Below are 53,521 nucleotides of genomic sequence, written 5' to 3'. Positions count from 1 at the left end.
CCTGGGCCTGTTCGAGATGGGGGTGTTCTCAAGCGCCTGGATGGCCAAGGCCACGGACATGGTGGGCGGCGAGCGGGCCGACGGGACGAAGGACCCGGCGCCGGGCCGCATGTCGCCGACGGCGGGGGCGGTGGCCTCGGGGGTGGGCTGGGGCGTGTTCGTGCTGTGGTGGACCGGGGTGATCGGGCGCGAGATCCGGCCCGGCGTGATCGGCGGCGAGCTGGTGGTGGACGGGGTCGACTATGGCCTGCTGGTCAATGAGACGGTGGCGTGGATCTGGTGGCCGCTGCTGGCCTTCGCCGCGGCGCGGGCGGCGTTCCATCTGATGCGGGCGGTGATGGGCTCGCCGGTGCGGTTCACGGCCTTCGGCGATGTGGCGTTCAGCGCGGCGAGCCTGGGCTTCATCGGCTGGTTCTGGCTGTACTCGCCCATGGCGCCGGTGTTCGCGGTGGACACGCTGGAAGCCTTCGTGGACCGGGTGCGGCTGCTGTGGACCACGGGCGAGATGGTGGTTCCCACCGTGATCATGATGATCACCGCCTTCGCCTTCATCGGCGAGGTGTTCACCCTGCTGGGGGCGGCCGGGCGGTTCGTGACGGGGCGCGACGGGCGTAAGGGCTGAGCCGGGTGACCGGGGCCGAAAACCGCCAGACGCGGCGCGCGGGCGCGGGCAGGGTGGCGTCTTCAATCGAGGGATGATCATGAGCCAGTCCGACCGCGCCGCCGCCTTTCGCCGCCTGCATGAGGACGGCCTGCTGATCCTGCCCAACGCCTGGGACGCGGGCACGGGGCGGCTGATGCAGAGCCTGGGGGCCAGGGCGGTGGCGACCACCAGCGCCGGCATGGCCTGGGCCCACGGCTGGCCGGACGGAGACGTGCTGCCTGTGGCGCACCTGGTGGAGACGGCGCGGGCTGTGGTGGAGGCGGTGGAGGTTCCCGTCAGCATCGACATCGAGGGCGGCTATGCCGACACCCCCGAGGGCGCGGCCGCGACGGCGCGGGCGGTGTGGGACGCGGGGGCCGTGGGGATCAACATCGAGGATGGCGGCGGGACGCCGGAGGCGCTGGCGGAGAAGATCGCGGCGATCCGCGCGGCGTGCGGGGACGGGCTGTTCATCAACGCCCGTTGCGACGTGTGGCTGAGAGGCCTGGGCGGGCTGGACGAGGGTCTGGCGCGGGCGGCGCTGTACCGGAAGGCGGGGGCGGACGGGGTCTTTGCGCCCGGGCTGGCGGACGGGGAGACCATCCGGGCGCTGGCGGCGGGCGTGGACCTGCCGCTGAACCTGATGGCGGTTCCGGGCCTGCCGGACGCGGCGGCGCTGACGGCGCTGGGGGTGCGGCGGCTGAGCGCCGGGGCGGCGATCAGCGCGGCGGCGATGGGGCTGGTGCGGGACCGGGCGCGGGACTTCCTGGCCACGGGCGACGCCGCGCCGCTGGGGCAGGGCGCCATGGGCTGGGTCGAGCTGAACGAGATCATGGCGCGAGCATGAGAACATGGGCGTGACGCTGACCCTGTCGCGGATCGACAGCCCGATCGGGGCGCTGGGTCTGGCTGCTGACGCGGACGGGGTGGTGCGGGGCGTGTCGTTCGGCGGCGATCCGGCGCGGGTGATGCGGCGGGACTATCCGGGCGCGGCGATGGAGGACGGGCCGGCGCCGACGGCGGTGACGGACGCGCTGGCGGCCTATTTCGGCGGCGCGCGCGAGGCGCTGGCGCGGGTGCGCTGGGCCGTGGAGGGGCATCATTTCAACGCCCGGGTCTGGCGTGAACTGGCGCGGGCGCCGGCGGGCATGACCATCAGCTATGGCGAGATGGCGCGCCGGGCCGGAGAGCCGGGCGCGGCCCAGGCGGCGGGCGTCGCCCTTAACCGCAATCCGATCCCCCTGATCCTGCCGTGCCACCGGGTGATCGGGGCGGGCGGGGCGCTGGTGGGATTCGGCGGCGGACTGGAAATGAAGACCTGGCTGCTGCGGCACGAGGGGGCGCTGCTGATCTGATATCCGCGGGGGCGCCGGGTGCGGACAACGGGTTTGATTTTCCAGCGCGCGGCGGGCATCACCGACCTTTCAGCGGGGAGACACGAACCATGCGCAGCGACGTAGCGGCGACCTTCATCATCACCGGGGTGATCGTGGCGATGATCGCGGCCTTCCTGGTGGGGTGGCCCCAGTACAATGTCTATCGCAAGCAGATGCAGGGCCGCGCCGCCTATGAGCAGGCGGTGCAGGACCGGCGCATCCGGGTGCTGGAGGCGCAGGCGGCGCTGGACTCGGCGCAGCTGACGGCCCAGGCCGAGATCGCCCGGGCGCGCGGCACCAACGAGGCCAACCGCATCATGGCCGACAGCCTGGGCGGGCCGGAGAACTATCTGCGCTGGTCCTACATCAACATGCTGCAGGAGACCGCCGGGCGGGGGGAACGGCAGGTGATCTACATTCCCACCGAGGCGGGCATGCCGATCCTGGAGGCCGGGCGCCGGGCGCAGTAGAGCCTTGTTCCCGCCGCGATCCGGCGGTCAGGTTGTTCGCATGAGTGATGCGTTGCGCGATGTCTTCATCACCGGGACGGGCGCCGTCCTGCCCGGTGAGCGGGTCGGAAACGACCGCATGGAGGACTTCATCGGTCGGGTCGGCGGGCGGCCGTCGGCTGTGGGGCGCCGGGCGTTGCGCTGGAACGGGATCGAGGGGCGGCACTACGCCCTGACGCCGGACGGCGCGCCGCTGCACTCCAACGCCTCCATGTGCGCCGGCGCGGTGCAGGCCGCGCTGGACGACGCCGGGCTGGGGATTTTCGACCTGCAGCATCTGGGCGCGGCGACGACGCAGGGGGATTATCTGGTGCCCGGCCACGCCAGCGCGGTGCAGGCCGAACTGGGCGCGGCGGCGCTGGAGGCGGTCAGCTATCAGTCGGTGTGCGCCAGCGCCCTGATGGCGGCCAAGGGCGCGTGGCTGACCGTGCGGGCGGGGGAGGCGGACGTGGCCGCCGCCTGCGCCGGGGAGTTCTCGTCGCGCTGGTTCCGGCCCGCGTTCTATGAGGGCACGGCCCTGACCGACCGGCGCGGGCGGGTGCGGATGGAGGCGGACTTCCTGCGCTTCACCCTGTCGGACGGGGCGGGCGCGGTGGTGATGGAGCCCCGGCCGCGGCCGGGCGGGCGCAGCCTGAAGGTGCGCTGGATCGACATGACGTCGCTGGCCGGGCGGTTCGACCCGTGCATGTGGGCGGGGTCGACCTTTGCCGACCGGGCGGACCTGAAGAGCGCCTGGAGCCATGCCGGGCCGACGGCGGCCCACGGGGCGGGGGCCATGGCCCTGCTGCAGGACTTCGAGCTGCTGAAGATCGTGATCCGGGCGTGGATCGGGGTGTGGCTGGCGAAGGTGGACGCGGGGCGGATCGCGCCGGATCAGGTCGACCACCTGCTGTGTCACTATTCCGCGCGGTCGCTGCGGGCCGAGATCGTGGGGCTGCTGGAAAACACGGCGGCCATGATCCCGGAGGCGAAATGGTTCACCACCCTGCCCGAGAGCGGCAATGTGGGCTCGGCCTCGATCTGGGTGATGCTGGACGCCTTTCTGAAGTCGGGGCGCGGCAAGCCGGGCGAGACGGTGCTGTGCATCGTGCCGGAGAGCGGGCGGGCGATGATCGGGTTCATGATGCTGGAGATCGTTTGATGGTCCAAGTTTCCGCTCATCCCGGCGAAAGCCGGGACCCGGTGCTTTGGGTGTTGCAGCGGATCAAAACCATCCGTCGCTCGCCGATCCTGAAACGCCGGCGTCAAGCTGGACAGAACTGGGTTCCGGCTTTCGCCGGGATGAGCGGAGAGAAAAATGGCGGATGATGACATGGTCGCCGACACCCTGCGCAAGCTGGCGGTGGTGTTCGCCGACTTCGAGCAGCGGCTGGAGGCGACGCCGCTGATCCGCAAGCTGACGCGCGGGCGGTTCGAGACGGCGGACTATCACGCCTTCCTCATCAACCTGCGCCAGCAGGTGAAGGACGGGGCGCTGTGGATGAGCCGGGCGGCGTCCAACATCGACGAGGCGCATCTGGAGCTGCGCTCGAGCCTGATGCAACACGCGGTGACCGAGCACCGCGACTTCCGTCTGCTGGAGCAGGATTTCGTGGCCGCGGGCGGGGCGCTGGAGACCATTCAGGGCGCATCCAAGAACGTGGGGTCCGAGGCCCTGTCGGCGTGGATGTTCCATGAGGCGTCGAAGCCCAACCCCTTCGGCCTGCTGGGGGCCATGTTCATCATCGAGGGGCTGGGATCGATCAAGGCGGCGCCGTGGGGGCGGATGGTCAAGGATCGGCTGGACCTGCCCGAGGACGCGGTGCGGTTCCTGCTGTATCACGGGGAGAACGACGCCGCGCACATGGAGGAGTTCCGCGAGATGCTGGCCATGGTGCTGCCGGACGCCGAGACAGCCGAACGCATCGTCATGTGCGCGCGGGTGACGGCGCGGCTGTATGCGCTGCAGATCGAGGAGGTCGCGGCGTGAGCCTGTCGGACGGCGTCGCCGAAGCGCGCGGACGAGTCCGGCCTGACCCGTTCGATCCGGCCGGGTACGACCCGAAGGATCCGGACCCGTGGATGGCGCTGTATCTGGACCGGAGCCTGCCCATCGACGACGGGGCCAAGCGGGCGTTGTTGCTGGGCGCGCGGTCGTGGTCGCGGCGCTGGCTGTTCCCGGTGAGCCGGCCGCTGGTGCTGCTGTTCTTCTGCGTGGTGAAGGTGCTGCGGGCCATATCGCCGCGCTTTCCGAACCTGAACGGCCTGCTGCACAAGACCATCCACTGGGGCCTGCGGGAGTTCGGGACGCCGGAGACCAACACCCTGATCCTGCGGCACTTCCACATCGGCACCGAGTTGCTGGCCTTCATGCGGGTCAATGCGGGGCCAGTGACGGTGTCGAGCCATCCGCTGCGGCCGACGCGGTTGAAGGACATTGAAGATAATCTGTTCCTTCAGCACGATCTGAACGTGTTCAACTTCATCATCGAGCTGAACGCGGCGCTGAGGGAGCAGGGGCGCGAGCTGACGCCGCCGGAGCGGGTGGATTTCTCCATGATCTCGGATGAATTCCCGGCCTTCGAGGCGTTTCCGAAGGGGCCGCTGAACTTCGTGGACGTGCAGACGGCGGTGGAGTTCTACACGCCGCTGTACGCGCTGATGCTGCCGCGCCGGGACTTCGTGCGGGCGGCCCATTCGCTGCAGCTGGACGAGACGGTGGCCATCTACATCGCCCGCATCCTGGGCACCGACTATCACCTGGCCTTCATCAAGAACGGCCATCCGATGGTGTCCCTGTCGACCCTGCAGGCGGGGTTCCGGCTGATGATGCACGGGCTGGACTGCGAGGCGCTGCACGGCTGGCTGCGGCTGCTGAAGGCGCGCCAGGCGGCGGGCCTGCCGCTGGATCCGCGCAACCCGACAGCGGCCGGCTGAGGCCGGACGGTCGTCGCCGAACGTCGGTTTGCATTCATGCCGGGTTCATGAAGCCTGACCGCATGTTGTGACCCGGATGTGCGCGGCGCTCCAGCCGTGCCCGCAGGGGCGAGGGGTCGCGATGACGAAACTGATGAAGCGGACGCGGGGACTGGCCATGGCCCTCGCGGCGGCGGTGGGGCTGTCGGGATGCGTGACGGATCCTGCGTTCATGGAGGGGCTGGCCATGGCCCTGGACGATATCGCTGTGGAGACGGCCTACATGGCCGAGGACGCGCGCTGTTACCGGCATCTGTCCAACAGCGGGGAATGGGTGACCCTGTGTCCGCTGCCGTACGGCCAGGTGGCGCCGCCGCCGCGCCTGCGCCCGCCGCATGATCATGGCCGGGGACGCGACCGGGACCGGGGCGGGCGGGATCGGGATCGCCGCGACGGGAAGCGCGGGTCCGGCTGGTGATCACGCCCGGGGAGCGGTGAGATGCTGGGTACGACAGTGGCGCTGCTGGTGATGGCGGCCCAGCCGGGACCGATGGGCGGGGCCTGTGTGCAGTCGCTGTGGCGTCGCCATGGCGAGGTGCGCGTGGCCGAACTGTGCGCGGGGGTGAACAGCAACGTCTGCTACGGGACCGCCGCGCAGTTCATGAGTTTCGAGCGCGCCGCCGACCTCTGTCGCCATGTGCAGGGGGAGGGCTGTTTTCGCGCGGCCATGATCCATTTCCCCCTCCAGCGCTCGGCGGATCTGTGCCGCCATGTGCAGGAAGCGTGCTTCGTGGCGGCCTATCGCTACCAGACGCTGGACGGCGCGGCGCAGCGGTGCCGGATGGCCGCCCCGGGGAGGGGTGCGGGGAACCGCTGAGCGGGCGAGGGATTGAACCCCCTATGCGGACCAGGCGGGGGTCATGACCATTCCGAGTTTCCAACCCTATTGCGGACCGGCGCCCCAGCCGGGAGCCGTGTGGGCGGCGTGGAATCTGGACCCGGTGCTGATCGGCGCCCTGATCGCCGTGGCCGTGGCCTATGGCATGACCTGGGGGCGCGGCGCCTCGGTGCGGGAGCGGATCGTGTTCGGCGCCGCCTGGAGCCTGTTCTTCGTCGCCTTCGTGTCGCCCCTGTGCGCCCTGACCTCGGCCCTGTTCGCGGCGCGGGTGGGGCACCATGTGGCGGTGATGACGCTGGCGGCCGGGCTTCTGGTGCTGGCGGTTCCCCGCGGGCGGATCGAGGGCCTGTTCGGCGGGCGGAGCCTGTTGTGGACCGCCACGGCGGCGCAGGCGATCCTGCTGTGGTTCTGGCATGCGCCGGGAGCCTATGGGTGGTCGCTGACCGGCGACGCGCCGTACTGGATCATGCAGGCGAGCCTGATCGGGGCGGCGCTGATGTTCTGGCGCGGGGTGCGGCTGGCGCCGGTGCAGCACGGGCTGCTGGCCCTGATCGCCACCATGGTTCAGATGGGCGCGCTGGGCGCCCTGATCACCTTCGCGGGCGAGCCGCTGTATGCGCCGCACTTCGCCACCACCCTGGCGTGGGGCCTGACGCCGCTGGAGGACCAGCAGGCGGGCGGGTTGATCATGTGGGCTCCGGCGGCGGGCGCCTATCTGGCGGCGGCGCTGATCCTGCTGGCGCGGCGGGTCGGGCTGAACGACGGGGATGCGGCGGAGCGCACGGCATGATGCGGCGGCTGAGGGCGTGGGCGGACACCCACACGTCCGAGGGGCGCTGGACGCCAGTGGCCATCACCTTCCACTGGACCATGGCGGCGCTGGTGTTGTTCCAGCTGGTGTGGGGCTGGTGGATGTCCGGCATTCCCGTCGGCGGCGACAAGGTGGCGGCGTTCCAGCTGCACGCGGACGCGGGCATCCTGATCCTGTTGCTGGCGGCGCTGCGGGCGATCTGGCGGCTGATGCTGCCGGGGCCAGTGAACGACGCGGACAAGCCGGGGTGGGAGAGCCAGGTGTCGCGGGTGACGCACTTCCTGTTCTACATCTTCATCGTCGGGCTGCCGCTGTCGGGCTGGCTGATGCTGTCGACGGTGGCGCCGGAGATTCCGCTGCGCATCGGCGGGCTGGTGCCGGTGCCGGGCCTGCCCGTGGGCGAGCTGTCCCGGGAGGCGGCGTGGAACATGATGTGGGCGGCCGAGCGCCTCCACTTCTTCATGGTCTGGGGCATCACCTTCCTGATCATGGGCCACGTGGCGGCGGCCCTGAAGCACTATCTGTTCGACAAGGACAATGTGCTGTCCGGCATGCTGCCGATCGTGGAGGAGCTGGAGGGCGAGCCCATCGAGATCATTCCAGAGACGGATGAGGAAGAGACGCCGCGTAAGCGGACACCGCCTCGATCTGGCGGTCGCTGAGCGGGCGGGCGACGGCGCCCATGGCGTCCAGCGGATCGTTGCGGCGGTCCCGGTTTTTCCACAGACGCAGCTGGGCCGCCAGATAGGCGGGCGACTGGCCGGTGAGCTGCGGGTTCGCCGCGCCGACGCCCTGGCCGTCGGCGCCGTGGCAGGCGGCGCAGGTGGCGACGGCCTGACCGGGCAGGCCCTGATGATAGAGCGCGCGGCCCTCGGCGATCAGATCCGCGCGGGGCGCCACGGCGGGCGCGGCGGCGCGGGCCGGCATGTCGGCGTAGTAGCGAGCGACCCGCGCCCGGTCCTCATCGGAGAGCCGGCGGGCGATGGGCGACATCTGATCGTGGGGGCGAAGACCCGATCCGTAGTCGTTCAATTGCTTGATCATATAGCCCTCGTCCAGACCGGCGATGCGGGGCGTTTCGGCGCCGTCGCCCTCGCCGTCGATGCCGTGGCAGGTCAGGCAGGCGGCGGCCGGCCCGGCCTGTCCTCCGGACAGGGCGATGACCTCGCCGGTGGCCACGAAGGGGTCCTCATAGTCCGCCGCGCCCGGCGCGCAGGCGGTCAGGGTCGTCGCGGCGATGAGGGCGGAGAGGCGGCGATACGGCATCGCTTGGCGAACGCGGGGTGGGGGCGGGGGTTCCGATGGACCGATGGTGAAGCGGACAGACCCCCTCCACCGCTTCGCGGTCCCCCTCCCCCGGTGGGGGAGGACACGGAACCGTTGCGGTCACGCTGGGTTAGGTCTGGATGAACGGAACGGGGGCGAAGGGCATGGTCGTGATGACGCTGGCGCTGGCGGCGTGTTCGGGCGCCGTCGACAGTCCGGCGCGGTCCGTGCCGTCCGGTGATCCGGAGCACGGGCTGGAGGTCATGGCGCGGGTCGGATGCGGGTCGTGCCACGCCATTCCAGGGATCGACTGGCCCCGGGGGCAGGTGGGCCCCTCGCTTGACGGGATGGGCCGCAGGGCCCTGATCGGCTCGGGCCTGCCGAACCGGCCCGAGACCCTGATCCCCTATCTGGTCGACGCGCCGTCCGTGGACGAAGGCTCGCCCATGCCCTCCATGCCCATCAGCGAGGAGGAGGCCCGTGATATCGCCGCCTATCTCTATGGCCTCTGAACCCTTTTATGGCTGGCCCCCGCCGGTGCTGAGCCCGGCGGGTCCGTTCGCCGAGCCGCTGACCACCCTGTCGTGGGGGGTGATGTTCATGGGCTTCGCGGTGCTGGCGATCGTGGTCGTGGCGCTGGTGGGGGCGCTGGCCGGACGGCCCGGGCTCAAGGAACGGCTGGGTAATCAACGATTGATCTGGTTCGGCGGGCTGGCGTTTCCGGTGGTGGTGCTGAGCGCGCTGCTGATCTGGGGCCTGTCGCTGACCTCCTCCCTGAGCGGCGAGCCCGAGCCGGGCGAGATGCGGGTGCGCGTGACGGGCGAAATGTGGTGGTGGCGCGTCGCCTATCTGGACGGACAGGGCGGTCCGGGCATCCAGTCGGCCAATGAGGTGCGCATCCCGGTGGGCGAGCCGGTGACCTTCGAGCTGGAGTCCGCCGACGTGATCCACAGTTTCTGGGTTCCGCGTCTTGGTCCCAAGCTGGACATGATTCCGGGACGAAGAAATATCCTGAGACTTCAAGCGGATGAAGCCGGAACTTACGGCGGTCAGTGCGCTGAATATTGCGGCGGGCCGCACGCCCTGATGGGGCTGGTGGTGGTGGCCATGCCGCGGGAGGAGTTCGACGCCTGGATGGCGCGGGAGGCCCAGGCCGCAGCGGCGCCGACCGACGCCCTGGCGGCGCAGGGGCTGGAGGTGTTCCGGGACAACGGCTGCGGCGCCTGTCACGTGGTGCGCGGCGCGCCGGGGGCCACCGGACTGGCGGGGCCGGACCTGACCCATGTGGGCAGCCGACGGACGATCGGGGCGGGAATCCTGCCCAACAATCGCGGCACCCTGGCGGGATGGATCGCGGACAGCCAGGGCATCAAGCCCGGCAACCGCATGCCGTCCTACACCACCATTTCCGGCGATGAGCTGCAGGCCGTGGCCGCCTATCTGGACGGGCTGGAATGAAATCCGAGACCGGATTCGACCCCAAACTCTATGACCGGTTTCCGACGCAGGAGGCGCGGCCCGACGGCGAGCTGAAGGCGCTGGAGGAGGTCTGGTGCGGGCCCAGGGGCTGGGGCTGGTTCACCGCGATCAACAACAGCTATGTGGGCATCCTGTTTGTCGGGGCCGCCTTCCTGTTCTTCGTGCTGGCGGGAATCCTGGCGCTGGTGATGCGCACCCAGCTGGCCGTGCCCGACGCCGGTTTCGTGGGCGTGGACACCTACAACCAGCTGTTCACCATGCACGGCACGGTGATGATGTTCCTGTTCGCCGTGCCCATGGTGGAGGCCATGGCGGTGCTGCTGCTGCCCCAGATGCTGGGGGCGCGGGACCTGCCCTTCCCCCGGCTGGGGGCCTATGCCCTGTGGTCCTATGTGGTCGGCGGGCTGATCTTCTTCAGCTCGATCTTTTTCAGCCTGGCGCCGGACGGCGGCTGGTTCATGTACCCGCCCCTGAGCAACAAGACCTTCTCGCCGGGCATCAACACCGACTTCTGGCTGCTGGGCATCGGCTTCATCGAGATCTCCGCCATTGCCGGGGCCATCGAGATCGTGGTGGGCGTGATGCGCACGCGGGCGCCGGGCATGACCCTGGCGCGCATGCCGATCTTCGCCTGGGCCATGCTGATCTTCGCGGTGATGATCCTGATCGCCTTCCCGTCGGTGATCCTGGCCACCACCCTGATGGAGCTGGAGCGGATGTTCGACTGGCCGTTCTTCGACGCGGCCAGGGGGGGGGATCCGATGCTGTGGCAGCACCTGTTCTGGTTCTTCGGCCACCCTGAGGTCTACATCATCTTCCTGCCCGCGGCGGGAGCCATGTCGACCATGATCCCGGTGGTGGCGCGCCATCCGTTGGTGGGCCACCGGCTGGTGATCATGGCCATGCTTGCCACCGGATTCATCAGCTTCGGGGTGTGGTCGCACCACATGTTCACCACCGGCATGCCGACCATGTCGGTGGGCTTCTTCTCGGCCGCGTCCATGGCGGTCAGCATCCCGGCGGGGGTGCAGGTGTTCTCGTGGATCGCCACCATGGCGGCGGGGAAGATGAAATTCTCGGCCCCCGGCCTGTTCATCATCGGGGGGCTGCTGATCTTCGTGATGGGCGGGCTGACCGGGGTGATGGTGGCCATGGTGCCGTTCGACTGGGTGGTGCACGACACCTATTTCATCGTCGCGCACCTGCATTATGTGCTGATCGGCGGGATGGTGTTCCCGATCTTTGCGGCCATCTATTTCTGGACCCCGGTGATCAGCCGGCGGGCGCTGTCCGAACGACTGGGCAAGACCGCCTTCTGGCTGATGTTCACCGGCATGCATGTGACCTTCCTGCCCATGCACCTGACGGGCATGATGGGGATGCCGCGGCGGGTCTATACCTTCCTGCCGGACCGGGGGCTGGACCTGATCAACCTGATCTCGACGGTGGGGGCGTTCATCTTCGCCCTGGGCGTGCTGGTGGTGATCATCGACATGGTCAGGAACTTCCGTCCCTCCATCGAGCAGAACGCCGGCAATGTGCATGACGCGCCGGGACTGGAGTGGCTGCCGTCGGGGACCTATTCCGCCCGCTCGATCCCGGTGGTGAAGAGCCTGTATCCGCTGTGGGACCAGCCCGACCTGAAGCAGACCGTGCCGGAGGGGCGCTGGTTCCTGCCGGGCACGGTGACGGGCCATCGCGAGACCCTGATCACCAGCCCGCTGAACGCCGAGCCGCAGTACATGGCCCGCATCCCCCGCCCGTCGCCCTGGCACTTCTGGGCGGCGCTGTTCACGGCCGCGTTCTTCATGCTGCTGGTGCCCGGCGCCTATTACGCCGCGGCGGTGGCGGGCGTGGCGGGCGTGGTGTGCATGATGGGCTGGGCCTGGAAGCTGGACGATCCCCTGCCGCAGGAGACGGTGGACATCGGCGCGGGCATCCGGGTGCCGACCTATGCCTCGGGGACCCTGAGCCACGGCTGGTGGGCCATGGTCTGCCTGCTGTTCGTGTCCGGCATGATCGCGGCCATGAGCATGTTCTCCTACGTCTTCCTGTGGAGCCGCGCGGCCGAAATGTGGATCGCGCCGCCGCCGGTGTGGAGCCTGATCGCGGTGGTCGGCGGATACGCCCTGGTCATCGCCCTGATGCTGGGGGTCCGCAAGGTGGTGCGCATGGACCGGCCGCGCGCGGGCATGATCGCCACGGGCATGGTGGTGCTGGCGGCCGTGCTGATGGGGGCCAGCTGGTGGACTGACTGGTCGAGCTGGAGCGGGGCCGGGCTGGACCCCACCCGCAGCGGGCAGGGGGCGTCGGTGTTCGCCTTCCTGGGCTGGCAGGGGTTCTATGTGATCGTCTGCAGCCTGATGGCGCTCTACATCGTCATGCGCTGGATGCGGGGACGGGTGCATCACGCGCACGCCACCAGCTTTGACGTGATCGCCCTGTTCTATGTGTTCATCGCCTCGACGGCCGGACTGGCCGCCCTGCTGACGCGGCTGTTCCCGGGAGCCGGGGCGTGAGGCACTGGGCCTACATGCTGGGCGGCCTGATCGTCTGGACGATCCATTTCATGGGCGTCTACGGCATCGCCAGCGTGGCCGACGTGGCCGCCCACGCGGGGCACCCGCTGGCGCGCGCGGCGGTGGTGGCGTTCACCGGGGTCTGCCTGGTCGCGGCGGGCTGGCTGACGGTCGTGGCCGCCCGGCGCTGGCGGCGCGGCGGCGACGAGATGGCGGGCTTCACCGACGCCATCGCGGCCACGGGCGGGGCGGTTTCGGCGCTCTCGATCCTGTGGCAGGGGCTGCCGGCGGTGGTGGGGTTCTGATTTTCCTCCCCCGCAAGCGGGGGAGGAGGAACATCCGAGGGATGGTGTAGGGGGGGGGCGGACGCCGGCGCTTGAGGTCGCCCCCTCCACCGCTTCGCGGTCCCCCTCCCCCAACCGCTGCGCTTATGGGGGAGGATAAGGAACAACCCGCGCCCCAACCGATTGTCCCGTGACCCAATCAGAAGGAGCCGGACATGGATCGCACGGAGCAATTCGAGCGCGCGGGCGACAAGGCCGCGGAGCAGGGGCGCGAGATTCAGGCGCCGATCGATGCGAAGGAGGCGAAGGCCTCCGGCGGCGACAAGCCAGACAAGGCCATGCAGGCCGGCGCGCGCGACTATCCCGTGCCGCCGTTCCCCAAACAGCATCAGAAGAAGCCCGGCGAGGAATATCGGCTGGACCCGGCGCCCCTGTATGACGCGCCGTTCTGGAAGGGCTCGGGCAAGCTGGAGGGCTTTGCGGCCCTGATCACCGGGGCCGACAGCGGCATCGGCCGGGCGGTGGCGGTGCTCTTCGCGCGCGAGGGCGCGGACATTGTCATCTGCCATCTGGACGAGGACCGCGACGCCGGGGAGACGAAGAAGGCGGTGGAGGCCGAGGGCCGGCGCGCCATCATTCTGGCCGGGGACGTGGCCGATCCGGCGTTTGCAAAGATGGCGGTGGACGAGACGCTGAAGGCGTTCGGGCGGCTGGACGTGCTGGTCAACAATGCGGCGTTCCAGCAGCACGTGCAGGACTTCGCCGACATCACGGTGGAGCAGTTCGACCGGACCATGAAGACCAATCTGTACGGCTATTTCCACATGGCCCAGGCGGCGGTTCCGCACATGAAGCCGGGCGGGTCGATCGTCATGACCGGCTCGGTCACCGGCATCATGGGCAATGAGATGCTGCTGGACTATTCCCTGACCAAGGGCGGCATCCACGCCTTCGCCCGCGCGCTGGGCGCCCACCTGGCGCCCAAGGGCATCCGTGTGAACGTGGTGGCGCCGGGGCCGGTGTGGACGCCGCTGAACCCGGCGGACCGGGACGCCGAGGGCGTCGCCGAGTTCGGATCGGGCACGGTCATGGGCCGCCCGGCCCAGCCGGAGGAGATCGCCCCGGCGTTCGTGTTCTTCGCCTCGCCCCAGTGCTCCAGCTACATCACCGGCGAGGTGCTGCCGATCATCGGGGGATATGGCGGGGGGTGAGGATTTTCGTCCCTCGAACACCGAGTTCGAGGCGCGCCCCCTCCACCATCCTTCGGATGGGCCCCCTCCCCAGAGGGGGGGAGGAACAGGAACCAGCCCGGCCGTGAGGGGTTGGCCCTGTAACGGCTGAAGGGGCTTTGACATGTTTGGACGGGAAAGACTGGGCGCGGGCGACTGGGCGGTGATGGCGCTCGGGGTGCTGTTCGCCCTGATCGGGGTGGTTCTGACCATCGGCGGCGGCTGGCTGATCGCGGTGGGCGGCAGCTGGTACTATCTGCTGGCGGGGCTCGGTCTGATCGGGACGGGCGCGCTGCTGTTCGTGCGGCGGATGGAGGCCTTCTGGCTGTATCTGCTGGTGTTCGTCCTGACCGTGATCTGGGCCCTGGTCGAGGTCGGTCTGAACGGCTGGGCGCTGGTGCCGCGGGTGTTCGCGCCATTCGTGCTGCTGCTGCTGGTCATCGCGGCGATCCCGGTGCTGGCGCCGGCGCGCAACCGCTGGGTCACGCCGTGGAGCGGGCGGATCAGCGGCAAGCCGCTGATGCTGGCCGGGTTCGGCGGCGCGGCGGTGTTCGCCCTGGTGGCAGGCGTGGCGGTGGCGGCGGCCAACCGTCCCGATCCGGCCGGGCCGATGCCCGAGGCCGGCTTCGGCGAGGCCGATCCGGCCAACCCCCTGCAGGTCGGCGCCGACTGGCCCGCCTACGGCGGCACCTACGGCGCGCAACGCTACTCGCCCCTGACCCAGATCAGCCGCGACAATGTGGGCGATCTGCAGCGGGTATGGGAGTTCAACACCGGCGACATTCCTGAAAAATTCGGCGCCGAGACCACGCCCCTGAAGGTGGGCGACACCCTGTACCTGTGCTCGGCGATGAACCAGTTGTTCGCCCTGGACGCCGCCTCGGGGCTGGAGAAGTGGTCCTATGACCCCGGCGTGACCGAGGACTCCGTGCCCTACACCGCCGCCTGTCGGGGCGTGGTCTATTACGCCGACCCCGATGCGACGCCCGCCAGCGCCACGGCGCCGACTGCGGCCCCGTTGAGGGCGTCGACCGTGCCGTCCACGGCTGCGGCGGCCCGGCCGTGCGCGGCGCGGATCATCCAGGGCACGCTGGACGGACGGCTGATCGCCGTGGATGCGCGCACGGGCGCGCCCTGCGCCGACTTCGGCAATGGCGGGCAGGTGGACATCAAGCAGGGCATGGGCGAGCCCATCCCTGGCATGGTGTCGATCACCTCGCCGCCGGTGGTGATCCAGGGCGTGATCGTCACGGGCCATCAGGTGCTGGACGGCCAGTACCGCGCGGCGCCGTCAGGGGTGATCCAGGGCTTTGACGTCATCACCGGTGAGCTGCGCTGGGCCTGGGACATGGGACGGCCGGGCGAGACCGGCCTGCCGCCGGAGGGCGAGACCTATACCGAGGGCACGCCCAACATGTGGACCATCGCCACCGGGGACGAGGCGCTGGGGCTGGTCTATCTGCCCATGGGCAACTCGGCGGGCGACTACTACAGCAGCGATCGCGCCGACTATGAGAACGAATACGCCACGGCGCTGGTGGCCCTCGATGTGAACACCGGCCAGCCGGCGTGGCGTTTCCAGACCGTCTATATGGACGTGTGGGACTATGACCTGGGCAGCCAGGCGACGCTGATTGACTTCCCCACCTCCGGCGGCGTGGTTCCGGCCATCGTCCTGCCGTCCAAGCAGGGGGACATCTATGTGCTGAACCGGCGTACGGGTCAGCTGATCACGCCGGTTGAGGAGCGCGCCGTGCCGCAGGGCGGGGTGGAGCCGGACCAGCGCACCGCGACCCAGCCCTTCAGCCTGTTCCACAGCCTGGCCAAGCCGGACCTGACCGAGCGGGACATGTGGGGCATGTCGCCCATCGACCAGATGATCTGCCGCATCCAGTACCGTCAGGCATCCTATGAGGGCATCTATACCCCGCCCACGGCGGACCGGCGCTGGATCCAGTATCCGGGCTACAACGGCGGCTCGGACTGGGGCGGCATCGCCATCGACCCCTATCGGGGCGTGATCATCGCCAACTACAACGACACGCCCAATTACAACCGGCTGGTGCCCCGCGAGGAGGCCAACGCGCGGGGCTGGTTCCCGCGCGGCGACCCGCGCAGCGCCGAGACCAGCCCGCGCGGCGGCAATCTGAGCGCCGAGGGGGCGGGCGATCCGCAGTGGGGCCTGCCCTACGCCATCGACGTCAACGCGGGCTGGCGCATGCCCTTCACCAACCTGCTGTGCAAGCAGCCGCCCTACGGCGGTATCCGGGCCATCGACCTGCGCACCGGGCGCACCATCTGGGACCGGGTCTTCGGCACGGCGCGCAAGAACGGGCCGTTCAACATCCCCTCAATGATGCCGATCAACATCGGCACGCCGAACAACGGCGGTTCGGTGATCACCGCCTCGGGCCTGATCTTCATCGCGGCGGCCACCGACGACCTGATCCGGGCCATCGACATCGAGACCGGCGAGACGGTGTGGCAGGACGCCCTGCCGGCGGGCGGCCAGTCCAATCCGATGATCTACGAGCAGGGTGGGCGGCAGTATCTGGTCATCATGACCGGCGGGCACCACTTCATGGAGACCCCGGCCGGGGATCAGGTGATCGCCTATGCCCTGCCGGATCGCGCCGCGGGGTAGGGGTCCGAAAACCGCGAGACACGATCGCCGCGCGGGCGCATCCTGCGCGGCATGGAACTGGATCAGGACGCCTGTTATCGCGCCATCGTCGCCCGGGACGCCCGGTTCGACGGCAAGATTTTCGGCGGGGTGAAGACCACCGGGATCTATTGCCGCCCCATCTGTCCGGCGCGCACGCCGAAGCGGGAGAACATCCGCTTCTACCGCTCGGCGGCGGAGGCGGAGGAAGCGGGGTTTCGGCCCTGTCTGCGCTGTCGGCCCGAGACGGCCCCCGATATGGGCGCGTGGCGGGGCACCTCCAATACCGTCAGCCGGGGGCTGGCCCTGATCGAGGCCGGCGCGCTCGATGACGGTGACGTGGAGGCGCTGGCCGGACGGCTGGGGGTCGGCGAGCGGCAGCTGCGCCGCCTGTTCCGCCAGCATCTGGGCGCCGCGCCGGTCAGCGTGGCCCAGACCCGGCGGGTGCTGCTGGCCAAACAGCTGATCCAGGAGACGCGCATGCCCATGGCCGAGGTCGCCATGGCGGCGGGCTTCGGCAGCGTGCGGCGGTTCAACGAGACCTTCCAGCGGCTGTATCATCGTCCGCCCTCGGCCCTGCGGCGGGGCACGGCGCCCGATGCGGCGCCGGGGGAGGGGGTGCGGCTGATGCTGGCCTACCGCCCGCCCTACGACTGGGGCAGGATGCTTGCGGCCCTGGCGACGCGGGCCGCGCCGCTGGAGCGGGTCGATGACGGGCGCTGGATGCGCGAGATCGAGGGCGGCGGGGCGGTGACGGTGGAACCGACCGGGCGCGACCGGCTGGCGGTGCATGTGTCAATTCCGGACATCACGGGGCTGCCGGGCGTGCTGGCGCGGGTGCGGCGGGTGTTCGACCTGACCGCCGACCCCGCCATGATCGCGGCCCACCTGTCCGCCGATCCTGTGCTGGCGCCGCTGGTGAGCCGGCGGTCCGGCCTGCGGCTGGTCGGCGACTGGGATGTGGAGGACGCGGGCGCGCTGCTGAGCGACCGGCTGGATACGGATGATGAGCGGATCGTGGCGCGGGCCGAAAGCTGGCGGCCGTGGCGGGCGTATGGCGCGGCGCACCTCATGGCCGAGGGCCTGGGCGTGGCGGCGCTGATCGAACAGGAGACGAGACATGACGAAGCGGCCTGAGACGTTTCAGCTGGACCGGATCGCCACGCCGCTGGGCGAGGTGCTGGTGGTGTTCGACGGCGAGGGCGTGGTGCGCGCCTTCGACTTCGCCGATTACGAAGCGCGCATGCGGCGGCTGCTGCGGCTGCACTACGGGGCGGTGATGCTCGAGGCCGGCGCGGCGCCGGCGGGCGTGCGCGAGGCGGTGCTGGACTATTTCGGCGGCGAGGTGGAGGCGCTGAAGCGCATCCCGTGGGCCACCGGCGGGACAGCTTTCCAGCGGCGGGTGTGGGCGGCCCTGACGGAAATCCCGGCCGGACGGACCGAGACCTATGGCCAGTTGGCGGCGCGGATCGGCTCGCCCACGGCGGTGCGGGCCGTGGGGCTGGCCAACGGGGCCAATCCGGTCGGGGTCATCGTGCCCTGCCACCGGGTGGTGGGATCCTCGGGCAAGCTGACCGGCTACGCGGGCGGGCTGGAGCGCAAGGCGTGGCTCCTGGCGCATGAGGGCGCGCTGAAAATCTGACGGCGCGCCCTCTGTGCTGGACGGAAACCTAGTCCGGTTCGCCCTGGCTGCGTGACACCACCGCGCCGGCGGCGCCGCCGACGGCCGCGCCCACAGGTCCGGCGACCACGGCGCCGGTGATGGCGCCCGTGGCGGCGCGCTGCTGCATGTTGGCGCCGCAGGCGGTAAGACCCACGAGACCGGCGGACAGGATCAGAACTTGAGTGAGGCGACGCATGACTATTCTCCAGCTTAACCGTTGAGTAACGCTGTCGCCGCGGTCGGGGTTCCAGCCGCAGCGTCGTCGCAAGATGTTCTTATGCGGCGCGGCAATGCAATGACTATTTACGCGACCGCGTGGTGCTTTCCTGCATTTAATTTTCCCGCCATGAGTTGCTTCCGAGATCAACCAATACGATAGAGGCAAGGTCAGTGGCGATAATCATGCCGCTGTCAGCAGATATAATCTTGCCGGTGTTGCTCCGGTGCGACGAATTGCTGCGCCGCGAAGGGCGATTGCGAATCGTCCACATTGACGCCATATTCCGGTGGCTTAAGCGCGGCCTCGCCAGTCACGGGAAGTTGACCGGCGGACCCGCCCCTGCGTAACCGGCGCCGAACTTGCGTCGAGGGGGCAGACTGCCTGGGGGCGCAATCCTGCCCCTGTTGCCCAGGACTGCATCCTTGTCGAATTCCTCACGGAAGCCCACGCCCACGTCTGATATTACGACGTCGGCGCATGCCCCGAAGCTGCGCCCCACAACGGCGGCCGCGGCGCTCGGCGGACTGGTGGGCCTGGCCATCGGCTGCGCCTATCTGGGCGGCACCGTGGCCAAGGCGACGACCACGCGGGTTCAGGCCGAGCGCATCGCCGGCGCGACCGCGGTGGGCTTCACCGAAGAGGCGCTGTCGGCTGCGGCCGGCGGACTGAACGAGAGCGCGCTGTCGATCGCGCGGCGGCATGACCCCTACACCGTGGCCGGTTCGGCCCAGCGGGACCGGCAGGCTGAACTACTGACCGCGCGGCTGGAAAGCCTGCGCGCCAGTTCCAGCACGGACGCGGGGCTGCGCCGCATCAGCGATACCGGCTCGGCGGCCCAACCCTTCCGCATGGCTGGCGCCCTGGACGCCTCGCGCGATCTGGAGTGCCTGACCCAGGCCGTCTATTACGAAGCGCGTGGCGAAGGCCGGGCCGGCATGCAGGCCGTGGCCCAGGTGGTCCTGAACCGCGCCCGCCACGGGGCCTTCCCCAACAGCGTCTGCGGCGTGGTCTATCAGGGCGCGGCTCGCTCGACCGGGTGCCAGTTCAGCTTCACCTGCAACGGCGCCATGCGTCGCGGCGTGACCCAGTCGGCTTGGCGCCGGGCCCACGATGTGGCGTCGTCCGCCCTGTCGGGCCAGGTCTACGCGCCCGTCGGAAACGCCACCCATTTCCACACCACGGCGGTGTCGCCGCGCTGGCGTCATTCGCTGGTGCCGGTCGGGCAGGTGGGCAGCCACCTGTTCTATCGCTTCGGCGGCCGCAACGGCGCATCGGGCGCCTTCACCTATGCGGCGCGCCCGTCTACGGCGTCCGACACCCAGGTGATCCAGGCCAGCCTCGATCCCGCCGAGACGGTTCGTCAGGCCGGCAATGCGGTTGCCTATACGGTGCTGTGGGCTCAGGAGAGCATGGCCGAGCGTGAAGCCCGCCCGGTCGCAGAGCCCGCGACCCAGGAAACGCCCGCCACGCGCGTGCAGGCTCGCCCGCAGGCTGCCCCGGCGCCGGCCGCCGAGGAAGACGCCGCCTAATCCGTCTGCCGGGGCGCAATCCCCAGCGACTCAGGCGGGGCGTTGAGACGGGATGTGCCGAAATCGTCCGGCTCACCGTCGGTTCCCTTGGGGGCTGACATGCTTACGCCGCCATCCGTGTCGTGGGAGACTCTGTCTTCCACCGGGGCGGCGTCGATCTGATGAACGGCGGGGCGCGCCGCGCGTTGTTTACGCTTGAACATGGCGTGAAAACCGACGGCGGGACCCTGCGGTTCCAGAGCGGCGTTCAGCCGGCGTCCAGACCCACGTCCAGCGACGGGGCCGAATGGGTCAGGGCGCCCACCGAGATCACGTCGACGCCGGTTTCGGCGATGGCGCGCACGGTCTGAAGGTTCACCCCGCCCGATGCCTCCAGCACCACCTGCCCCTTCGCCCGTGCGACGGCTGCGCGCAGGTCGTCGAGGCTGAAATTGTCCAGCATGACCACGTCGGGCCGTTCGGCCAGGGCTTCGTCCAGTTGGTGCAGGCCGTCCACCTCCACCTCGATCTTCATCAGGTGCCCCGCATGGGCGCGGGCCCGGCGGATGGCCTCGCCCACCCCGCCGCAGACGGCGATGTGGTTGTCCTTGATGAGGATGGCATCGTCGAGACCGAAGCGGTGGTTCAGCCCGCCGCCCATGGCCACGGCGTGCTTCTCCAGCGCGCGCAGGCCGGGCGTGGTCTTGCGCGTGTCGGCGATGCGGGCGCCGGTCCCGGCCACGGCGTCCACATGGGCCCGGGTCAGGGTGGCGATGCCCGACAGACGCCCGAGCAGGTTCAGGGCCGTGCGCTCGGCCGACAGGATGGCGCGGGCGTCGGCCTCCACCTCGGCCAGCACCGTTCCGGCGGCGACCGTCTCACCGTCCTGCACGCGGGCGGTGAAGCGGGCCCCGGGGTCGAGCATGGTCATGGCCAGGCAGGCGCAGTCCAGTCCGGCGACGGTCCCGGCCTGTCGCGCCGCGAAGACGGCGGTCCAGCGGGTTGCGGCGGGGATGCAGGCGGCGGCGGTGACGTCGCCGGCCCGACCCAGATCCTCGGCCAGGGCGGCGCGGATCACCGGTTCAATCATGATGGGGGGAAGGCTCATGGGGTGGTCAGAACAGGTCCGAAAGGCTGATGTCCATCCCCGGCGCTAAAAGCGGGCTTATGGAGCCCTCGGTCACGGTCGTTTCTTCCGCCCATGTTCCGTCCGGCCGGGGATGGCGACAGACCCGGACGCGCCGGTTTTCGGGCTCGACGATCCAGAGTTCGGGAATGCCCGCGCGGGCGTAAAGGGGAGTCTTGATCTTCAGGTCGTTGTTTCGCGTCGAGATGGAGATTTCGATGACCAGCACGGCGTCGGCCGCTTCGTAGTAGACGCGGCCCTCAGGCGGACGGGCCAGAAGGATATCGGGCTCAGGCGCGCTGTGTTCGCCGATCCGCAGGCTGACATGGCCGCTGACTTTCAGCGGCTCTTTCAACTCGAGCGTTCTCAAGGCGTTGGTCAGGAGAACGGCCAGTTCAACCGTCAGGTCGCCGTGACTGGCGGATATGGGCGCCATCTCGATGATTTCCCCATCCAGCAACTCGACCCGTTTTTGCGCTCGCGCGAAGACCCCGGCCTGGCTGATCCGCTCGAAATCATCAAAGTCGAAGCGGAAAGGGTGTGGCGCTTCCTCGAAACCCGGGTTGGTCATGATCGGTCTCCCGACGCCAATATGACTACTCTGCCGCAAATCGAAAAGACGATTCAACCAGAGGTGATAGCTTCAGGCGGGTGTGGCGCGCGTCGGCGGCGGTTTCGGGATGGTCGGCGCGGAAGTGTCCGCCCCGGCTTTCCCGGCGCTCCAGCGCGGCCTGGGCGATCAGGCAGGCGGTGACGAGGGCGGGGGCGGGGCCGTGGGTCGCCTCGAGGCCGTCGATCAGGTCTATCAGCGCGGACAGCCCCCCGGCGTCGCGCACCACGCCGGCGTGCAGGCTCATGGCCAGGCGCAGTTGCTGCAGGGCGACGGGGGGCAGCGCCTCGGGCGCGATAACGGGCACGAGCGGGGCGGCCGGGGCGTCCGGCTCGTGGCGTGCGGCCAGGCCGGAGCGCCAGCCGAAGGCCGCGGCCTCCAGCAGGGAGTTGGAGGCCAGACGGTTGGCGCCGTGCACGCCGGTGGCGGCGCACTCGCCCACGGCGAACAGGCCAGGCAGGCTGGTGCGACCGTCCGTGTCGGCGGCGATTCCGCCCATGTGATAGTGCGCCGCCGGGGCCACGGGCATGGGCTGGACGCGGGGGTCGATCCTGGCAGCCATGGCGGCGGCGAAGACGGCGGGGAAGTGCTCGGGGAAGACCGCGCCCACAGCCTCTCGCGCATCCAGAAAGACGCCCCGCCCGGCGGCGCGGGCGGCGTGGACGCTGCGGGCGACGATGTCGCGGGGGGCCAGATCGCCCAAGGGGTGCTCCACGACGGGCGCGCCGTCGCGGTCGATCAGGCGCGCGCCCTCGCCGCGCAGGGCCTCGGTGGCGAGAGGAGCGGGGTCTGCGCCCACGTCCAGCGCCGTGGGGTGGAACTGGACGAACTCGGGATCGAGGATCTCGGCGCCGGCCAGGGCGGCCAGCCCCAGACCTTCGCCGCGCAGCTGGGCCGGGTTGGTGGTGACGGCGTAGAGCCCGCCCACGCCCCCGGTGGCGAGGATCACGGCGGGGGCCAGGATCTCGATGAGCGACCCGTCGTCCTGACGGAAGGCGGCGCCGCGAACGCGGCCGTCCGCGTCCTGGATCAGGGCGGCGAGGGTCAGGCCGGACCGCAGGGTGATGTGGGGCGCGGCGGCGGCGGCGGCCCCGAGGGCCTGCACGATGGCGCGGCCCGCCCCGTCGCCGCCGGCGCGCACGATGCGGGGGCGGGAGTGGGCGGCCTCGAGGCTCTGGGCGAAGCGGCCCGAGGCGTCGCGGTCGAACGGGGCGCCCAGATCGAACAGGCGCTGGATGGTTTCGGGCGCGGCGCGGGTCAGGGCAAGGGTGGCGGCGGCGTCGTTCAGGCCCGCCCCGGCGGCCGTGGTGTCGGCGGCGTGCAGCTCGGCGCTGTCGTCGGGATACAGGGCGGCGGCGACGCCCCCTTGCGCCCAGGCGGAGGCGGCGGCCTGACCCACGGGTGCGGGCGTGGCCACCAGCACCGGGCGCGGCGCGGCGGCGAGGGCGGCGGACAGGCCTGCCAGCCCTGCGCCCACGATCAGGGGACCGTCGTGATGGAGGCGCTGGACGCTCATGAGGACAATCCCAGGAAGCGACCGGAGGTGGTCAGGGCGGCGGGCAGGCCGGCGCCGGTGTAGAGCGCCATGGCGGCGAGGCCGACGGCGGCGCAGGCCGCGCCGGTGGCCAGGAACAGGCCGAGGCTGGCGCCCGCCTGACTCCAGCTGAGCCGGGCGGTATCGGGCCGCCAGGCACCGCGCCGCAGGTGGCTGAACACGCCCAGCGCCAGGAAGATGGCGAGGATGTAGGCGCGGTTCTGAAGGCCCCAGATCACGACAAGGGCCCCGATGCCCAGAAGGGCGGCCTTCTCCAGCAGCGGATGGATGCGGGCCAGCACCGGGCCCAGCGCCTTCGAGCCGTCCAGCGGCGGGGCGGGGGCGAGGTTGAGCAGATTGATGATGGCCACGAACCATGCGCCCTGCAGCCAGACGGGATCGCCGGTGACGGCCCAGACGGCGAAGAACGGGATGGCGGCGATCAGGCCGAAGGCGGGACCGGCCAGAGACACCAGCACGCCGATCCACTCGCTGGCTGCGCCCCGCGCGCCCCGGGCCGCGCCGCCCAGGAACGGGATGATGAAGATGCGCGCCGGGCCCATGCCGAGGCGGTTCATGGCCAGCACGTGGCCGTACTCGTGCACCAGCAGGCCGACGATGCCCGCCAGCGCATAGACCCAGCCCATCAGCCACCACAGCAGCCCGGCCAGAAGCGCGGTGGAGACCAGCGCCCAGATCAGGTTCTGGCCGGGGTTCTCGTCCTCGACGGCGCGGCGGGCAGGCGTGCGGGCGCGCGCAGGGGAGGGGGCCGGGTCGCCCACGGCGCCCCAGGGTCCGGCCTTTGCCGGACTTGTCGGGCCGGGGCGGAGGTCGCTCATCAGATCATCTCGACCGCGACCTGGTGGCCGCGGGCGCGGACCAGATCGTAACGGGCGGGCTTTTCAGGCGGGGGCAGATCGACCATGCGCTGGACCGCCAGACGGGCGCGTTCGGCCATGTCCTCGGGCACGGTGACCTCGAAGGTCATGTCGCGCAGGGAGTCGCGGATCTTCTCCAGGGTGATGCGCTTCATGTACGGGCACATGTTGCACGGGCCGATGAATTTCACCTCCGGCGCCTCGCCGGCTATGTTGGAGGCCATGGAGCATTCGGTGATCAGCACCACCTGGGCGGGGCGGTTCTTCATCACATAGTCGTTCATGGCGGCGGTGGAGCCGGCGAAGTCGGCGGCGTTCAGCACGTCCTCCGGGCACTCGGGGTGGGCCAGCACCACCGCGCCCGGCCAGGCGTCGCGAATCTCGGCGATGTCGGCGGCGGTGAAGCGCTCGTGCACCTCGCAGGCGCCCTTCCAAGCGATGATCTTCACATCGGTCTGGGCGGCCACGTTGCGGGCCAGGTATTCGTCGGGGATCAGGATGACCCGGTCCACGCCCCATGCCTTCGCCGCCCACTCCACCACCTGAACAGCGTTGGCGGAGGTGCAGCAGATGTCGGTCTCGGCCTTCACGTCGGCGGTGGTGTTCACATAGGTGACCACCGGCAGGCCCGGATAGCGCTGCTTGATCAGGCGCACGTCGGCGCCGGTGATGGACGAGGCCAGCGAACAGCCCGCCAGCGGGTCGGGGATCAGGATGGTCTTGTCCGGGGACAGGATCTTGGAGGTCTCGGCCATGAAGTGCACGCCGGCCTGAACGATCACCTTCGCGTCCGAGCGCGCGGCCTCCTTGGCCAGGGCGAGGCTGTCGCCCACGAAATCCCCCACGCCGTGGAAGATTTCCGGCGTCATGTAATTGTGGGCGAGAATGACCGCATCGCGCTGAACTTTCAGGGCGTTGATCTCGGCGATCAGGGGGGCGTGCAGGGCCCACTCGGCGGGGGTGACGTGGTCCTTGACCTTGTCCCACACCGGATCGCTGTCACGGGCAGGGTCCGGCGCGATAAGCATTTGTCCGTCCGCCATGGTCGCCTCCAGTTTTGCTCGATGTGAGCAAATCCAGGTTCCTAAAAACGCCGGCCCGGAAGGGGTCGAGACCGGCGACTTATGCTGATAGTGAGCATAAGTGGGCTTAATGTAGGACTCCAGGGCTCCGATGCAAGGGAAATCGATCAGTCGAGAGACAGGATCTCGCCCAGGCGACGCTGAAGTTCCTCGCTGGCGTAGGGCTTGGGCAACAGGGGCCAGGGCGCATCCTTGAGGGCCTTGTCCACGTCATCGCCCGCATAGCCCGAGGTCAGCACGATGTGCATGTCCGGCCAGCGCCCGGCGGCCTCGCGGGCAAGCTCGATCCCGCTCATGCCGCCCGGCATGACGATGTCGGTCAGCATCAGGTCGAAGGCGCTGGCCTCCAGCGCGGTGAGCGCCTGGTCGGCGTTCTCCACCGCCACCACGTCGAGGCCGAAGCTGACCAGCATGTCCATGGCCACCGCCGACACGGCCTGGTCGTCCTCGACCAGCAGAACCCGTCGGCCGGTGACGGAGGCGGGTGCGGTCTCTTCTGGCAAGACGACCTCGCCCATGTCCTCGCGGGCGAGAGCGGGCAGGTACAGGCGCACCCGGGTCCCCTTGCCGGGCGCGCTTTCGATGCGCACGTCGCCGCCGCTCTGGCGCGCGAAGCCGTAGACCTGACTCAGCCCCAGGCCCGTGCCCTTGCCCACGGCCTTGGTGGTGAAGAAGGGTTCGAACACGCGGTTGCGCACCTCGTCGCTCATGCCCTCGCCGGAATCCTCCACCGTCACACAGATGTGGGGCGCTCCCACCGGACCGCCGGGCAGGTCGCAGCTTTCGGTCGTGATGCCCAGATGTCCCTGCTCGCCCATGGCGTCGCGGGCGTTGACGATGAGGTTGAGCAGGGCGGCCTCGAACTGCGCGGCGTCGACGCGGGCGAAGGCGCCCGCCTGTTTGAGATCAAGGCGGAAATCCACGGCCTCGCCCATGGCCCGGCGCAGCAGGGGTTCGCTCTCGCGGATCAGGGCGTTGAGGTCGCAGGGCTCCGGCCGAAGGGCCTGACGCCGCGAGAAGGCCAGCAGCTGGTGGGTCAGGCGTTCGCCGCGCCGGGCGGCGGCGAGGGCGGCCTCGCCCATCTTCTGGCGGCGCGCGGCGTCGTCGGGCGACTTGAGGATCATGTCCAGGGCGCCGATGACCACAGTCAGCAGGTTGTTGAAGTCGTGGGCCACGCCGCCCGTGAGGCGGCCCACCGCCTCCATGCGTTGGGCGTGCATCAGGTCCTGCTCGGCCTGGGCCTTTTCCTCAAGGGCCTCGGAGACCTTCTCGGCCAGCAGCTCATTGATGCGCTTGAGGTCCTGCTCGGCCCGCTTGGCCTCGTTGATGTCGAAGGCCACCCCCACGAAGCCGATGACCTGGCCCTGGGCGTCGAGGCGCGGGCGGGAGAAGGAGCGCAGCCAGCGATATTCGCCCGAGTGGTGACGGTAGCGGCCTTCCAGCGAGAACGGCATGCCGGTGGCCTCGCCCGCCAGGGACTCGGCGAGAATCCGGTCGTGGTCGTCGGGGTGCAGGTACGCGCGCCACTCGGCGGTGCGCACCGTCTCGTAGTCCGCGCCCATGTACTCCACATAGGCCTGGTTGACGAAGGACCGGACGCGGTCGGCGCGGGTCACCCAGATCAGCACGGGGGCCGTGTCGGCGATGTCGCGGAAGCGGCTTTCGCTTTCGCGCAGATGGGCCTCGGCGCGGGCTCGTTCCAGCTCGGCCCAGGTGCGGTCGGCGACCTCCTCGATCAGCTCGACCTCGGCATCGGTCCACGGGCGGGGATGACTGTCATGGACATAGAGGAAGGCGCGCAGACGCCCGCCACGCACCAGCGGCGCGCGCACCAGGGCGCGGGTGTCGATGGACTCGAACGTCGCCGCTGCGTCGCGGGTGCGGGGATCCTTGCGCACGTCGCTGACCCGGACGATCGCGCCGGCGGCCAGCTCCTGCATCACCGCCTCGCCGAAGGCGTCCAGCGACCAGTCGCCCTCGGCGCTGGCCACGGCATCGGTCCAGTCGCGGCCGAAGGTGACGACGCCGAGGTTGTCGTCCACTTCGCCATAGCCCACGCGCTGGACCTCCAGGGTTTCGCCAAGCGCGCTTTCGACGGCGAGCATGATCTCGTCGGGATCATCCAGGTCGCGCAGCCTGTCCGTCAGGCCCAGCAGGAAGGTCTGGCGGCGCTCGTCCCGGGCCATGCGGTCCAGGGCGTTGCGGGTTTCGGTGACGTCGAAGGACATGCCCACATAGCCGCGGAAGGCGCCGTCCGGGTCGAAGCGCGGTTTGACGCTGACCCGCATCCAGCACCAGTCGTTCGAGGCGTTGCGGAAGCGGGCCTCGAAGCCATAAGGACGCCGGGCGGACCGGGCCTCGGCCTGGGTTTTCGCCACGGCGGCCAGGTCATCCGGGTGGAGGGTGTCTTTCCAGATATGGCCGCGCAGGTCCTCGGCCGGGCGGCCGTAGAACTCCACCAGAGCCTCGTTGACGAACTCGACCTCGCCCTCTTCGTTGGTCAGCCAGACCGGGGCGGGGGCGGTGTCAGCCAGCAGGCGGAAGCGGGACTCGCTTTCCCGCAGCGCCGCCTCGGCCGCCTTGGTGTCCGAAATGTCGGTGATCACCGCCATGAGCCAGGGGCTGGTGTCGGAGCCCTCGCGGCCGACGCGCACGGTGGTCAGGGCCCAGAAGTCGTGGCCGTCCTTGCGACGATAGCGCTTCTCGATCTTGACGCCGTCCGCCTGAACGGCTGCGTTCCTGAGCACCGCCCCGGTCGGCACGACATCGTCGGGATGGGTGATGTCAGCGGTGGTCATGCCGACGATCTCGTCGCGGGAATAGCCGAGCATCTCGCAGAAGCGGTCGTTGACCTTGAGGATGCGGCCGGCGAGGTCGGCCTTGACGATGCCGGCGGCCGCCTGTTCGACCATGGCGGTCAATTCGGCCTCGTTCTCACGCAAGGCCTCCTCCACCATGCGGGTGTCGGTGACGTCCAGATTGACGCCGATCATGCCGAAGAAGCGGCCTTCCGAATCCAGACGCGGACTGGCGTTGGTGTGCACGATGCGCCACTGGCCGTCATGGCGGCGGTAGCGAGCCTCCACCTCGAAGCCCTGTCCGGCCAGGGCGGCGTCGGCGGCGACCTGATGCACCCGCGCGGCGTCTTCCGGATGCAGGGCGGACGCCCAGTCGAACAGGGCCAGATCCTCAGGTGCGCCCCAAAACACCCGCTGGGCCTTGTTCAGGTAGACGCATGCCCCCTGTTCATCGCTCATCCACAGCATGACCGGCGCGTCCTCGCTGACCAGCCGGAACCGGGCCTCGCCTTCGTCGAGGGCGGCGGCCGAAGCCTGCAGGTCAGTGAAGGAGCGGTCCAGCGATCGCAGGGTCTTGCGCAGGGACGCCGCCAGGATGACGCCGAACACGCCCGTCAGGGAGAAAGAGGCTGTATTGACCAGATTGCGCACGGGGTCGGCGGGGAACATGCCCGGAAGGAGGGTCAGGCCCCAGGCCGTGGCGATGCCCAGGATCAATGCGGTGAAGCCGGCGAGCCGTCCCGCCCACAAGGCGGCGAGAAGGATGCCGGGCAGGTAGAGCATCAGTCCCGAGGCGCCGCCGTAAACGCCTTGCAGGCTGAGACGGATCAGGATGCCAACGGCCGCGCCGGCCACGCCGATAAGCAGGGCGTGACCCGGTCCACGGTCGCGCGACAGGGCGAGGCGCCGGAAAATCCGGTCCGCCGTCCGTTCCGGTCTGACCGTGCCGCTCGCCCCTGAGGACATTCTTCCCCCGATAGCCGCTGTACTCGCTTCGTCGGTTCGCGAAGGCGCGGCTGTTGTGCATGGCAACGCTTTGACGCCAAACGCGTTCCGGCGCTGAAGGAACAGTGGGCCGGGCACGAAAAGGCCTTGCAGTAGCCCCTGCCGTTCCTACCTCAACACCACCCCGAGTCGACCCCAAGGAGCAACCATGACCGCCAAGATGGACACCGGCCTTAAGAAGGCTGACCGCGCCGACATCGCCGTCGAGCTGAAGAAGGTGCTGGCGGACAGCTTCGCCCTGTATCTGAAGACCCACGGCTACCACTGGAATGTGCGCGGGCCGGAGTTCTTCAGCCTGCACAACATGCTGGAAGAGCAATACCGTGAGCAGTGGGCGGCGCTGGACGAGATCGCCGAGCGTATCCGTTCGCTGGACGAAACCGCGCCCCAGGGCTTCGCTACCTTCGGCAACCAGACCGGCATCAAGGACGGCGACCCCGAAAAGACGGCCCAGGCCATGATCGAGGATCTGGTCAGCGACCACGGCACGGTCATCGCCACCCTGCGCAAGGCCATCGAGACCGCCGACGACGCCGGTGACGACGCCACGGCCGACCTTCTGACCCAGCGCCTGGCGGCGCACGAGAAGACCGCCTGGATGCTGCGCGCCACGACCCAGTGAGGTGAACCGGTCGTAAGATCGGAACACGAAACCGCCGGAAAATGCGGTTATGAGAACGCGAGGGCGCGATGTCGCGCCAGACCCGGAGCGCCGATGCGGACCCATGACGTCAGACAGGCCCTGAAGCGGACGTGGCGCATCGTCACGGCCGCGCCTGTCGTCGTAGGCGCCCTGGCCCTGGCCATGTCGGCCAGTTCGACGGTGCGTCCGGAGTCGGACCACACGGCCGCAGGGCTGGCGCGCCTGACCCAGGGGCAACTGAACGAGGCCGGGCTGCTGGCGGTGTCCGGCCGTCTCGACCCCGCCAGCCTGGCTCTGGCGCGGCGACATGATCCCGCGTTCGGCGGACCGGGCATTCCCGGACTCACGCCGGGGTGGGAGACCCTGACCCTGAGCGGACGGCCCCGACTGGACGCCACAGCCTCCGGCGCCGAGGCATTCCGGCTGAATGCGGCCATGGGCGCGGCAGTCGGTGCGCTGCGTCCCGCTCGGCCCTTCGTGTTCAACGCGGCCACCGCCGATGATCGACGCCGCGCCCAGCGCTGCCTGACCCAGGCGGTCTATTATGAGGCGGCGCTGGAAAGCACCCTGGGGCAGGAGGCGGTGGCGCAGGTGGTGCTGAACCGCGTTCGTGATCCCAACTATCCCAACACCGTCTGCGGCGTGGTGTTCGAAGGCGCCGAGCGCACCACCGGATGTCAGTTCAGCTTTACCTGCGACGGCGCTCTGTCCCAGGCGCCGGTAGACTGGGCCTGGCGACGGGCCGAGACGGTGGCCCACCGGGCCCTGGCCGGCCACGTGGCGACCGAGGTGGGCACCGCGACCCACTACCACGCCGACTATGTGCACCCCTGGTGGGCGCCGACGGTGACCAAGATCCGCCAGATCGGCGCCCACATCTTCTATCGCTGGAACGGGGCCCTGGGCGACACGGCGGCCTTCATCCAGGCCCACGCCGGACGTGAGCCGGTGATCGACGAGGCGAGGTTCGCGCAGGCGCGTTTCCAGACGGCGTCGACCAGAGACGATCTCGAAAGCCTGGCCGAGGCGTCGGGCACAGCGCCGCGCACGGTGGAGATCAACGGCGCGACTCGGGTCGTGGGCGTCGTCAGCCTCGGCGGGCGTCGCCAGCCCACCGCCGAGGACGTGGCGGCGATCAACGCGCGTCTGGCCGACTTTGAACAAGGTCGCGCGGCGACGGCGGTGGAGCGGGTCTCCCCGCCGCCGGGCGTAACGGTCCTCGATGTCGAGGAAGTGGGCGCCCCCGGCGGCTGAGAACGCCGCAAGCCCCTGTACTGCAACGATGTTGCAGGTTCTGCATTCATTTTCAGGCCCGCGCGACAGGCGTGGGCGCCGCCGCCGGAGCGTCATGAACGACCGCGTCACGATCGAGACCACCGCCGCTGATGAGGCTGATGATCGCCGCAGGACGCAGGAGGCGCTGCCCGCCAGCGACCCCCGCTTCATGGTTCTGGCCGACAGCATGCCCCAGATGGTGTGGTCCACCCGGCCCGACGGATTCCACGACTATTACAACGCCCGCTGGTACGAGTTCACCGGCGTTCCGGGCGGGTCCACCGACGGGGAGGGCTGGAACGGCATGTTCCACCCGGATGATCAGGCGCGCGCCCGGGCGCTCTGGGAGCATTCGCTCAAGACCGGCGAGCCCTATGAGGTGGAGTATCGGCTGAGACACCATTCGGGCGTCTATCGCTGGACCTTGGGCCGGGCCATGCCGCTCAGGGACGAGGACGGCCAGATCGCCCGCTGGTTCGGGACCTGCACGGACATCGACGATCTGAAGCGCATGGAGCAGCACAAGGAGGTGCTGAGCCAGGAGCTGAGCCACCGGATCAAGAACATCTTCGCGGTGGTGTCGTCCCTGACCGCCCTGTCGGCCCGCAAGCATCCGGAGGCTGCGCCCTTCGCGCGGGACCTGCGCACCCGCATCGGGGCCCTGGCCCGCGCCCACGAGTTCGTGCGGCCCCACACGGATGTATCACGGCCGACTGTGGGCGACATGACCCTGCACGCGTTCCTGGCTGATCTCTTCCGCCCCTATACGGCCGAGGACGGCGCCCCGCGGGTGATCCTGGCGGGCGACGACGCCGCGTTCGACGATCAGGCGGCGACGTCGGTGGCGCTGCTGTTCCACGAACTGGCCACGAACGCCGCCAAGTACGGGGCCCTGTCCGCGCCGGGGGGCCGTGTCTTGCTGACCACGGTAAACCGGGACGACCGGTTCGTCCTGATCTGGGTCGAGCAGGGCGGACCGATCATCGGCCACGAGCCGCGCCATTCCGGTTTCGGTTCAAGCCTGGCAATTCTGTCGGTGGAAAATCAACTGGGCGGAAAATTGGAACGAAGATGGGAGCCGCAAGGTTTGACCCTCACAGCAGATCTTCCGTCCACTGCGTTGTCTCGTCGCAGGGCGGCGGCAGAGGCGAGTGAAACCCTGTAACGCCGACAGGCGTTACGGACAGCGGAGGGCCCTCAGGGGGCTTTGAGTTGAGGACATGAAACCGAGGATTCTGATCATCGAGGACGAAGCGATCGTGGCGATGGAGCTGCGCTTCGTGCTGGAGGATCTCGGATATGAGGTCGTGGACACCGTGGCCGACGCCCAGTCGGCCCGCAACGTCGTGCTGGAAACCTCGGTGGACCTGGCGCTGGTGGACATTCATCTGTCCGACGGCCCGACCGGTGTCGACCTGGGCCGCGAACTGGCCAATGAACAGAACGTCACCGTTCTTTACATGACCGCCAACCCCGGCATGGTGCGCGACGGCGTGGCGGGGACCATTGGCGTGCTGACCAAGCCGGCTTGCGAGTACGCCGTGCAGACCGCCGTCGACTACGCCCTGCGCCGCCGCAAGGGCGAGCCCGCGACGGCCGCGCCGGCTGAGTTGCGGCTGTTCGCCTAGAGCTTTACCAGGCCCCGATCTTCTCCGCTTCCTTGTGGCTGATCGGGTCGCCCGCTGCGGCGTGGTCGACCTCGGCCAGGAAGCGCGCGGCCTCCAGCGCCGCCATGCAGCCCATGCCCGCCGCCGTCACGGCCTGACGATAGACGTCGTCGGTGACGTCGCCTGCCGCCCAGACGCCCGGGATGGCCGTGGCGGTGGTTCCGGGCTTAACCTTCAGATAGCCGCCGTCGTTCATCTCCAGCTGGCCCTTGAACAGCTCCGAAGACGGGGCGTGGCCGATGGCGACGAAGAAGCCGTCACAGGACACCTCGCGGGTCTCGCCGGTCTGGGTGTGCTTGAGCCGCAGGCCGGTGACGCCCATGGGGTTTTCGGTGCCCAGCACCTCGTCGACGCCGTGGTTCCAGATCACCTCGACCTTGGGGTTGGCGAACAGGCGCTCCTGCAGGATTCTTTCGGCGCGGAACTCGTCGCGGCGGTGCACCACGGTGACCTTCGACGCGAAATTGGTGAGGAACAGGGCTTCCTCCACCGCCGTGTTGCCGCCGCCGACCACGACCACTTCCTTGTTGCGATAGAAGAAGCCGTCGCAGGTGGCGCAGGCGGAGACGCCGAAGCCCTGGAATTTCTGCTCGGACGGCAGGCCCAGCCATTTGGCCTGGGCGCCGGTGGAGATGATGACCGTCTCGGCCAGCATCTCGCCGCCGGAATCCAGCTTCAGCCGGAACGGGCGCCGGGACAGGTCCGCCTCGACCACGATGTCGTGGATCACTTCGGTTCCCACGTGCTCGGCCTGGGCCTGCATCTGCTGCATCAGCCACGGGCCCTGGATGACCTCGGCGAAACCGGGATAGTTCTCGACTTCGGTGGTGATGGTCAGTTGGCCGCCGGGCTGCAGGCCCGCGATGACCACGGGCTCCAGCATGGCGCGAGCGGCGTAGATGGCGGCGGTCCAGCCGGCGGGGCCTGAGCCGATGATGGCGACCCTGACAAGGCGAGGCTGGGCGGTGCGGGGGGCTTGGGGATTCGACATGCTCCCAATCTAGGGTGCAATCATCGGGTTTGCGACACGGGGGATGCATATGGCTGAGGACAAAAAATCGAAAAATATGGGCGCGACGGGTCCGTCGGTGGCGATCGCCACGGGCGTCGCTGTGGGGACTGCGTTCGGGGTGGCCCTGGACAACATCGCTCTGGGGCTCGCGCTAGGCGTGGCGATCGGCGTGAGCTTCGCCGTGAGCATGGAGGCCTCCCGGCGCTCTGACCGGCGCGCGAAGGACGGGGACGGGTCGGTTCCGGCGACCGATACATCGTCCGGCAAGGCGCGGAACGAAATGGAGTCTTCCGACGGCGGGGGAGATGCTGGCGGCGGCGGCGGGGACGGCGGCGGCGGAGACTGAGACCCGGCCTACATCCGCTCGACGGCGGCGCCCTTGCGCTTCTTGGACATGGCCGAGAGGCGGTGACGGAACTGCTCCCAGGCCACGACGCCGCCGCTGGTGACCCAGTTCATCTGGATGGCGCGGCGCTTGCCCTCGAAGGGCTCGTGGCCGTGGTAGGAGGTGTCCGAGCGGCGGAAGATCAGCAGGGTCCCGCCGTTGGGCGGTACCTCGGCGGCCACATCGTTCAGATCATCGCTGTTGAGGATGCGCAGGCGTCCGCCGTCCGAATCCCAGTCGTCGTTCATGTAGAGCAGGACGGTGATGATCTTGGATTTTGAGTCCGTATGGATCTTGCCGTCGGTGGCGCGGCAGCGGCCGCGCACGGTGAACATGGTGGGCTTGCCGCCCAGATCGATGCCAAATTTGGCCTCCACCGCCTGACGGAAGGCGGGACCGTCCATCTCGGCCAGCATCTCGGCGAAGCGGCCGTGGATGTCGAGCTCGCTGGGGGGGACTGATCCGGGCACGTCCATGGACGGGAAGTCGCGGCTGACCTCGCCGAAGACCTCGGGTTTCACGAAATTCTCGACCACCAGAAAGTCATAGGGCTCGCGCCGCAGGGGCGTGGCGTTCAGCTTGTCGATGTCCAGCAGGGCCATGGGCCTACTCCGCGTTCAGAACCACGCCCCGTTCGGCCAGACGCCGCCGCAGCGCATCGGCAATATAGGTCGTCGCGTCCACCGGCGCATAGGTCCATGCGTCAAGACGTCCTTCGAAAGGCCGCGTGGCGCCTGTGGCGGCCAGGGCCTGATGGTAGCGGTCGAATTTGGAGCCCTCGGCGCCGGGCGGGTGGAACACATGCACCGGCTTGCCGGTGGAGGCCGCTTCCCCCGCCATGTTCACGGAATCGGCGGTGACGATGATGGCGTCCGCTGCGGCGACCCAACCGGCATAGGGATTGGGGCCGGAGCCGTCATGGAGGCGGGCGGTGCGGGCGGCGGCCCACTGGCGCAGGCGCTCGGTGAACACCGGCGGGGTGCGGCGCGAGGCGGTGGCCAGGACGGTTCCGCTTCCCGCAGCCTGGTCCGTCAGGGCCAGCAGGCGGTCCAGTTCGGCCTCGTCGAACCGATAGACGCCGTTGGGGCCGCCCACCATCAGCAGCACGAAGGGGCGGGGCAGGAGGGCGAGGTCCGCCTCGGCCCGGGCGCCTTCCTCGGCCAGACGCGCGGCGTTAAGCCGATGCGGCGAGGTCAGGGTCTTGAGCACATTGGGCCCGCGGACCGGATCGTGCTCAGGCGCCCAGATGAAGTCGAAGGCTTTGGGGCCCGTCTTTGGATCCTGCAGGGCGACGGTGAAGACCTGGCCGTCGGAGACCGTTCGGATGGCCCGGGCATAGGGCGCGGCCTGCCGCCCGACCGAAATCAGCAGCTTCGGCCACGGCGGTGCAAAGCGGGCGCTTTCACCCACTTCACCGGGCGCGACCGGTCCCCACGGCGCCAGCCAGCGCCAGGGCGCTTTCGGGGTCACGTCAAAGAGTTCGTGGCGGACGCCCAGGGCTTCGGCCACGCCGCGTGCCTGAACGTCGGAGCCGGTCGCCCCGTTGGTGATAAGCCAGACGGGAGCCGGTCCTATCTCCACTCGACCTTGAGGATCTCGTAGGCCTTCACGCCGCCGGGGGTGTTCACCTCGACCACGTCGCCGACCTCCTTGGAGATCATGGCGCGGGCGATGGGCGATGTGACCGAGATCTTGCCCTGCTTCACGTCTGCTTCGTGTTCGCCGACGATCTGGTAGCGGCCTTCTTCCTCGGTGTCCTCGTCGACCACGGTGACCGTGGCGCCGAACTTCACCTGGTCGCCGCTGAGCCTGGACACGTCGATGACCTGGGAACGGCTGATCTTGTCCTCGATCTCGGCGATCTGGCCCTCGATCCAGCCCTGGCGCTCCTTGGCCGCGTGGTATTCCGCGTTCTCGGACAGGTCGCCGTGCTCGCGCGCTTCCGAGATCGCGGCGATCACCGCGGGGCGCTCGACCGACTTGAGTTGCTTCAACTGGCTATCGAGGGCGGCGTAGCCCTCGACCGTCATCGGCACTTTTTCCATGTGCGATTGGTTTTCTTATTCGCCCCAAGACAAGGTGTTTACGCAAACAAATGCCGGTCGAGGGCGTTTCGACCGGCCAGAGAGGATAGGTTGCGTCGCGGCGGACTTCAAGCGGTCGTGTCTCGCGTTTGCGAAAGACGATGGCGAACCACCCGCCAGCCGAGCCAGAGAAGGCCTGCGCCCACAAGAAGCGCTGCCAGACCGGAGGCCGCCGCCACGCCGGCGGCAAGGAAGGCAAAGACCAGGGCGATGCCGGCCAGGGCCAGCGAGACGTACTGAATAACTGAAAGTCGCATCAACCCTAAACGGCCGAGGACCCTCAGGGTTGCGTGGGGATGCGGGCCGTACGGCGGTTTCGCGAAAACGTGAGCCGGTGCGACCCTAGCCGGAATAGGCGTAGGGGCCGCCGCGCTTCAGCGCCGCCTGCCAGGCGGGGCGGGCATGGATGCGGTCCAGGAACGCGGCGATGTTCGGGCGTCCCTCCGTTACGGCCATGCGGGTGGCGGCGGCTTCCAGCGGGAAGCTCATCATGATGTCGGCGGCGGAGAAGTCGGGGCCGGCGAACCAGCCCTGACGGCCCAATTCGCTGTTCCAGTAATCGGCGTGAGTCTTCAGCTGCGGATCGATGAAGCTCTTGTTGGCCGCCTTGACGATGCCGTTGACGATCGGCTTGACCAGACCGGGCGCGCGCTTCGGCAACTGGCTGAACACCAGCTTCAGCAGCAAAGGCGGCATGGCCGAGCCCTCGGCGTAGTGCAGCCAGTAGGTGAAGCGGTGGCGCTCCGCCGACCCATGGGCGGGCCGCAGGCGGCCCTCGCCGTGAGTGTCCAGCAGGTATTCAATGATCGCCCCGGTCTCGGCCACCCGGACGTCGCCGTCATCCAGCACCGGGGACTTGCCCAGCGGATGGATCGCCTTCAGTTCGGCGGGGGCCAACATGGTGTGGGGATCGCGCTCGTAGCGACGGACCTCGTAGGGCAGGCCCAGCTCCTCGAGCAGCCACAGCACGCGCTGCGAGCGGGAATCGGCGAGGTGGTGGACGATGATCATGGAAGGCCCTTTCGACAGGCCGCCATCATGGCGCGGTGCGCGCGGCGCCGTAAAGCGCGATTAGCGCCGCTTGCGACGGCTGTTCGAAAACAGCCTCCAGACCATGGTGGCCAGGGCCAGTTTGCCTGCGTTGCGGCCGGCGAAGCGGCGCGAGCCGCGATTGAGCAGCAATCCGCCGAAGAGGATGGCGAGTCTGGACATGGCGAGCTCCGTTATTTTCCGTTGCCGGTCAAACGGATGAAGCAACGGTTGGGTTCAGGCCGAGGCCATGATGCTCTGGAACAGAGCGGCGCCGTCGGCTGAGCCCAGCTCGGCTTCGAAGGCGCGATCGGGGTGGGGCATCATGCCCAGCACATTGCCTTGCGCGTTGACGATGCCGGCGATGTCGCGGGCCGAGCCGTTTGGGTTCGAAACATAGCGGAACACCACCTGGCCCTCACCCTCCAGCCGGTCCAGGGTCTCTTCGTCGGCGAAGTAGTTCCCGTCGCCGTTGCCCTGGGTCATAACCACCTCGCGCTGGCCCTGATAGGCGGCGGTGAAGCGGGTCTGGCCGTTGGTGACCTGGAGCTCGATGGGCTTGCAGACGTATTTCAGCCCGGCGTTCTTCATCAGGGCGCCCGGCAGCATGCCGGCCTCGCACAGGATCTGGAAGCCGTTGCAGATGCCCACCACCGCCACGCCGGCGTCGGCGGCCTTCTTGACCGCGTCCATGATCGGCGCCCGCGCCGCCATGGCGCCGGAGCGCAGATAATCGCCATAGGAAAACCCGCCCGGCAGGACGATCAGGTCCAGGCCATAGGGAAGCTCGGTATCGGCGTGCCAGACCATGTCCACCTTGGCGCCGGTGGAGCGTTCGACGGCGACCTTGCAGTCGCGGTCACAGTTGGAACCCGGAAATACGATGACGGCTGCGCTCATGGCGCGGGCCTGTAGCAGGGTTCGCGACCGCTGTCAGGATGGGGGCGGCGGGAACCGTATGAGCTTACCGATTATTCATCGGACCCGGACCGGCGCCCGTGCCATGGATGGGCGGGGGTCGTGCGATAAGGACAGCGATGATGCAGCAACTGATGCGGGCGCTGACGACCGGCGCCGCCATTCTGGCGCTGACGGCGGGCGCAGGCCTGGCTGATCCGCGTCCCGAGACCTGGGCTCATCCCCATGTGGCCGAAGCGGCCCGCGACGAGCTGCCGCCCGGCGGACCTGAAGCCAGCCTGCTGGAGGGCGTGCTCGCCGCCTTCGCCCTGAATGACGCGGCGGCGATCAGCCTGCTTGCTCCCCTGACCCGTGACACCCGCAGCGATTCGTCTCTCGGCCAGGCCGCGGCGTCCACCCTGGGCGGGGTCCTGCTGCGCCAGGGGCGCTACGCCGAGGCGTCGGCGGCGTTCGAGATCGCCCTGGGCGATCAGGCGCTGGATGAGGAGCAAAGCCTTGGCCTGCAACAATCCCTGGCGGTGAGCGCCGCCCTCGCGTCAACCCCGGCCCAGACGCTGCCGAACTACGTGGAAGGATCGGTTCCGCTAGCCCGCGATCTGGCCGGGCTTGCCATCGCCGAGGTCGCGATCAACGGGCAGATGCGCGGCTTCGTGGTGGATACCGGAGCCAACCTGTCCGTCGCCACCGAAAGTCAGGCCCGCGCCCTGGGCCTGAGGCGGGTGGGCGGCGATGTGACGGTGGGCAGCGTCACCTCCAGCTCGGCCGGCGCCAACCTGGCCGTCGCGGACCAGCTCGCCCTGGGGTCTCTGGTCTTTCACGACGTGGTATTTCTGGTCATGCCCGACGAGGCGCTGACCTTCGCCGAAGGCGCTTACCGGATTGACGGCATCCTCGGCTTTCCCGTGCTGTCCCGCCTGGAACGCCTCAGTTTCGAGCAGATGGCGGACGGCGAGCGTCTGGCGTGGCGCCGCAGTGGACCCGCCCCGGATGACCGGAACCTGTTTGTCGCGGGGCTGACGCCGCACATCTATCTGGAGCTGGCCGGTCAGACCGCAGTGTTCGCTCTGGACACCGGCGCCAACACCACCTCGCTGAGGCACTCCGCCATCGAGCGCAGTCCCGAACTGCTGGACACCGCGCGCCGCGCCGGCCTCGCGTTCGGCGGGGCGGGTGGCGAGACCCGGGTGCAGGGCTGGACCCTGCCCAGCCTGAACCTGACCGTGAACGACGTCACCGTGTCGCTGCCGAACGTCAGCGTGGTCGAGGAGGCGATCAGTCGTGAAGGCGTTCTCGGCCGTCTGGGACGCGACGCCCTGGCCGGCGGCTTCGTGCTGGACTTCCCGGCCGGGGTCTTCGCTCTGATCCAGGAGGAGTAGGGCTCAGGATACGACGGGGCAGGCGCGCGCGTCGGTCCGCTTCTGATCCAGCCAGGCGGCGGTCCAGATGATCAGGCCACCGATGGACAGGGCGCAGCCGACCCAGCCGGTGACGGACCAGCCGTAGCCCGCGCTGATCGCGGCGCCGGCGAGGAAGGGCCCCAGCGCATTGGCGGTGTTGAAGGCCGAGTGGTTCAGGGCCGCGGCCAGGGTCTGGGCGTCGCCGGCCACATCCATCAGGCGGGTCTGAAGGATGGTGCCCAGCCCGCCGCCCATGCCGACCATGAAGGCCAGGACGGCCATGGACCACAGATGGCCGGTGGCGAAGGGGTAGATGGCCAGGGTGATGGCGCTCCAGCTCAGCAGCACGGCGGCGGCCTTGAAGCCCAGCTTGTCGGCGGCCCAACCCCAGCCGATGTTGCCTGCCGCGATGCCGAGGCCGAACACGGCCAGCATGATCGGCACCACCGGCTCGCTGACGCCGGTCACCGCCAGCAGGGTGGCCGAGAAATAGGCGTAGACCGCGAACATGCCGCCGAAGCCCACGGCGCCGACGCCGAGGGTCAGCCAGACCTGACGGCGTTTCAGGGCGTCCAATTCGCGCAAGGGGTTGACCTCGGGGCGGCGCGGATCGCGGGGAACGAGGAAATAGACCAGCGTCATGGTGATGAGCGCCAGCACCGAGACGATGACGAAGGCCCAGCGCCAGCCGAAGGTCTGGCTGACGAGGGTGGCGAAGGGCACGCCCACGATGGTGGCGATGGCCAGCCCCAGCAGGATTCGCGAGACCGCCTGGGCGCGCTTGCCCGGGGGCGCCACCGAGGCGGCGACCAGGGCGGCCACGCCGAAATAGGCCCCGTGCGGTACGCCTGAGAGGAAGCGGAATACCAGCATCCACTCATAGGTCGGCGCCAGGGCGCTAAGTCCGTTGGCGAGGGCGAACAGGCCCATCAGGACGATCAGCAGCACCCGCCGCGACATGCGCGCGCCGAGCACCGCCAGCACCGGCGCGCCGATAACCACGCCCAGGGCGTAGGCGCTGATCACATGGCCCGCCGTCGGCTCATCCACCCCCAGTCCGGCCGCGAACCACGGCAGGATGCCCATGGCCGCGAACTCCGTGGCGCCGATGGCGAAACCGCCCATGCCCAGAGCCAGCAGGATCAGCCTGACGTTGGGCGCGCGTTCAGCGGCAGGGGCGGGGGAGGGTGACGCCACGGGCAAGCTCGGAACTGGAGGATTTGTTGCGCTGCAAGATAATCAACGATCACTCAGCCGCAACCGGTGTCACCCAAAGTGATCGCCATTGCGCTGCAGGCGCCACGCCAACTACCGTGAGCTTGAGCCAGTATCCGCCCTTCATGATCGAAAGACACGCCCGATGACAGGGACTCTTCGCCCCGCCCTGAACCGGGTCCATGACGGCAGCTCCATCGCCGTCGAGCCGTTCCAGCATTTCCCGCTGGTGATCGATCGGCTGGCGCAGCTGAAGTCCGCCCTCGATCTGTCGCCGCCCGAGGGTCTGGCGCTGGAGTTCGGGGTGTTCAAGGGCGTCTCCCTGCGGGCCCTGGCCCTGGCCTTTCCCCGGCGGCGGTTCACCGGGTTCGATTCCTTCGAGGGTCTTCCGGAGGCCTGGCGCCGCAGCGAGACCAGCACCTATGAGGCGGGCCATTTCGCCCTGAAGGCCCTGCCGGCCATGCCCGCCAATGTGGAGCTGGTGGCGGGCTTCTTCGAGGACACCCTTGACGCATGGCTGGCTGCCAATCCCGGGCCGGTTGGCTTCGTCCACGTGGACCCGGATCTCTACTCCGCCGCCAAATTTGTGCTGGATCGCCTGACGGACCGACTGGCGGACGGTGCGGTGCTGGTGTTCGACGAACTGGCCGACTGGAAGGACGAGGGGGTCTATCCCCTGTGGCGCGAGGGCGAGTGGCGGGCGCTGTGCGAATGGCTGACCGAGCAGGGCTTCTGCTTCCGCATCCTGTCGCGCAGCCCCCGTTTCGAGGCGGCGATCCAAGTCTATCGCAAGCCGCCGCCCGGACGGCGCGCCGCCGATGATCTGACCCATGCGGCCAGCCTGTGGAGCCATGGGGAGACGGACGCCGCCATGGCCCTGCTGGAGGAGACCACGACCGCCAGGCCCGGCTGGCTGACGGGACTGCATCGGCTGGCGCAGTGGCGGACGAAGTCGCGGGATTGCGAAGCCGCCCTGGCCGTCATCGATCAGGCGCGGGCGGCGGCGGGCGACAAGGCAGCCGGCGCGGCGATCGACCTTGATCGTCTGAGCGCCGAGAACCGGTATCGCCTGGGGGATCTGGAACAGGCGTCGGCGGACATCGCCCGGTTTCGCCGGCAGCGACCCGACCATGTCTCCGGACTGACCCTGAACGCGCTCATCGCCGCACGGCGCGGACGGCACGAGGAGTCCGCGACCCTGTGGAGCCGGGCGGCGCAGATTTCAGGTTCAGCCGCATATGACGACAACGCCCGGGAGCAGAAGACCCTGTCGCAGATCCGGCCGGAGTTCCGGGCCATGCGCAAGAGCGGGCTGATGATCCAGCACCTGATCGACGACCGCGCCTTCGAGACGGCGCTGGACATCGGCAGCGGCGCCGGTGAACAGGCCGAGGCCCTGCGCCGGCACGGCAAGCGGGTCACCGAGCTGGATTACGGCGAAAGCCCCTCGTTCCTGAGCCGCGATGACGGCGGCGCGGTGATCATCGGCGACTTCCTGCACACCCGGTTCGAGACGCCGTTTGACTGCGTCATCGCCTCCCACGTGCTGGAGCACCAGTTGAACGTGAACGCCTTTCTGAAGGCGATGCACGCCAGCGTCCGCGAGGGCGGGATCGTGGCCCTCTCCGTGCCGCCGCTGAAGCACCAGATCGTGGGCGGCCACGTGACCCTGTGGAACGCCGGGCTGGTGCTTTACAATCTGGTGGTGGCGGGCTTCGACTGCCGCACGCCCTGGATCCGGCAATACGGCTACAACATCTCGGTGGTGATCCAGAAGCGGACGGTCAGCCCGGAGGGGCTGGTGTTCGACAACGGCGACATCGACCGCATCGCCCCGTGGCTGCCCGAGGGCTTCGGCGAGGGCTTCAACGGCGACATCCGCAGGCTGGGCTAGCCCTCGTTCTCATAGATGGCCGTGATCTGCGCCCGGGCCAGGGTGTGGAAGTGCAGGTTGAAGCCGAACACCGCCCCGGAGTTGTCGGCCGTCACGTCCAGCGTGTCGGTGTCGACCGCGAAGACGGTGAAGATGTAGCGGTGCGGGCCGTGGCCGGGGGGCGGGGCGGCGCCGCCGAAGCCGGCGTCCCCGTAGTCGGTTCGGCCCTGAACGGCGCCCCTGGGCAGGTTCGCGCCGCCCACGGCGCCGGCTCCCCGGACCAGCTCGGTCACGTCGGCGGGGATGTTGGCCACCGTCCAGTGCCAGAAGCCTGAGCCCGTGGGCGCGTCGGGGTCATAGCAGGTGACGGCGTACGACTTCGTCCCCTCCGGCGCGCCGGACCATGTCAGGTGGGGCGAGGTGTCGCCGTGCGCCTTCACATGGGCGTCGGGCAGCTTGCCGCCGTCCTTGAAGTCGTTGGAGGTGACGGTGAAGGTCATGGGCGTTTCCCTGTCCGGTGATGCGTCTTCAACGCGGTCGCCGGACAGGGGATGCAGGACGCGCGGGGCGCGCGTCAACCGGTCAGACGTCGAGGATGGGGCTGAAGCCGCCGTAGATCATGCGCTTGCCGTCGAACGGCATCTCCATGTTGTGCATGCGCGGGTCTTCCATCATTTTCGCCCAGCCGGCGTCGCGGGTCGCCTTGTCGGGCCACTCGATCCACGAGAACACGACGCTTTCGCCCTCCTTACGCTGAACCGAGCGGCGGAAATCGGTAACCTTGCCGTCCGGCACGTCGTCCTCCCAGCACTCGACGATGCGTTCCGCCCCGAACTCCCTGAAGACGTCGGCGGCGAATTTGGCGTGCTCCAGATAGGCGTCCTTCCTGTCGTCCGGCACGGCGGCGAGGAATCCGTCAACGTAGCTCATGGGTCGTCTCCTTTGGGGGTGGGGTCAGGCGTCGGCGGCGGCCCGTTCCAGGGCGGCGATGTCGATCTTCTTCATGGACATCATGGCCTGGAAGGCGGCCTTGGCGCGGGCGGGATTCGGGTCGTCGTAGAACTCAATCAGGCGGCGCGGCGTGATCTGCCAGTTTACGCCCCAGCGGTCCTTGCACCAGCCGCACTGGCTTTCGGCGCCGCCGTTTCCGACGATGGCGTCCCACAGGCGGTCGGTCTCGGCCTGGTCGTCGGTCATGACCATGAAGGAAATGGCCTCGGTCTGCGGGAACATCGGGCCGCCGTTCATGCCCATATACTGGCGGCCGGCGAGGGTGAACTGGACGACCAGCTCCTCGTCCTCGGGGGTCGAGGGGTTGTCGGCGGGGCTGGCGTGGACGCCGTCGATCCGGCTGTCGGGCAGGCCCAGGGAGACGTAGAACTCGGCGGCTTTTCGCGCCTGGCACAGATCGTACCAGATGCAGGGGATGATCTTGTCGGTCATTGGCTTTCCTTCGGCTTTCCGTTGATCTCCGCGCGGCATTTCACTTCTTCTTCGGACGGCGTCTCCATGGCGAAGGAGCCGCTGGAGACCTCGCCGCCGCGCTCGTAGCGGGCGACCACGACCCCCGGACCGGTGGTGCGCGAGCCGAGCAGCTGGAGGCCCGCAGGCGCGGCCTCGCCGTCGAACAGCCGCTTTCCGCGCCCCAACACGACGGGAAAGATCAGCAGGGTGAACTGGTCGACCAGATCGGCTTTCAGCAGCGACTGGATCAGGTCCGCCGAGCCCTGGGTCAGCAGGTCGGGGCCGTCTTCGGCTTTCAGCGCTTTAACGGCGGAGACGGCGTCCGGGCCGATGGCGTGACTGTTGGTCCAGTCCAGCGGGCGCGGCGAGCGGGTGGCCACATATTTGGGCATGGCGTTCAGCGCATCGGCGAAGGCGTCGGTCTGGTGCGGCCAGTGCGCGGCGAAGATGTCGTAGGTCCTGCGACCCAGCAGCAGCGCCCGGGGCGGGGCGAAGAAGCGGTCGACCTCCTCGCCCAGCCCCTCGTCGAAGTGGGGAACGACCCACCCGCCGTGGGCGAAGCCGCCCGAAGGGTCCTCTTCCGGCCCGCCGGGGGCCTGGATGACGCCGTCGAGGCTGATGAAGGCGGCGACGTGGAGCTTGCGCATGATCAGGCTCCCGCCGGCTCGAACGCCTCGGGCCCTTGCGCGGCGGCGGCCGGGTCCATCCACATGACTTCCCAGATGTGGCCGTCGGGGTCGGCGTAGCTGCGGCCGTACATCACGCCGAAGTCCTGGGTGGGGGTGGGATCCGCGAGGCCGCCGGCGCCGGTCGCGGCCGTCACGGCGGCGTCCACCGCCTCACGGCTGTCCTGCGACACGCACAGCAACACCTGGGCGCTCTTCTGCGCGTCCGGGATGGCCCGGTCGGTGAAGGTGGCCCATTTGGCGTGGGTCAACAGCATCACGTGGATGACGTCCGAGACCACCATGCAGGCGGCGGTGTCGTCCGAGAACATGGGGTTCTTCACGGCCCCGACGGCTTCGTAAAAGGCGACCGAGCGCTTGAGGTCGGAGACGGGCAGGTTGATGAAGATCATTCTGGGCATGGGCGTCCTCGCTGTCCTTGTTGTGGACACCCTCTCGCAACGTGTTATGTAATGCAAGTATGAAGTTAGAAAAAATAACTACCAAAGTTGGGCGAGCTTACAACGACGCCTGCGGCACCGCGCACGGGCTCGATCTGATCGGCGAGCGCTGGGCGCTGCTGGTGGTCCGTGAACTGATGCTGGGGCCCAAGCGGTTCGGCGATCTGAAGGCGGACCTGACCGGCATCAGCGCCAATGTGCTGACCCAGAGGCTGGAGCGGCTGGAGGCTGTCGGCATCGTCACGCGCCGGAAGCTGCCGCCGCCCGCTTCAGTGCAGGTCTATGACCTGACCGACTGGGGCCGCGAGGCCGAACCGATCATCATGACCCTCGGGCGCTGGGCGGCGCGGTCGCCGGGCCACGACCCGACCCTGCCGCTGAGCGGGGTGTCCATGATGCTGTCGCTCAGGACCATGATCGACAGTGAAAAGGCAGGGGATCTGCGGCTGGACGCCGGCTTCGTGTTCGGCGACGAGACCTATCGGGCGCAACTGGCGCACGGGGTGCTGTCCGTGGCGCGCGGGGATGTTGAGGGCGCGGACTTCGTCATCACCGCCACGCCGGAGATGACCGCCGCCGCCGTATACGGCGACCAGCCCCTGACGGCGATGGAGGCGGCGGGGGCGCTTGGTCTGACTGGAGACAAGGCACTGGCCCAGCGCTTCATCGATCTGTACGCCCTGCCGGCGAAGGCGGGGAGTTAGGTCTCAGGCCCGGGCCAGCACCTCACGACGCAGTGGGGCGGCGGCGGCGGTCAGGTCGGCGTCATCGCCCTCATGCTCGATCAGCGCGCTGATGCGGCGGCCCATGTCCAGCAGCCAGGCCGGGCGCTGGCCGGTCAGTCCCTGGGCCATGGCGGGATCATCATCCGACCACGCGAGCAGGGCGGCGATGGCGTCCACCGCCTGATCCACGGGATTGGGGTCCGCGTCGACGCGTCCGGCGCCGCCCGCCCACTGCACCGCCTGGACGATCTGGTCGCGGAAGCGCGGGTCGCTCCAGGTGGAGGGGGTGTGGCCCAGGTTGGTATAGAACAGCCGCCCGTGGCCGATCTGGCGCACCCATGTCACCGGCACGGCCCATGGCCGCTTCGTCGGCGTGCGGGCGAGGTCGAGGCTCTGCAGCACGCGGACCCGGGTCGGGTCGAAGCCCCGATACTGATAGATCTCTTCGCGATAATCGAAGGCGTCGGGCCACATGGCCACGGTGGGGTGGTCGCCATGGGTGCGGACGCGGATAGGGTCGCCCTGATTCCACGGATGGCCCGCGAAGTCGCCGCCGACCATGCCGACCCAGGCCTCGCGCCCGCCCGGGAAATCCATCCCGGTGTCGGCGGCGCTGTGCAGACCCACGAATCCGCCACGACCCGAGGCGAGCCATGCCTGAATGGCCTGCCACGACTGGCGCGGAATGGGCAGGGCGCCGGTGGTGTAGACCACCAGCACGTCCATCTCGGCCAGCAGGGCGGAGGTGATCTCCGACGCGTCCTGGGTCGCACGGGTGGTGAAGGCGCCGGACGCGCGGCCGATCTCGGTCATGGCCAGCTCCGACATGGCGAGGCCGCCGTCATCGGGCCGGGCCACCACGTCGTGCAGCCATCCGGCCGACTGGCTGAGATACAGCACCCGCTGGGCCCGGCGCGGCCGGGCGTGGGCGATTGAGGGCACGGCCAGGGCGGCGGCGCCGACGCCCAGCAGGGCCTGACGGCGATGGATCATGGTTTCCTCCCGTATCGGCGGGAGTCTAGCCGTGGGGAAGGGCGGGTTAAACCGTCTTGTCCAGCAGGGTCCCGAGCATCTCGTCGGCGGTGCGGATGACCACGGCGTTGGCCTTGAAGGCGTGCTTGGCGGTGATCCGTTCCACCATCTCTTCCGCCAGGTTGTCCAGCGGTTCCACGGCGGTGCGGCGCGCGGAGGCGTCGAAGCGTTCGGCGGCGGACATCATTCCGGCGGCGGCGATGGACAGGGCCTGCATGGCGGTCTCCTCTGATCCCACCACAATGATGCGGCGACGTAACCGGACCGTTCAGGAACAGGGTGAATCCATAAGTGAACGCAATACCGCCGCTATTCGTGTATAGTGCCCGCTTTCCAACGCCCGGCCCGGTGCATAACCGGCCGGGCGCGGTCGTTTCCACGGCCGCCCAAGTCCAGATCAGGTTTCCAATGCCCTTTCCCGCCATTCACCCCGCGCTTGATCGCGCGCTCGTCCAGCGCGGCTATGCCGAACCCACCGCCGTCCAGGACGCCGTTCTGGAAGCGGGGTTGACCGAGGCCGACCTGCTGGTCTCGGCCCAGACCGGCTCGGGCAAGACCGTGGCCTTCGGGCTGGCGGCGGCGCCGACCCTGCTGGGCGAGGCCGAGCGGTTCGGCCAGACCCGTGCGCCGCTGGCGCTGGTGATCGCGCCGACGCGCGAGCTGGCGATGCAGGTGGCCACCGAGTTGACCTGGCTCTACGCCGACACCGGCGCGCGGATCGCCACCAGCGTGGGCGGCATGGACGCGCGCCAGGAAGCCCGCGCGCTGAACGTCGGCGCCCACATCGTGGTCGGCACGCCCGGCCGCCTGAAGGACCACATCGACCGTCGCAATCTGGACCTGTCGGCCCTGAAGGTCGTGGTTCTGGATGAAGCCGACGAGATGCTCGACATGGGCTTCCGCGAGGACCTTGAGTACATCCTGGAGCAGGCGCCGGCTGAGCGCCGCACCCTGATGTTCTCGGCCACCATCGCCCGCGAGATCGCCACCATGGCCAAGCGCTATCAGCGCGACGCGGTGCGCATCGACACCACTAACCGCAGCCAGCCGCACGGCGACATCGAATACCGCGCCATGCGCATCGCGCCGAACCAGATCGAACACGCGGTAGTCAATGTGCTGCGCTTCTTCGAGGCGCCGGGCGCCCTGGTGTTCTGTTCGACCCGTGAAGCAGTCAAGCATCTGCAGGCGGCCCTGCGCGAGCGGGGCTTCTCCTCGGTGGGCCTGTCGGGCGAACTGAGCCAACGAGAGCGCACCGATGCGCTGCAGGCACTGCGCAGCGGTCAGGCCCGCGTGTGCGTGGCCACCGACGTTGCGGCGCGCGGTCTGGACCTGCCCGATCTGGGTCTGGTGATCCACGCCGAACTGCCGGTCAACAAGGCCACCCTGCTGCACCGTTCGGGCCGCACCGGGCGGGCGGGCAAGAAGGGCGTGTCCGTCCTGCTGGTCCCCTCCACCCGTCGCCGCAAGGCCGAGATGCTGCTGGGGTCAGCCGGGCTGGAGGCGACCTGGAGCGCCGCGCCGGGCATCGATGAAATTCTGGCCCGGGATGAAGAGCGCCTGCTGGCCACCCCGATCTTCGACCAGACCGTGACCGACGAGGACTTCGCCCTGGCCAAGAAGCTGGCCGCCGAACGCACGCCGGAAGAACTGGCCTGCGCCCTGGTGCGGCTGATGCGCGCCGAGATGCCGGCCCCCGAGGATCTGGTGGATCCGGGCGAGGGACCGCGCGGACGGCGCGAGCCCGGCGCGGCGCCGAACGCCACCGCCTGGCCCACCGACCGGCTGCAACCCGACGAGGTGACCTGGTTCCGCGCCGACATCGGCCGCCAGAAGAACGCCGACCCCAAATGGCTGATCCCGCTGATCTGCCGTCTGGGCGGGATCACCAAGAAGGACATCGGTTCGATCCGCGTGTTCCCCGACGAGACCCGTTTCGAGATTTCCCTGGCGGCCCAGGCCGGGTTCCTCGCCTCGGTGAAGGCGGCCAAGGGCGCCGAGGTGGCCATCACCCCGTCCGAGGCTCCGAACCAGGGCTATGGCGGACCGCGTCCCAAGAAGCCGTTCAAGCGCCGCGAGGACGACAACGCCCAGAACCGCCCCGCGCCCTACCGTCCCGAGCGCACAGCCTCGGCGGCGCCCGCGGCTGAAGGCGACGCCCGTCCGTTCGAGCGCAAGCCCTACAAGGGCAAGCCCAAGCCCGGCTTCAAACCCGGTCCCAAGGCGGGCAAGCCGACGTTCAAGAAGAAGCACCGGGCCGAGTAGAATCCCTCTCCCGATGGGAGAGGGCTGCGCGCAGCGGGATGCGGAGCAGACCGCTTCTTCGCGCGCAGGGTGAGGGGCAGGCGATTCCTTGTGGAGCAGTCGACCCTCATCCCCCGCGCGCAGAACCTCCCCCCGGAACAAGTCCGGGGTCCGGTGTGCGGGTCCCCCTTGTCCCAATGGGAGAAGGGAAACGTCGAACACCGAAATCTGAATCGACAGGCGCGGCCCCGCGCGGCATGGTCACTCCGCTGAGCGGAGCCAGAGCATGTTTCACGGCGGCCATCTGAAGCGGCGGATCAGCCAGTATGCGGCCCTGTGGCTGGGAGCGTTCCTGCTGTCGGGCGGGGCCATCCTGATCGCCATGCTGGGGATGGACCTGATGGTCGCGGCAGACCTGATCCTGCCGGTGATGCTGGCCCTGACGGTTCTGGCGCTGGGGGCGGGGGTGGTGCTGAGCCTGATCTATCCGCACACCCTGGGCACCAAACTGGCCGTGATGCTGGGCGCCCTGATCCTGTTGCTGCCGCTGTTGTGGGCGCCGGTGTCGGCAGCGGCGCTGATCGCCTTGTTCGCCGACCGCTCCATTGAATATTCCAGCGCCTATGCCGACTTCCGCATCGGCGTCAGCCGGTTGCTGTATCCGGCCACGGCGGCCCTGTTCGGGGGCGGAGCCTTCAACCTGATCTGGGGCGCGTTCCAGGCGGTGGCCAGCTTCGTGGGCTTCGTGGCGGCGGTGGTGCGCATCTGGCCGCTGATCCGGCGGCTGCTGGGGCCGGAGCCCGCCTCAGACTTGCGGTGAGGACCGCGGCGTCGCAAGCTCCGGTCCCGGAGGACGCCATGACCCAGCCCGCAGCGGCCGAACGCTATCCCTCGTTCGAAGCCTTCTATCCCTACTATATCCACGAGCATTCCAATCGCGCCTGCCGCCGCATCCATGTGGTGGGCACCGGCCTGGTGTTCGGGGCGCTGGCGCTGGCCGTCGTGACCCTGAACCCGTGGTGGCTGCTGGCCATGCCGCTGATCGGTTACGGCTTTGCCTGGGTGGGGCATTTCTTCTTCGAGAAGAACCGACCCGCCACCTTCAAGTACCCCCTGTGGAGCCTGATGGGCGACTTCCGCCTGTTCTTCGAGACGGTCAGCGGGAAGCGGAAGTTCTAGCCTTCGCCTTTCGAGCGTGTTCGGTACTCGTTTTTCATTTCCGTCGTTTCCACCAAGGCCACCACTTGGTGGGAGCGCTTCGCAATGGTTCCCAAGTGACGCTGAATCGCATCGAGGTGGTCGACCGTTTTTGCACCCGTCGATTTCGCAAGGATTCCTTTGAGCCCGGAAAACTGCCGTATGTCGATTGTTCTGGAAGAATTGAACACTTGTGATCGACGGTTCTTGTAAGAAATCCTGACATCAAACGGCTTGAGAGGTTCGATCCTCTCTTTCTTTTTGCCGCCATAGAGAACGTAACCAACGCCCATCAGGGAGACGATTTTTTCTCCCGGCGGGATGACGGAAGTTGGCATCCGTTGGTGGTCATTCGTTAGCATGACCTCGTGCTTTTCGAAGTCATCTTCATCGCAGATGAAATCAAATCGAACGTCGTACGCTGGCCCATTGCCGACGTTCGAAAGAACGAACTCGACTGCGCCGTTTCCTTCGCTGTGAGGCGCCAGATAGGCAACAATATCTGGCGACGCTCCTTGTTCTCGTAGCGCCCTATTCTCTCGAACCAAGTTCCACGTCAGGATAGCAATGGCGGCCGTTGAAACAGCAGTGGCCAAGTTCGCGTATCTATTGAGAAGTTCTGCGAGCCATTCCACCGCGACTAGCCCTCACTCAGCAGGTGACTCACCCGCCCCGGCCGGGATCCTGGAAGAAATACAGGCTCAGGGCCAGCACCGCCACGGCGTCGCGGTCGGGCGAGCCTTGGGGGGGCAGGTAGAAGGCCGGGCGCATGCCGCTCAGCGCCAGACCCCCCACATCGACCCCGTCGCGGGTGAAGACATAGCCGATAACGCTGCCGCCGCCGGTCCAGGGCAGGCCGTCCACATAGCGGGTCTCGGCCCGGATAGTGATGTCGCCCCAGGTCAGCTCGCCAGCGCGCTGGGGTTGTTGAAGGCGCTGCAGGATTCCGCCGCGCGATACCGCCAGGCTGAGCCGGGCGTTGGCGGGCGCCGCGCCGGCGTAGCTGCAGACATAGCTGAGCTCGTCCCGGTCGAAGGTGATCCAGGCGAAGGAGACGTGGCTCTGTCCGCCCGCGCAGTCGCCGGTGACCTGCCCGACGCTGGTGGCCACTTCGAAGTCGGCGCGGGAGAAGTCGCGCGAGCGGAACGGGATGCGGGTGCTGGAGGAGCGGGCGCTGGATATGCCGGCGTATTCGCCGACCGCGAAGCCGGGCCGGAACAGGCTGGGCCCGCGTCGGCCCTCGAGGTGCAGGCGCTCGGTGCGGTCCTGAAACGGAACCGGGGCGTTCTGGGCCAGGGCGGCGCCCGACAGGGCCAGAACTGCGGCGGATGTGATGGCGGCGACGATCTTCATGAATCCCTCCCGAAGAACGTCGTTATGCTTAACAGAGAGCGCGCGGGAGGCAAGCGCGGCCTGCCTCCCGCATCAGATCACTCGTGATCCTTGCCCGCTGTCTTCTCGCCCCGCGACAGGGCGAAGACCACGGCGGACAGGGCCGCGATGGCGATCAGGTTGGGCAGGGCCATGGCGGCGTTGGCGATGTCGCCCATGCGCCAGACGAACTCGATCTCTTGCACCGCGCCGACCATGATCATCATGACCCACAGCAGGCGCCACGGAATGGCGACCTTGGGCCCGAACAGATGGGTGGCCGCCCGCTCGCCGTAGTAGCTCCAGGTCAGCAGGGTGGTGAACACGAACATGATCAGCACCACCGAGGCGATGAAGCCGCCGATGGTGGTGGAGCCGAACAGCAGGTGCGGGAACACCGCCGAATAGGCCGCAAGGGTCATCTCAAACCCGCGCAGATCCGAGTTCCAGACGTGCTCCACCGTGCCGTCTCCGGCCGGGAAGGCGCCCTGCACCGTCAGCAGGACCAGGGCGGTCATGGTGCAGATGATGATGGTGTCGATGAAGGTGCCCATCATGGCGAAGCGGCCCTGACGCGCCGGATCGTCGGTGCGGGCCACGGCGTGGGCCATGGGAGTCGAGCCCTGACCGGCCTCGTTGGAGAACAGGCCGCGCGCCACACCGGCCCGGATCGCCATCATGACGCCCGCGCCCAGGAAGCCGCCGGTGGCCGCCATGCCGTTGAAGGCGCTGTCGAAGATCAGCGCGAAGGAGGCGGGCAGATCCTCGATGTTCAGGATCAGGGCCAGCAGGGCCATCAGCAGATAGGCGATGGCCATGAACGGCACGACCTTCTCGGCCACGCGTCCGATCGACTTGATGCCGCCGATGATGACCACAAAGACGATGGCCGCCACGATCACGCCCGCGCCCCAGGAGGGGATCGGCGCCAGATTGGTGATCGACGAGGCGATGGAGTTCGCCTGGATCATGTTGCCTGTGGCGATGGACGAGAACAGGGTGCCCAGACAGAACAGGATGGCCAGCCAGGTCCACTTCTTCCCCAGACCCTTCATGATGTAGCTCATCGGGCCGCCGCGATAGGTCCCGTCCGGACCAACCTCGCGGTAGCGGATGGCCAGCGAGCCTTCGGCGAAAGCCAGGGCCATGCCGAACAGGGCCGTGATCCACATCCAGAACAGGGCGCCGGGCCCGCCCAGCGTCAGGGCCGTGGCCACGCCGGCCAGATTGCCGGTGCCCACCTGTCCGGACAGGGCGGTGGACAGGGCCGCAAACGGCGAAATCTCGCCCTTGCCGGAGGGGCTCTTCTTGAAAAGGCCGGCGAAGGCCTCGCCCAGCTTCAGGATCGGATAGAAGCGCAGGCCGATCATGATCCAGGCGCCCACGCCCAGCAGCACGATGACCATGGGCGGGAACGGCAGGACGGTTTCACCGCTCCACGTGCCGCCCCAGATGAAATCACTGACGTTGGTCACGGCCTCATAGAAGGCCTCGATGCCCTGCGGCGCCGGTGTCGTCATATCGGATAATCCCCCAACGCCCGCACTCACGGGCCGTTACTCGGGGTTACTTAGACGGTAAACCGACGACGTGACCAGCCCCCGGATTACTCCGCCGGGGGACAGCCGTCGAAGGATCCGGCGTCCACCACCGTGAGGGTCGACATGTTCAGCGGCATGGCCGGCGCCATCGAGCCGCGGCCGTGGCCGGTATAGAGGTCGATCTTGGCGCCCTTGATGGCCCCGCCGGTGTCCGACGCGTACCAGAAGCCGTCATGGGTGCGGCCGTCGCCCAGGGGCAGGCCGACCGTTTCGCGAATGTACAGGCGGGTGCGGCGCGGCACCACCCGGGGGTCCACCGCCACCGTGC

At 68.9% G+C, this 53,521-nt stretch carries 60 protein-coding genes (2 of these 60 only partly in view); 32 read left to right on the top strand and 28 right to left on the bottom strand.

The window, feature by feature from the left end:
- The 12 genes from ACK4SE_RS02315 to ACK4SE_RS02260 all read left to right on the top strand — a co-directional run.
- Positions 1–622: the 3' portion of an HAAS signaling domain-containing protein gene (locus tag ACK4SE_RS02315; RefSeq protein WP_409688200.1), read on the top strand. The gene continues 479 nt to the left of window position 1, outside the view; 622 of the gene's 1,101 nt are visible here — the last part of the coding sequence; its start codon lies beyond the left edge, outside the window; the stop codon is at positions 620–622.
- 79 nt (positions 623–701) lie between these two features.
- Complete coding sequence (locus ACK4SE_RS02310; protein WP_409688197.1) at positions 702–1,490, top strand: isocitrate lyase/phosphoenolpyruvate mutase family protein; 789 nt, start codon at positions 702–704, stop codon at positions 1,488–1,490.
- A 4-nt stretch (positions 1,491–1,494) separates the two neighbouring features.
- Positions 1,495–1,998, top strand: coding sequence for a methylated-DNA--[protein]-cysteine S-methyltransferase (locus tag ACK4SE_RS02305; RefSeq protein WP_409688194.1), 504 nt, complete (start codon positions 1,495–1,497; stop codon positions 1,996–1,998).
- Positions 1,999–2,087: 89 nt separating this feature from the next.
- Positions 2,088–2,489, top strand: coding sequence for a hypothetical protein (locus ACK4SE_RS02300; protein WP_409688191.1), 402 nt, complete (start codon positions 2,088–2,090; stop codon positions 2,487–2,489).
- A gap of 40 nt (positions 2,490–2,529) precedes the next feature.
- A complete protein-coding gene (locus ACK4SE_RS02295; RefSeq protein WP_409688188.1) occupies positions 2,530–3,669 on the top strand; it encodes a beta-ketoacyl-ACP synthase III in 1,140 nt (379 codons plus the stop codon).
- The gene (locus ACK4SE_RS02290; RefSeq protein ID WP_409688185.1) at positions 3,669–3,836 is read left to right on the top strand and encodes a hypothetical protein; all 168 of its coding nucleotides are present in this window, start codon (positions 3,669–3,671) and stop codon (positions 3,834–3,836) included. Before ACK4SE_RS02295 ends, ACK4SE_RS02290 begins: the two co-directional genes overlap by 1 nt.
- Positions 3,826–4,497 carry an iron-containing redox enzyme family protein gene (locus ACK4SE_RS02285; RefSeq protein ID WP_409688182.1) on the top strand — a complete coding sequence of 224 codons (672 nt, stop codon included), beginning with the start codon at positions 3,826–3,828 and terminating at the stop codon, positions 4,495–4,497. Before ACK4SE_RS02290 ends, ACK4SE_RS02285 begins: the two co-directional genes overlap by 11 nt.
- Positions 4,494–5,444 carry a DUF6999 family protein gene (locus tag ACK4SE_RS02280; RefSeq protein WP_409688180.1) on the top strand — a complete coding sequence of 317 codons (951 nt, stop codon included), beginning with the start codon at positions 4,494–4,496 and terminating at the stop codon, positions 5,442–5,444. The genes ACK4SE_RS02285 and ACK4SE_RS02280 overlap by 4 nt, the downstream gene beginning before the upstream one ends.
- A gap of 121 nt (positions 5,445–5,565) precedes the next feature.
- Positions 5,566–5,901 carry a hypothetical protein gene (locus tag ACK4SE_RS02275; protein WP_409688177.1) on the top strand — a complete coding sequence of 112 codons (336 nt, stop codon included), beginning with the start codon at positions 5,566–5,568 and terminating at the stop codon, positions 5,899–5,901.
- A gap of 21 nt (positions 5,902–5,922) precedes the next feature.
- Entirely contained in the window at positions 5,923–6,300 is a 378-nt protein-coding gene (locus ACK4SE_RS02270) for a hypothetical protein (RefSeq protein WP_409688174.1), read from the top strand.
- 43 nt (positions 6,301–6,343) lie between these two features.
- Entirely contained in the window at positions 6,344–7,111 is a 768-nt protein-coding gene (locus tag ACK4SE_RS02265; RefSeq protein WP_409688171.1) for a cytochrome c oxidase assembly protein, read from the top strand.
- A complete protein-coding gene (locus tag ACK4SE_RS02260) occupies positions 7,108–7,794 on the top strand; it encodes a cytochrome b (RefSeq protein WP_409688168.1) in 687 nt (228 codons plus the stop codon). Before ACK4SE_RS02265 ends, ACK4SE_RS02260 begins: the two co-directional genes overlap by 4 nt.
- On the opposite strand, the gene ACK4SE_RS02255 is transcribed toward ACK4SE_RS02260, so the two are convergent.
- Positions 7,727–8,398 (bottom strand): c-type cytochrome, encoded by a 672-nt coding sequence (locus tag ACK4SE_RS02255; RefSeq protein ID WP_409688165.1) that lies wholly within the window; start codon positions 8,396–8,398, stop codon positions 7,727–7,729. The genes ACK4SE_RS02260 and ACK4SE_RS02255 overlap by 68 nt on opposite strands.
- 164 nt (positions 8,399–8,562) lie before the next feature.
- Here ACK4SE_RS02255 and ACK4SE_RS02250 point away from each other — a divergent pair, with 164 nt between their 5' ends.
- The 8 genes from ACK4SE_RS02250 to ACK4SE_RS02215 all read left to right on the top strand — a co-directional run bounded on the left by ACK4SE_RS02250 (position 8,563) and on the right by ACK4SE_RS02215 (position 18,213).
- Positions 8,563–8,910 (top strand): c-type cytochrome, encoded by a 348-nt coding sequence (locus ACK4SE_RS02250; RefSeq protein WP_409688162.1) that lies wholly within the window; start codon positions 8,563–8,565, stop codon positions 8,908–8,910.
- Complete coding sequence (gene coxB / locus ACK4SE_RS02245) at positions 8,879–9,856, top strand: cytochrome c oxidase subunit II (RefSeq protein WP_409688159.1); 978 nt, start codon at positions 8,879–8,881, stop codon at positions 9,854–9,856. Before ACK4SE_RS02250 ends, coxB begins: the two co-directional genes overlap by 32 nt.
- Positions 9,853–12,396, top strand: coding sequence for a cbb3-type cytochrome c oxidase subunit I (locus tag ACK4SE_RS02240; protein ID WP_409688156.1), 2,544 nt, complete (start codon positions 9,853–9,855; stop codon positions 12,394–12,396). The genes coxB and ACK4SE_RS02240 overlap by 4 nt, the downstream gene beginning before the upstream one ends.
- A complete protein-coding gene (locus ACK4SE_RS02235; protein WP_409688153.1) occupies positions 12,393–12,701 on the top strand; it encodes a hypothetical protein in 309 nt (102 codons plus the stop codon). Before ACK4SE_RS02240 ends, ACK4SE_RS02235 begins: the two co-directional genes overlap by 4 nt.
- Before the next feature lie 194 nt (positions 12,702–12,895).
- The gene (locus ACK4SE_RS02230; protein ID WP_409688149.1) at positions 12,896–13,891 is read left to right on the top strand and encodes an SDR family oxidoreductase; all 996 of its coding nucleotides are present in this window, start codon (positions 12,896–12,898) and stop codon (positions 13,889–13,891) included.
- A 142-nt stretch (positions 13,892–14,033) separates the two neighbouring features.
- Positions 14,034–16,553 (top strand): membrane-bound PQQ-dependent dehydrogenase, glucose/quinate/shikimate family, encoded by a 2,520-nt coding sequence (locus ACK4SE_RS02225; protein ID WP_409688146.1) that lies wholly within the window; start codon positions 14,034–14,036, stop codon positions 16,551–16,553.
- A 51-nt stretch (positions 16,554–16,604) separates the two neighbouring features.
- Entirely contained in the window at positions 16,605–17,708 is a 1,104-nt protein-coding gene (locus ACK4SE_RS02220; protein ID WP_409688143.1) for a bifunctional transcriptional activator/DNA repair enzyme AdaA, read from the top strand.
- The gene (locus ACK4SE_RS02215) at positions 17,692–18,213 is read left to right on the top strand and encodes a methylated-DNA--[protein]-cysteine S-methyltransferase (protein WP_409688140.1); all 522 of its coding nucleotides are present in this window, start codon (positions 17,692–17,694) and stop codon (positions 18,211–18,213) included. Before ACK4SE_RS02220 ends, ACK4SE_RS02215 begins: the two co-directional genes overlap by 17 nt.
- 28 nt (positions 18,214–18,241) lie before the next feature.
- On the opposite strand, the gene ACK4SE_RS02210 is transcribed toward ACK4SE_RS02215, so the two are convergent.
- Positions 18,242–18,430: a hypothetical protein gene (locus tag ACK4SE_RS02210; RefSeq protein ID WP_409688137.1), complete on the bottom strand. Its 189-nt coding sequence runs from the start codon at positions 18,428–18,430 to the stop codon at positions 18,242–18,244.
- Between the two features lie 551 nt (positions 18,431–18,981).
- On the opposite strand from ACK4SE_RS02210, the gene ACK4SE_RS02205 reads away from it, so the two are divergent.
- A complete protein-coding gene (locus ACK4SE_RS02205) occupies positions 18,982–19,983 on the top strand; it encodes a cell wall hydrolase (RefSeq protein ID WP_409688134.1) in 1,002 nt (333 codons plus the stop codon).
- Between the two features lie 247 nt (positions 19,984–20,230).
- On the opposite strand, the gene nadC is transcribed toward ACK4SE_RS02205, so the two are convergent.
- From nadC to ACK4SE_RS02175, 6 genes are all read right to left on the bottom strand, one after another.
- A complete protein-coding gene (gene nadC / locus ACK4SE_RS02200) occupies positions 20,231–21,070 on the bottom strand; it encodes a carboxylating nicotinate-nucleotide diphosphorylase (RefSeq protein WP_409688131.1) in 840 nt (279 codons plus the stop codon).
- Positions 21,071–21,077: 7 nt separating this feature from the next.
- Positions 21,078–21,659, bottom strand: a complete 582-nt coding sequence (locus ACK4SE_RS02195; protein WP_409688128.1) for a Uma2 family endonuclease — start codon at positions 21,657–21,659, stop codon at positions 21,078–21,080.
- A 25-nt stretch (positions 21,660–21,684) separates the two neighbouring features.
- Complete coding sequence (locus tag ACK4SE_RS02190) at positions 21,685–23,214, bottom strand: L-aspartate oxidase (RefSeq protein WP_409688125.1); 1,530 nt, start codon at positions 23,212–23,214, stop codon at positions 21,685–21,687.
- The gene (locus tag ACK4SE_RS02185; RefSeq protein WP_409688122.1) at positions 23,211–24,071 is read right to left on the bottom strand and encodes a metalloprotease; all 861 of its coding nucleotides are present in this window, start codon (positions 24,069–24,071) and stop codon (positions 23,211–23,213) included. The genes ACK4SE_RS02190 and ACK4SE_RS02185 overlap by 4 nt, the downstream gene beginning before the upstream one ends.
- Positions 24,071–25,153, bottom strand: coding sequence for a quinolinate synthase NadA (nadA, locus tag ACK4SE_RS02180; protein ID WP_409688119.1), 1,083 nt, complete (start codon positions 25,151–25,153; stop codon positions 24,071–24,073). The genes ACK4SE_RS02185 and nadA overlap by 1 nt, the downstream gene beginning before the upstream one ends.
- A gap of 146 nt (positions 25,154–25,299) precedes the next feature.
- A complete protein-coding gene (locus ACK4SE_RS02175) occupies positions 25,300–28,956 on the bottom strand; it encodes a PAS domain S-box protein (RefSeq protein WP_409688116.1) in 3,657 nt (1,218 codons plus the stop codon).
- A gap of 187 nt (positions 28,957–29,143) precedes the next feature.
- Here ACK4SE_RS02175 and ACK4SE_RS02170 point away from each other — a divergent pair, with 187 nt between their 5' ends.
- The 4 genes from ACK4SE_RS02170 (at position 29,144) to ACK4SE_RS02155 (ending at position 32,541) form a co-directional block, all read left to right on the top strand.
- Positions 29,144–29,617, top strand: a complete 474-nt coding sequence (locus ACK4SE_RS02170) for a Dps family protein (protein WP_409688113.1) — start codon at positions 29,144–29,146, stop codon at positions 29,615–29,617.
- 93 nt (positions 29,618–29,710) lie between these two features.
- The gene (locus ACK4SE_RS02165; protein ID WP_409688111.1) at positions 29,711–30,892 is read left to right on the top strand and encodes a cell wall hydrolase; all 1,182 of its coding nucleotides are present in this window, start codon (positions 29,711–29,713) and stop codon (positions 30,890–30,892) included.
- A 94-nt stretch (positions 30,893–30,986) separates the two neighbouring features.
- Positions 30,987–32,078, top strand: a complete 1,092-nt coding sequence (locus ACK4SE_RS02160) for a sensor histidine kinase (protein ID WP_409688108.1) — start codon at positions 30,987–30,989, stop codon at positions 32,076–32,078.
- Between the two features lie 55 nt (positions 32,079–32,133).
- Complete coding sequence (locus tag ACK4SE_RS02155; protein ID WP_409688105.1) at positions 32,134–32,541, top strand: response regulator; 408 nt, start codon at positions 32,134–32,136, stop codon at positions 32,539–32,541.
- A 4-nt stretch (positions 32,542–32,545) separates the two neighbouring features.
- On the opposite strand, the gene trxB is transcribed toward ACK4SE_RS02155, so the two are convergent.
- Positions 32,546–33,571, bottom strand: coding sequence for a thioredoxin-disulfide reductase (gene trxB, locus ACK4SE_RS02150; protein WP_409688102.1), 1,026 nt, complete (start codon positions 33,569–33,571; stop codon positions 32,546–32,548).
- Between the two features lie 49 nt (positions 33,572–33,620).
- On the opposite strand from trxB, the gene ACK4SE_RS02145 reads away from it, so the two are divergent.
- Entirely contained in the window at positions 33,621–33,938 is a 318-nt protein-coding gene (locus ACK4SE_RS02145) for a hypothetical protein (RefSeq protein WP_409688099.1), read from the top strand.
- An 8-nt stretch (positions 33,939–33,946) separates the two neighbouring features.
- Here the strand turns inward: ACK4SE_RS02145 and ACK4SE_RS02140 are convergent, their stop codons facing one another.
- From ACK4SE_RS02140 to purQ, 7 genes are all read right to left on the bottom strand, one after another.
- Complete coding sequence (locus tag ACK4SE_RS02140; protein WP_409688096.1) at positions 33,947–34,579, bottom strand: 2OG-Fe(II) oxygenase; 633 nt, start codon at positions 34,577–34,579, stop codon at positions 33,947–33,949.
- Between the two features lie 4 nt (positions 34,580–34,583).
- The gene (locus ACK4SE_RS02135; protein WP_409688094.1) at positions 34,584–35,558 is read right to left on the bottom strand and encodes a mitochondrial fission ELM1 family protein; all 975 of its coding nucleotides are present in this window, start codon (positions 35,556–35,558) and stop codon (positions 34,584–34,586) included.
- Positions 35,549–36,022, bottom strand: coding sequence for a transcription elongation factor GreA (gene greA / locus ACK4SE_RS02130; protein ID WP_409688091.1), 474 nt, complete (start codon positions 36,020–36,022; stop codon positions 35,549–35,551). The genes ACK4SE_RS02135 and greA overlap by 10 nt, the downstream gene beginning before the upstream one ends.
- A gap of 107 nt (positions 36,023–36,129) precedes the next feature.
- Entirely contained in the window at positions 36,130–36,318 is a 189-nt protein-coding gene (locus ACK4SE_RS02125) for a hypothetical protein (RefSeq protein ID WP_409688088.1), read from the bottom strand.
- Between the two features lie 85 nt (positions 36,319–36,403).
- A complete protein-coding gene (locus ACK4SE_RS02120; RefSeq protein ID WP_409688085.1) occupies positions 36,404–37,072 on the bottom strand; it encodes a glutathione S-transferase in 669 nt (222 codons plus the stop codon).
- 60 nt (positions 37,073–37,132) lie between these two features.
- The gene (locus ACK4SE_RS02115; RefSeq protein WP_409688082.1) at positions 37,133–37,273 is read right to left on the bottom strand and encodes a hypothetical protein; all 141 of its coding nucleotides are present in this window, start codon (positions 37,271–37,273) and stop codon (positions 37,133–37,135) included.
- Positions 37,274–37,327: 54 nt separating this feature from the next.
- Positions 37,328–37,990 carry a phosphoribosylformylglycinamidine synthase subunit PurQ gene (gene purQ, locus ACK4SE_RS02110; RefSeq protein WP_409688080.1) on the bottom strand — a complete coding sequence of 221 codons (663 nt, stop codon included), beginning with the start codon at positions 37,988–37,990 and terminating at the stop codon, positions 37,328–37,330.
- Positions 37,991–38,127: 137 nt separating this feature from the next.
- Between purQ and ACK4SE_RS02105 the strand changes: the two genes are divergently transcribed.
- Complete coding sequence (locus ACK4SE_RS02105; protein WP_409688077.1) at positions 38,128–39,384, top strand: TIGR02281 family clan AA aspartic protease; 1,257 nt, start codon at positions 38,128–38,130, stop codon at positions 39,382–39,384.
- 3 nt (positions 39,385–39,387) lie between these two features.
- On the opposite strand, the gene ACK4SE_RS02100 is transcribed toward ACK4SE_RS02105, so the two are convergent.
- The gene (locus tag ACK4SE_RS02100; RefSeq protein ID WP_409688074.1) at positions 39,388–40,602 is read right to left on the bottom strand and encodes an MFS transporter; all 1,215 of its coding nucleotides are present in this window, start codon (positions 40,600–40,602) and stop codon (positions 39,388–39,390) included.
- Positions 40,603–40,765: 163 nt separating this feature from the next.
- Here ACK4SE_RS02100 and ACK4SE_RS02095 point away from each other — a divergent pair, with 163 nt between their 5' ends.
- On the top strand, positions 40,766–42,514 hold the full coding sequence (locus ACK4SE_RS02095) for a class I SAM-dependent methyltransferase (protein WP_409688072.1): 1,749 nt from the start codon (positions 40,766–40,768) through the stop codon (positions 42,512–42,514).
- On the opposite strand, the gene ACK4SE_RS02090 is transcribed toward ACK4SE_RS02095, so the two are convergent.
- From ACK4SE_RS02090 to ACK4SE_RS02070, 5 genes are all read right to left on the bottom strand, one after another.
- Positions 42,511–42,993, bottom strand: coding sequence for a YbhB/YbcL family Raf kinase inhibitor-like protein (locus ACK4SE_RS02090; protein WP_409688069.1), 483 nt, complete (start codon positions 42,991–42,993; stop codon positions 42,511–42,513). The genes ACK4SE_RS02095 and ACK4SE_RS02090 overlap by 4 nt on opposite strands.
- Before the next feature lie 82 nt (positions 42,994–43,075).
- The gene (locus tag ACK4SE_RS02085) at positions 43,076–43,423 is read right to left on the bottom strand and encodes a DUF1428 domain-containing protein (protein ID WP_409688066.1); all 348 of its coding nucleotides are present in this window, start codon (positions 43,421–43,423) and stop codon (positions 43,076–43,078) included.
- A 24-nt stretch (positions 43,424–43,447) separates the two neighbouring features.
- A complete protein-coding gene (locus ACK4SE_RS02080; protein ID WP_409688063.1) occupies positions 43,448–43,936 on the bottom strand; it encodes a VOC family protein in 489 nt (162 codons plus the stop codon).
- A complete protein-coding gene (locus tag ACK4SE_RS02075; RefSeq protein WP_409688060.1) occupies positions 43,933–44,604 on the bottom strand; it encodes a dihydrofolate reductase family protein in 672 nt (223 codons plus the stop codon). The genes ACK4SE_RS02080 and ACK4SE_RS02075 overlap by 4 nt, the downstream gene beginning before the upstream one ends.
- 2 nt (positions 44,605–44,606) lie before the next feature.
- Positions 44,607–45,044 (bottom strand): VOC family protein, encoded by a 438-nt coding sequence (locus ACK4SE_RS02070; protein ID WP_409688057.1) that lies wholly within the window; start codon positions 45,042–45,044, stop codon positions 44,607–44,609.
- 59 nt (positions 45,045–45,103) lie between these two features.
- Here ACK4SE_RS02070 and ACK4SE_RS02065 point away from each other — a divergent pair, with 59 nt between their 5' ends.
- The gene (locus tag ACK4SE_RS02065; RefSeq protein WP_409688054.1) at positions 45,104–45,787 is read left to right on the top strand and encodes a winged helix-turn-helix transcriptional regulator; all 684 of its coding nucleotides are present in this window, start codon (positions 45,104–45,106) and stop codon (positions 45,785–45,787) included.
- 3 nt (positions 45,788–45,790) lie between these two features.
- Here ACK4SE_RS02065 and ACK4SE_RS02060 read toward each other — a convergent pair whose 3' ends face one another.
- Positions 45,791–46,801: a ThuA domain-containing protein gene (locus tag ACK4SE_RS02060; RefSeq protein WP_409688052.1), complete on the bottom strand. Its 1,011-nt coding sequence runs from the start codon at positions 46,799–46,801 to the stop codon at positions 45,791–45,793.
- A 46-nt stretch (positions 46,802–46,847) separates the two neighbouring features.
- Positions 46,848–47,057, bottom strand: a complete 210-nt coding sequence (locus ACK4SE_RS02055) for a flagellar basal body rod C-terminal domain-containing protein (protein WP_409688049.1) — start codon at positions 47,055–47,057, stop codon at positions 46,848–46,850.
- 191 nt (positions 47,058–47,248) lie between these two features.
- On the opposite strand from ACK4SE_RS02055, the gene ACK4SE_RS02050 reads away from it, so the two are divergent.
- The 3 genes from ACK4SE_RS02050 (at position 47,249) to ACK4SE_RS02040 (ending at position 50,263) form a co-directional block, all read left to right on the top strand.
- Entirely contained in the window at positions 47,249–49,105 is a 1,857-nt protein-coding gene (locus ACK4SE_RS02050; protein ID WP_409688047.1) for a DEAD/DEAH box helicase, read from the top strand.
- A gap of 265 nt (positions 49,106–49,370) precedes the next feature.
- Entirely contained in the window at positions 49,371–49,904 is a 534-nt protein-coding gene (locus ACK4SE_RS02045; RefSeq protein ID WP_409688044.1) for a hypothetical protein, read from the top strand.
- A 38-nt stretch (positions 49,905–49,942) separates the two neighbouring features.
- Positions 49,943–50,263 (top strand): Mpo1-like protein, encoded by a 321-nt coding sequence (locus ACK4SE_RS02040; protein WP_409688040.1) that lies wholly within the window; start codon positions 49,943–49,945, stop codon positions 50,261–50,263.
- Here ACK4SE_RS02040 and ACK4SE_RS02035 read toward each other — a convergent pair.
- The 4 genes from ACK4SE_RS02035 to ACK4SE_RS02020 all read right to left on the bottom strand — a co-directional run.
- A complete protein-coding gene (locus ACK4SE_RS02035; protein WP_409688038.1) occupies positions 50,260–50,877 on the bottom strand; it encodes a hypothetical protein in 618 nt (205 codons plus the stop codon). The genes ACK4SE_RS02040 and ACK4SE_RS02035 overlap by 4 nt on opposite strands.
- Before the next feature lie 67 nt (positions 50,878–50,944).
- Positions 50,945–51,634: a hypothetical protein gene (locus tag ACK4SE_RS02030; protein ID WP_409688035.1), complete on the bottom strand. Its 690-nt coding sequence runs from the start codon at positions 51,632–51,634 to the stop codon at positions 50,945–50,947.
- 77 nt (positions 51,635–51,711) lie between these two features.
- Positions 51,712–53,172, bottom strand: a complete 1,461-nt coding sequence (locus ACK4SE_RS02025) for an alanine/glycine:cation symporter family protein (protein WP_409688032.1) — start codon at positions 53,170–53,172, stop codon at positions 51,712–51,714.
- A gap of 86 nt (positions 53,173–53,258) precedes the next feature.
- A protein-coding gene (locus ACK4SE_RS02020; protein ID WP_409688029.1) for a 3D domain-containing protein crosses the window boundary here: on the bottom strand, positions 53,259–53,521 show its 3' portion. The gene runs 259 nt beyond the window's last position; only the last 263 of its 522 coding nucleotides appear in the window; the start codon falls outside the window, past its right edge; its stop codon occupies positions 53,259–53,261.

Origin of the sequence: Brevundimonas sp. (genome assembly GCF_046293315.1) — a bacterium.
Lineage (GTDB): Bacteria > Pseudomonadota > Alphaproteobacteria > Caulobacterales > Caulobacteraceae > Brevundimonas.
This window is presented reverse-complemented; position numbering and strand designations above follow the sequence as displayed.

Coding starts and splice junctions, on each gene's coding strand:
- ACK4SE_RS02065 (WP_409688054.1), top strand. CDS start 45,104: ATGAAGTTAGAAAAAATAACTACCAAAGTTGGGCGAGCTTACAACGAC.
- ACK4SE_RS02240 (WP_409688156.1), top strand. CDS start 9,853: ATGAAATCCGAGACCGGATTCGACCCCAAACTCTATGACCGGTTTCCG.
- ACK4SE_RS02175 (WP_409688116.1), bottom strand. CDS start 28,956: ATGTCCTCAGGGGCGAGCGGCACGGTCAGACCGGAACGGACGGCGGAC.
- ACK4SE_RS02310 (WP_409688197.1), top strand. CDS start 702: ATGAGCCAGTCCGACCGCGCCGCCGCCTTTCGCCGCCTGCATGAGGAC.
- ACK4SE_RS02045 (WP_409688044.1), top strand. CDS start 49,371: ATGTTTCACGGCGGCCATCTGAAGCGGCGGATCAGCCAGTATGCGGCC.
- nadC (WP_409688131.1), bottom strand. CDS start 21,070: ATGAGCCTTCCCCCCATCATGATTGAACCGGTGATCCGCGCCGCCCTG.
- ACK4SE_RS02030 (WP_409688035.1), bottom strand. CDS start 51,634: ATGAAGATCGTCGCCGCCATCACATCCGCCGCAGTTCTGGCCCTGTCG.
- ACK4SE_RS02115 (WP_409688082.1), bottom strand. CDS start 37,273: ATGTCCAGACTCGCCATCCTCTTCGGCGGATTGCTGCTCAATCGCGGC.
- ACK4SE_RS02140 (WP_409688096.1), bottom strand. CDS start 34,579: ATGGCCCTGCTGGACATCGACAAGCTGAACGCCACGCCCCTGCGGCGC.
- ACK4SE_RS02300 (WP_409688191.1), top strand. CDS start 2,088: ATGCGCAGCGACGTAGCGGCGACCTTCATCATCACCGGGGTGATCGTG.
- ACK4SE_RS02120 (WP_409688085.1), bottom strand. CDS start 37,072: ATGATCATCGTCCACCACCTCGCCGATTCCCGCTCGCAGCGCGTGCTG.
- ACK4SE_RS02185 (WP_409688122.1), bottom strand. CDS start 24,071: ATGAGCGACCTCCGCCCCGGCCCGACAAGTCCGGCAAAGGCCGGACCC.
- ACK4SE_RS02040 (WP_409688040.1), top strand. CDS start 49,943: ATGACCCAGCCCGCAGCGGCCGAACGCTATCCCTCGTTCGAAGCCTTC.
- ACK4SE_RS02155 (WP_409688105.1), top strand. CDS start 32,134: ATGAAACCGAGGATTCTGATCATCGAGGACGAAGCGATCGTGGCGATG.
- ACK4SE_RS02095 (WP_409688072.1), top strand. CDS start 40,766: ATGACAGGGACTCTTCGCCCCGCCCTGAACCGGGTCCATGACGGCAGC.
- ACK4SE_RS02255 (WP_409688165.1), bottom strand. CDS start 8,398: ATGCCGTATCGCCGCCTCTCCGCCCTCATCGCCGCGACGACCCTGACC.
- ACK4SE_RS02170 (WP_409688113.1), top strand. CDS start 29,144: ATGACCGCCAAGATGGACACCGGCCTTAAGAAGGCTGACCGCGCCGAC.
- nadA (WP_409688119.1), bottom strand. CDS start 25,153: ATGGCGGACGGACAAATGCTTATCGCGCCGGACCCTGCCCGTGACAGC.
- ACK4SE_RS02305 (WP_409688194.1), top strand. CDS start 1,495: ATGGGCGTGACGCTGACCCTGTCGCGGATCGACAGCCCGATCGGGGCG.
- ACK4SE_RS02070 (WP_409688057.1), bottom strand. CDS start 45,044: ATGCCCAGAATGATCTTCATCAACCTGCCCGTCTCCGACCTCAAGCGC.
- ACK4SE_RS02210 (WP_409688137.1), bottom strand. CDS start 18,430: ATGCGTCGCCTCACTCAAGTTCTGATCCTGTCCGCCGGTCTCGTGGGT.
- ACK4SE_RS02190 (WP_409688125.1), bottom strand. CDS start 23,214: ATGAGCGTCCAGCGCCTCCATCACGACGGTCCCCTGATCGTGGGCGCA.
- ACK4SE_RS02260 (WP_409688168.1), top strand. CDS start 7,108: ATGATGCGGCGGCTGAGGGCGTGGGCGGACACCCACACGTCCGAGGGG.
- ACK4SE_RS02225 (WP_409688146.1), top strand. CDS start 14,034: ATGTTTGGACGGGAAAGACTGGGCGCGGGCGACTGGGCGGTGATGGCG.
- ACK4SE_RS02265 (WP_409688171.1), top strand. CDS start 6,344: ATGACCATTCCGAGTTTCCAACCCTATTGCGGACCGGCGCCCCAGCCG.
- ACK4SE_RS02060 (WP_409688052.1), bottom strand. CDS start 46,801: ATGATCCATCGCCGTCAGGCCCTGCTGGGCGTCGGCGCCGCCGCCCTG.
- ACK4SE_RS02105 (WP_409688077.1), top strand. CDS start 38,128: ATGATGCAGCAACTGATGCGGGCGCTGACGACCGGCGCCGCCATTCTG.
- purQ (WP_409688080.1), bottom strand. CDS start 37,990: ATGAGCGCAGCCGTCATCGTATTTCCGGGTTCCAACTGTGACCGCGAC.
- trxB (WP_409688102.1), bottom strand. CDS start 33,571: ATGTCGAATCCCCAAGCCCCCCGCACCGCCCAGCCTCGCCTTGTCAGG.
- ACK4SE_RS02250 (WP_409688162.1), top strand. CDS start 8,563: ATGGTCGTGATGACGCTGGCGCTGGCGGCGTGTTCGGGCGCCGTCGAC.
- ACK4SE_RS02080 (WP_409688063.1), bottom strand. CDS start 43,936: ATGACCGACAAGATCATCCCCTGCATCTGGTACGATCTGTGCCAGGCG.
- ACK4SE_RS02125 (WP_409688088.1), bottom strand. CDS start 36,318: ATGCGACTTTCAGTTATTCAGTACGTCTCGCTGGCCCTGGCCGGCATC.
- ACK4SE_RS02230 (WP_409688149.1), top strand. CDS start 12,896: ATGGATCGCACGGAGCAATTCGAGCGCGCGGGCGACAAGGCCGCGGAG.
- ACK4SE_RS02075 (WP_409688060.1), bottom strand. CDS start 44,604: ATGCGCAAGCTCCACGTCGCCGCCTTCATCAGCCTCGACGGCGTCATC.
- ACK4SE_RS02050 (WP_409688047.1), top strand. CDS start 47,249: ATGCCCTTTCCCGCCATTCACCCCGCGCTTGATCGCGCGCTCGTCCAG.
- ACK4SE_RS02160 (WP_409688108.1), top strand. CDS start 30,987: ATGAACGACCGCGTCACGATCGAGACCACCGCCGCTGATGAGGCTGAT.
- ACK4SE_RS02220 (WP_409688143.1), top strand. CDS start 16,605: ATGGAACTGGATCAGGACGCCTGTTATCGCGCCATCGTCGCCCGGGAC.
- ACK4SE_RS02285 (WP_409688182.1), top strand. CDS start 3,826: ATGGCGGATGATGACATGGTCGCCGACACCCTGCGCAAGCTGGCGGTG.
- ACK4SE_RS02085 (WP_409688066.1), bottom strand. CDS start 43,423: ATGAGCTACGTTGACGGATTCCTCGCCGCCGTGCCGGACGACAGGAAG.
- ACK4SE_RS02275 (WP_409688177.1), top strand. CDS start 5,566: ATGACGAAACTGATGAAGCGGACGCGGGGACTGGCCATGGCCCTCGCG.
- ACK4SE_RS02215 (WP_409688140.1), top strand. CDS start 17,692: ATGACGAAGCGGCCTGAGACGTTTCAGCTGGACCGGATCGCCACGCCG.
- ACK4SE_RS02290 (WP_409688185.1), top strand. CDS start 3,669: ATGGTCCAAGTTTCCGCTCATCCCGGCGAAAGCCGGGACCCGGTGCTT.
- ACK4SE_RS02025 (WP_409688032.1), bottom strand. CDS start 53,172: ATGACGACACCGGCGCCGCAGGGCATCGAGGCCTTCTATGAGGCCGTG.
- ACK4SE_RS02055 (WP_409688049.1), bottom strand. CDS start 47,057: ATGCAGGCCCTGTCCATCGCCGCCGCCGGAATGATGTCCGCCGCCGAA.
- ACK4SE_RS02270 (WP_409688174.1), top strand. CDS start 5,923: ATGCTGGGTACGACAGTGGCGCTGCTGGTGATGGCGGCCCAGCCGGGA.
- ACK4SE_RS02145 (WP_409688099.1), top strand. CDS start 33,621: ATGGCTGAGGACAAAAAATCGAAAAATATGGGCGCGACGGGTCCGTCG.
- ACK4SE_RS02295 (WP_409688188.1), top strand. CDS start 2,530: ATGAGTGATGCGTTGCGCGATGTCTTCATCACCGGGACGGGCGCCGTC.
- ACK4SE_RS02165 (WP_409688111.1), top strand. CDS start 29,711: ATGCGGACCCATGACGTCAGACAGGCCCTGAAGCGGACGTGGCGCATC.
- ACK4SE_RS02090 (WP_409688069.1), bottom strand. CDS start 42,993: ATGACCTTCACCGTCACCTCCAACGACTTCAAGGACGGCGGCAAGCTG.
- ACK4SE_RS02195 (WP_409688128.1), bottom strand. CDS start 21,659: ATGACCAACCCGGGTTTCGAGGAAGCGCCACACCCTTTCCGCTTCGAC.
- greA (WP_409688091.1), bottom strand. CDS start 36,022: ATGGAAAAAGTGCCGATGACGGTCGAGGGCTACGCCGCCCTCGATAGC.